Below are 48,196 nucleotides of genomic sequence, written 5' to 3'. Positions count from 1 at the left end.
CCGCCCGGACCGGCCGCCCCGCCCCCATGTCACGCTCCCACCCGTCTGCCCACCACCTTCCTGCCCGTCCCTGCCGCTTCCGCCCGCGCACCGCCGACTGACCCCATCGTGAACCACCCCACTGACAATCGCCCGAATCCAGCCCCTGACCAGCACAGATGCCTCGCCCCCGCACGCATGTCACAACCGCCGCCACCCCACTCGTCCCATGCGCAGGGACCACCAGCTACCCGACCACCCAGCCGCCGACCACCCCGCCACCCAGCCGCCCGATCACCCAACCGCCCGGCGATCCGCCCTCTACCGCTTCACCTCACCTCAAGGAGAACCACCATGCGACAAGCCACCAAGGGACGCCCCACCATCACCGTCATCGGAGGCGGCTTCGCGGGCCTGACCGCGGCCATCTCCTGCGCCGAGGGCGGCGCCGCGGTCACCCTCTACGAGGCGCACCGTTCGCTCGGCGGCCGGGCCCGTACGGCCGAAGGCCCGTACCGTACGAACGAGGGCCCGCACGCGCTCTACAACGGCGGCCCTCACTGGACCTGGCTCAAACAGCGCGGCCTCCTCAAGCCGCTCGCCCCGCTGCCGCCCCTACAGGCCACCCGCATCCGCTTCCACCGCGACGGCGTGCTGCGCCGCGTCCCTCCGGCCGGTCTGCTCAAGCTGCGCAGGCACAAGAACGCGCCGGTGGACCGGGACTTCTTCAGCTGGGCCGCCTCCCAGGAAGGCGAGGCGGCAGCACGCGCCGCCGCCCACTACGTCGGCGTCGCGACGTTCCACCACGACCCCGGCATGCTCTCCGCCGCCTTCGTCCAGGAGCGGCTGCGCCGTACCACCTCGTTCCCGCCCGAGGCGCACTACATCCGGGGCGGCTGGAGCGAACTGATCGCCCGTATGGCCGAACACGCGCGCCAGTTGGGCGTACGCATCGAGATCGGCGCGCGTATCGACGCACTGCCAGAGGACGGCCCGGTGATCGTCGCGACGCACCTCGAATCCGCCCGGGCCCTCCTCAAGGACGAGCGCCTGACCTGGGACAGCGCCCGCACGGTGCTGCTCGACGTCGCTCTGCGCTCCCGGCGCGGCGACCTGTTCGCCATCTCCGGCATCGACTTCCCTGGCTGGATCGAACGTTTCACCACCCAGGACCGCTCCCTCGCCCCGCGCGGTGAGGAACTCCTCCAGTGCCAGGTCGGCATCGGCCCCGACGAGAACCGCGCCGACGGCATCGCCCGCGCCGAGCGCCTGCTGGACGCCGGTTTCCCGCAGTGGCGCGAGCGCCTGACCTGGCGCCGCGAAGCGCTCTCCCTCGGCCGTACGGGCGCGGTGGACCTGCCCGGCACCACCTGGCGCGACCGGCCCGCCGTCGAGCACGGGGACGGCGTCTACCTGGCGGGCGACCAGGTGGCGGCGCCCGGCGTACTCAGTGAGGTCTCGTTCAGCAGCGCCCTGGAGGCGAGCACGCTGGCGCTCCGTTCCAGCAGGACCGATCGCGCGGCGCGGTACGCACCCACGAGCACCAGCGCTGGCACCGGCACCAACCCCAGTACCAGCCCCAGCCCCAGCAACACCACCGAGACCGACAGCACCATAACCACCCCGCACTCCAGGGCCTCGTGAGTCGGACGTGACGCCCCCCAAGAGGAGCGTTGACAGCAACCGACCTTGACCTCAACCAAAGTTGAGGCTCCAGAGTGAGGGCCATCGGTCCGGACGGCCTCGCCTCTACAGGCCCCGCCCTCAGACCGCCGTCCACCAGTACGCCCGCTCTATCGCCCTCCCCTGGAGACCACCATGCACGCGATCCGCCTGCACGCCTTCGGCCCCGCCGAGAACCTCGTATACGAGCGGACCGAGACCCCGCTGCCCGGCCCCGGACAGGTCCGGATCGCCGTGGCGGCGGCCGGCGTCCACCTGCTCGACACGGCGCTGCGCCAGGGCGTAGCGGGCGGCCCGGCCCCGCTCCCCGAGCTGCCGACCATCCCCGGCCGGGAGGTCGCGGGGACGGTCGACGCCCTCGGTGAGGGGACCGACCCCGCGTGGCTGGGCCGCCGGGTCGTCGCCCACCTGGGCATGAACCCGGGCGGCTACGCCGAGCAGGCCGTCGTCCATGCCGAAAAGCTCCACGACATTCCCGACAACCTGGACGAGGCCCAGGCCGTCGCCATGATCGGCACCGGCCGCACCACCATGGGCATCCTCGGCTTCACCGACCTCACCGCCGACGACGTCGCCCTCGTCCCGGCCGCGGCCGGCGGCATCGGCTCGCTGCTCGTCCAGTACGCGAAGAACGTCGGCGCCACCGTCATCGGCCTCGCGGGCGGCCCGGCCAAGGTCGAACGCGTACGGAAGCTGGGCGCCGACCTAGCGGTGGACTACACCAACGCCGGCTGGACCTCAGTGGTGCGCGCGTTCCTGGCAGTGCGCGCGCTCCCGGGCGCCACCGTCGTCTTCGACTCCGTGGGTGGCGAACCGGGCCGCGCCGCCGTGGACCTGCTCGCCCGGGGCGGGCAGCACCTCGTCTTCGGCTGGTCCTCGGGCAGCCCCCTGGAGTTCTCGGAAGGCGAGCTGGCCGAGCGCGGCATCACCTCCGAATCCGTACTCGGCCCCGCCATGCTGGCCAAAGCAGGCGGCGACAACCCGATGCGCACCCTGGAAACCGCGTCGCTCGCCGAAGCAGCAGCGGGCCGCCTCGTACCGGACGTACAGCGCTTCCCGCTCGCCGAAGCAGCGGCGGCACACCGGGCACTGGAGACCCGGGGAACGATGGGGAAGGTTGTACTGATTCCGTAGGGGCGGTGCGTGGCGGGGGCCCGGGGCGGGGGTGGACATCGCGGGCAGTGTGTGCCGCGGGGAGGAGCGCCGCGGACAGTGTGTGTGGCAGCCGATATGCACAGCTGTGCCCCCGCTCGCCTCACCGTTCCCTCCCCCCTCAGCTCACCACCCCCAACCCCTCCCGCTCACTGCCGTTCAGCCACCGTCCGCCAGTATCCGTGCACGTCACGATGTCTCCGATCCGCACGCCGAACCGCCCCGGAAGGTAGATCCCCGGCTCGATCGAGAAGCACATCCCGGGAACCAGCGGCAGTTGTTCGCCCTCCACGAGGTACGGCGGTTCGTGCGGTACGGTACCGATTCCCCGGCCCGTACGGTGGGTGAAGTACTCCCCGTAGCCCGCCGCCTTGATGACCCTGCGGGCCGCCCGGTCGATCTCCTGGCAGGCCGCGCCCGGCCGCACCGCCTCGAAGGCCGCCTGCTGCGCCTCCCGTACGACCTCGTACACCTTGCGCTCCTCGGCGGACGGCGGCGTCCCTACGCGTACGGTCCGGCCGGTGTAGGAGCAGTAGCCGTCCTTCAGGCCGGCGAAATCGAGCACGACCATGTCCCCGTCCTCGATGACCCGGTCGCCCGCCTCGTGCTGTGGATCGGCCCCGTTGGGGCCGGACCCCACCACCGTGAAGGCGACCGCCTCGTGCCCGTTTCCGGTGAGCAACCGCGTGATGTCAGCGGCCACTTCACGCTCCCGCCGCCCGGCGAAGCGCAGGCCCAGGACCGCTTCGTACGTGGCGTCCGAGGCCGTTGCCGCGGCTTTCAGCCGTGCCACCTCGTGGGCGTCCTTGACGGCGCGCAGCATCGGCAGCGCCTCTGTGACCGCGATATACGAGGTACCTGGCGCGGCGCGCTGCAAGGCCAGCAGGTCGCGTGCCCATGTCATGTCGGAGACCGCATAACGCCCGTTCGGAACCAGCCAGTTCGCCAGTAGGGCGTACGGGTCCGCCGCACCCGCCGCCCAAGCGGTCACCTCCAGCGCGTCCGCGCCGGGGGCCTGTTCCGCGACGGCCTTCTCGTGCGCGGGCACCAGCAGCTGGGGCCGCCGCTCCGCGGGCTCCGAGGTGGTGACCAGCGCGGTCACCAGCCCTCGTACGCGCGCGGGGGTGTATCCGCACAGCCACACCATCAGGGGCCCGGGCGTCACGATCAGCCCCGCCAGCCCGGCGTCCTCCGCGGCCCGGACCGCCCGCGTCATCCGCCGCTCGTGATCCACACGCCCCATCGAAGTCACCATGCCGGTGAACCTACGCCGTTGCACGTACCGCGCACCCGACGAAACACGCCACCGACGAGCACCCCGACCGAGCCCGCCCACACCCGATCACACCAGTCGGCCCCCGAACGAACTCGACCGCATTCGACCACCCCCTCCCCGATCGCACCCGACCGGACCGGGCACAAACTGTCGGGCCCGGCCACATGCGATCTTTCTAACGTGATGAGCAAAGGGAAGGAGGCCGGATGCTGGAGCGGCTGAACGAGGCCCTGGAACACATCGAGTCCCACCTCGACCAGCAGATCGAGGTGAGCGAGCTGGCACGGATCGCAATGACGTCGGAATACCACTTCCGTCGGATGTTCTCCGCGCTGGCAGGGATCTCGCTGTCGGAGTATGTCCGGCGCCGGCGGCTCACCGTCGCGGGGGCCGAGGTGCTCGCCGGGGAGCGGACGCTGCTGGAGATCGCGGTGCAGTACGGATACGGCTCGGGCGAAGCGTTCGCCCGCGCGTTCCGGGCCGTACACGGTGTGGGACCGGGCGAGGCCCGGCGGACCGGCGCCGCACTGCGCTCCCAGCCCCGGATGTCCTTTCGTCTCATCATCGAAGGGAGCAGCAGCATGCGATACCGGGTCGTGGAGAGGGAACAGTTCCACGTCATCGGCAAGAAGGCCCGAGTTCCGCTCGTGCACCAGGGCGTTAACCCGGCGATCGCGGACTTCATCCGCGGCATCGGCAAGGAGACCCTGGATCGGATCACGGCACTGTCCGACCAGCAGCCGGAGGGACTCGTCGCGGTCTGCGACGACCTCGACCCGAGCCGGGCGGAGGGCACCGAACTCGACTACTACCACGGCGTGGTGAGCGGCGCGCCCGCCCCGGACGACCTGGAAACCCTGGTCGTTCCGGCCGGCACCTGGGCAGTCTTCGAGAACTCCGGCCCGTTCCCCGAGGCGCTGCAGTTCCTCTGGCGCGACGTATTCACCCAGTGGTTCCCGTCCAACCCGTACCAGAGCCGGCCAGGGCCGGAGATCCTGCGCACCCGCTTGTCGGAGGATTCCTCACAGGCAGACGCGGAGCTTTGGATTCCGGTGGAGAGGGTGCGGGAAGCCGGGTGATGTAGCCCCGAAAGCAGCGCGCGAGACCACAAGCCACACCCAACCGAAACGCCCCATCCGGCTACCCGGCCTCCCCTTGCCCGGCCCGCCGCGAACGCTCATAACAATCATAGTTACGCTGAGCAACAATCCGGCCGTCGCGAAACTCCAGAAAAACCGCGATGCGAGCCCGCAGTACATGCCCGGAGGGCAGGTCCCCCAACGCCACCGCCAGCGTCCCGGCCCAGTCCACCTCAAGGGCCACCTGCTCACCCACCGCGACAGCATTGAGCACATCGAAACTCTGGCACCGCAACACACCGCGCCCCCGCTCAGCAGCCTCAAGGATGCCGGCCAGGTCCCGCACCGCCCCATCGGGAAAGAGGACGTTGGGGTACTCACGCTGCACAACATCCTCATGAAAGAACCCGGCCAGTTCCTCCCCGACAGCACCACGACCAACAGCCTGGTGATAACGAACCGCCGTATCCACAAGGGGATGCCGCTGCAGACCCGCCATACCCACCAGCCTAGAACGCCCCCCACCCCCGAACACCCAAAACGCAAACGCCCCCCCGGAAGACCTTCCGAAGGGGCGCCCCAATGCGTTTCGCCTGGTCAGCGAGAGAGCCCCCTGTCGGATTCGAACCGACGACCTACGCTTTCAAGTTGTCCGGTTGTGGTCCGGGGGTGTCTGCCATAGTCCATCCGCCGAGGTCAAGGCCACTGGCACTCCTCTGCGCACGTCCACGGACCACCGTGGAAGCGGAGACGATGGAGACCAGAATCGAGACCAAGGGGCTACAGCGGCTACACCTTGCCCTACATAGCACCCTGCCAGGGTTCAGGTCGGGCATGTTGGTGGGTAACTCGTGCGATGGCCAGCCAGCCATGTTCGGCCCGGTACTAACGGATACCAGTGATGCGATGACCTATCAGGTCGTCCCCAACCTCCCGAGGAGCAACGGAGGGGGAGGCCGACCCGCGCGAGCAGCTTCCCCGTAGTTCCGTCAGGTGCCCCAACTGACCGCCCAGGCAGCGAGCTCCGCGAACTTCCGTGCGGGGCAAAGAGCAACGGCACCCTGCTCTCTCCATGCTTGCCTTCAGCTTTCGACGCAATACAAGCTCACCAGCACGGCTTCCTTGCGTCAAGGATGTTCGCCTCGCCTACTCGCGAGGCCCCCAGCATCCGTAACCGCTCCCGGGCTGCCTGTTCGAGGACCACCGCGTGACACTGGCGTAGTGCGAAGGACTCGCCATCACACCACGCCTACCGCCCATCGGTAAGGGCAGTAGGCACATAAAACGATCTTGTGCAGGCAAGGAATACGCAGTGTGTCGCCCTCACACATCGCTCGCCACGCTAGCGTGGCGAGCGATGTGTGAGGGCGACACACTGCAGGGGGTAGCGGTGAGGGAGTTGCAGTACCTGTCGGCGGCCAAACTCGATGACTTCTATGACCGGCCTCGAAGGCCGGCCACTGGGCGAGCTGTCGAGGCCGAGGCACGTGTGGCTAGTTCAGGCGTTCGCTTCGCCCTGGGGGGAGTCCCGCCGACGCAGCCTTCCGACGCGGAGCGACTTGAGCGTGCTCTAGAGATCTTTAATGGTGGGGGTTACTGGAGGTCGTGACGGCCGTGGTGGTCTTCGCTATGCCGGTGGGCATGAGGTATCCGGATGGCGGCGGCCTGACCACGGAGGAGCGGGCCCGCCGTGAGCGAGTGCGGCTGGCGGCTGCCGAGATGATGGAGGCGGGGGCCAGCGACCGGGAGGTGGCCTGGCGGTTTCGGGTCACGCGGATGCCGGCGAACCGGTGGCGGCGTGCTCTGGCGGCCGGTGGGCGTGCGGCGTTGGCGTCCAAGGGCCCGGGCGGTGCCCGAAGCAAGCTCTCGGCGCGTCAGCTGGCGGAGCTGCAGCGGCTGTTGGAGGCCGGCCCGGCAGCACACGGCTGGGTGGATCAATGCTGGACCCTCGCCCGGATCGTGGCGGTGATCCGCTGCCGGTTCCGGGTTCAGTACACGCCTGCCGGAGCGGATCTGCCGCTGCACCGGCTGGGGTGGAGCGTGCAGGTGCCCGCCTCCCGGGCCACGGAACGCGACGAGGGGCGCATCGCCGCCTGGCGTGAAGAAGACTGGCCGGTGATAAAAGGACGGCGGGCGACCTGGGGGCCTGGCTCTGCTTCGAAGACGAGGCAGGTCAGGGGCTGAGGCCGCCCAAGGGCCGCACCTGGGGCCGACGCAGGAGCACTCCGGTCGTGCACGTCACCGCGGCCTGCACCCGCCGGGTGTCGATGGCCGCACTGATCGCCACCAAACCCGGGCACCGTCCCCGGCTGCTCTACCGCCTGCACGTAGACCGCGGCCCCCGAGGGGATCGCCGTAAGGGCTTCACCGAGACCGGCTATACCCGCCTCTTCGATGCCGCCCACCAGCAGCTCGGCGGCCCCCTCGTCGTGGTCTGGGACAATCTCAACACCCACCGCAGCCGCACCATGCAGCAGCTCATCGCGGCCCGCGACTGGCTGACGGCCTTCCAGCTCCCGCCCTACGCGCCCGAGCTCAACCCGGTCGAGGGCATCTGGTCCAGCGTGAAAAGGTCGCTGGCGAACCTCGCTAAGCACGGCATCGACGAACTCACCGCACTCGTGTGCACCCGCCTCAAACGCATGCAATACCGCCATGGCCTCCTCGAAGGCCACCTCGCCGGCACCGGCCTCAGCTTCGATCAGTAACCCCCACCATTAAAGATCTCTAGTTCATGTTCGACAGAAATGCTGGGCCAATACGGAGCAACCGGATACCTGCGTACAGCTGGGCGTCGGCGCCTGGTTGCAATCCCGAAGTTTCTTCCGCTACGGAGCTGCCGCAAGTAATGTGGGCCTGCACGATCGCGGTGTCTTCGCGTATGCCTCACTGGAAGGCAGTGATTGCCCTCATAGCAACAACGCGTTCTGCAGCCGGGTCCAAGTGCTGCTGTGTGGCTCGAAACAGCATGTACGGGATCACCGGGGCCACCCTCCCGCTCGGATGGGGTCGGGTTCGGATTGGCTGCACGCTCTAGCGGCAGATTTGACTGCTCGCGAAGGATACGGCGACACATCGCTACCCGAGCGACTGAATACCACATCTATTGACGACCAAGAGTTCGCCGCCCGATCCGCCTACTCTATGATTTCTCATTTTTACCGAACCCCTGGATACCTGAGCGGCCACGCTCGGGTGCTGTGCAACTTTCCCTCCGAGAGGTTACGGCACCGTCTTATCGTGGCGACCCCGCTGTACGTGGAGACAGGGCTGCAACCCACGCCTACCATCGAAGCCGGACAGGAGTCGCGGGTCGCCGCCCGCTGGCGGCACGCACTGCGGAATCGCCGACGTTTCGGCTTTCTGAACAGAGGAGGACGGTCAAGCTCTGCCGACTGAGCAATGGAGTTAGTAAGACGCGGCTCGCCTGCAGCCGATCCAACCCACAGCCCTTGGTTCGCCGCTGACGCCCGGCAGGCCACCCACTTCGATAACGTGCCGCCTCGAGTAAGGATCAGATTGGGGAGATAGGGTTCACAAAGCGCGACGCCGGACGGGACGAGCGCTGGCACGGAGCCTGGACGGTGCGATGGTAGCTAGTTTCGCGCTTAAAATGGAGGACCCCTCGGGATCGACTCCCAACTCAACAGTTACAGTAGAGCCGTTTTGTGTACCCCAGCAGGGCAGGATGGGAAGATGCGTGCTATGCACCTTGCGGATCAGATTTCCGTGGCGTTACCGGGATGGGCACCACCGGCACTCATTGGCGCAGTAATCAGCGCTTTTGTGGCAGTACTGCTTTGGTACCTGAACGTCCGCCGCGAACCAACGAAGCGCATTACCTGGGAAGCTCGAACCCAATCCAGTATTGTATCCATAGACCCCGAGTTCCGCCAGCAGGTCGACATTTCCTACGCTGGCAAAAATGTCAGCGACCTTTGCGCTATAAAATTCAAGTTACGAAACACCGGCAACAGAGTTATCAAGGATCACAAAATCCGGTTCCATTTCCCTGGAGACTCGGAAGTACTAGAGGCCCGCTTCTCACCACACCCCGAGCAAGAACTCAACGCCTCACTCCTACAGACAAGCACGGATAAAACCGTTGAACCCGGAGAACTTAGCTGCTCCATAGGGCACCTAGAAGCCGGACAGGAGGTGTCCTTGGAGATTCTAGCAGCAGGGAACGAAGCGAAGGACTGGACAGCGCATTCGCACAACACAGAGGGGGATGTGCAATTTCGCGAGAAGTCGACGGAACGCACCACTAGCGACTTCCAAATTATCACGTGGTTCCTGGCGCTGACTCTAACGCTAGGAGCGCTCCCCTCCATCATAGAAGCTTTTGCACCCGAGCTGTTCAGTGCGCAGGCCGAGGCGATCATGCGAGTAGTCATTTTTGCTGCTCTGCTTGCGCTAACACCTAACACTCTCCGGTCCATCCTGAGGGAGTTGAGGAAGGCGCGCTCGACCGACACATCAACTATCCATGTGAGCGGCGACAGGAGCTCCGTCATCTACAACGCTCAATCGGCTTCATTGGGCACCGCTCGCATAACCCAAGCCCCTCAGGAGACAGAAACGCATACAAGTGCGTAGCACCCCACTAGCATGCGCTTTGTGCAAGCATTGCCGAGCGGCGGGATCAGGAGTGGGCGCACAGTTTCGCTGACCTTACACCGGAGTTCATCGCTTCCCCACGGCGCATGATTGGTCGGGCGGTCGCCGCTCTGGCTCGGTGGTGGACCTGCGAGCGGAGCTCCACTGGACTCACACCGTTAACTACGCCTTTGCCTCAAGGTTCACGAAGCCGGGCTATCCCGCTCCGACCGAGGGTGGTCGAAGTTCGGTACCACCGGCAAGATCGTGCTCCACCCTCGCGCTCAGATCGATGACCGACGAGGTCTGTGGCTGAACGGTGCCGAGCACTTCTGGAGACAAAACCCGACCTGTCTGCTGACAACCGCTACTGGTAACCGTGGCTCGTCCTGACGTCTACCAGGCCCGGGGCTCCGAGGCTCAGGAGCTCGAGAATTGCTCGCCTTCGAGCAGGCCACAACGACTTCCCCAAGGCTGCGGTCCATAGGCAACCCCGGACTGACCAAGCATGGCCCTGGCCCAACAACGCTTGCCTTCATGCGCCCTCGCGAGCACCTGCGTCGTGGCAGAGGCGAACCGTACTCCAGGTATCCACTAACCAGTGCCTACACCGCGAGCGCCGTCGCGGACGAGACAGCCGGTCGCCCCTCGCGCCTGGAGACAACTCAGCCAACGCACCGCCTAGCAGCTGCTGCACCACCCTCCTAGGCTCGTGGCTAGGCCCCTCCGACCGCTGCCAGAAGACCGGTCGCCCCTGGCAGCCATCCCGCAGGACTCTGGGCGCTACCCGCTCGATGGCGGAAAAGAGAAGTTCAGGCCCCTTTGTCTTTCTGGGGCAAGCCGTTGGCCAATGACGTTCGCCACGTCTGCATGGGCCGAAAGTAACCTTGTTGGCAGGCCCGAGGGGCTTCGGCTCTGCCGTCTAAGGGGTGCGGTGGGCCGATTGGTAGCGTGACCTTGCGTTGAGTCACTGGGGAGGGGACACACAATGTCGGATCAATTGTCGGTCCAGCCTGATTTGCTACGCGCTTCGGGGCGTGCTCAAGAAGGCATAGCTAACGATGTCAAGAAGCCATGCGGTACTGCCATCAGCGATACCACCGCAGCTGCCGGAGCCGTCGAGGGTTGGTCCGTCGCATCGGCACTGCACATGATCAGCGAGACCTGGAAGCCCGCTCTCGACGGGTTGCATGAACGTCTGCTGTGGGGGTCAGGCAATCTCGCCGACACGGCTGACAAGCATGAGTGGAACGAAGACATGGTCAACCAGGACTTCGAAGACTTCGACGGCGACATGTCGGGCGTCATCATGTCGGCTCCCGCCTCAGGAGGCCCTCCCGGTGCTGGCAGCCACGCCTCTGGTCCGCACACGCCGGCCCGAGGTCTCCCCGACCCGAACAGTCCGGTAGTTGACGAGTTGCCTCGCTTGGGAGCGGCTGGGAAGGACACCCTTCCCCCTGTCTTCGCGGAACCGGGGCGCCCTAGCGGTGTCGACTCAGCCCAAGCTCGAACCGCTGAGTACCAGCCGCCGCCGGCCGGCACGCCCTTGCCCAGTGCGGACGACATGTTGCACGCCAAGCCCGCGATGCCCACCTATCAGCCGGACGGCGTATTCGCGGAGCCGGGACAGGCCGGCACTCCGACTCCTGCCCAACACAACCCCTTTGGATAGGCCTTGGCTTCCGATTACGCACGTCTGCTGAAGCAAGATTTTTCCGACATGAAGGCCGCAGCCAAGGCATGGCAAGTGGTGTCTCGCGAGATGGACACCGCATTCGACCAACATCGCACAAAGGTTACCGGCCCGCTGCACTCGGCCTGGCAGGGCAAGGACGGAACGGCTGCTCTGATCTTCCTCGAAGACGTCGAGACCCGCATCAACGTGGTCCGTGTCGAAGCAATGACCATATCTAAAGCGATCGACACAGTTCGTTTCCGTATGGAGCAGGCCCAGACGGACTTGCGTAATGCTGTACGCAGCGCTGAAGCAGAAGGATTCATCGTCAACGACTCCGGTGGCGTGGCAGAAGCAGCATGTGAAGTGAACCCGGACGCTGAGGCCAGGGCCAAGCTGGAGCGGATGAAACACTTCCAGGATGAAATCAATGACGCCTTGAAAGACGCGCAAAAGGCCAGCGATGACGGACAGAAGGCGTTGTCCGAGCTGCGCGGAGAAATCCTTGACCGCAAAAACAAGGGTATGGCATCCGAAAGTCGCGCCGACACGCAAGAAGCCATGAAAGATCTGGGGATCAAGGGCCCGCAAATACCCAAGGACCCAAAAGACGCTGCGGCATGGTGGAAGGGGCTCGACGAGGCGTCGCGTCAAGAGTACGTCGACTTGTACCCAAAGCAAATAGGGAAGGCTAACGGCCTCCCGAGCGGCGTCCGAGATGATGCGAATCGGATCGCCCTTGAACAGGACCTCGGTATGGCCATCGCGAGCGATCAGGCTGTTCCGGGCATCCCGGAGTACAAGCACAACCTTCAGACCCTGAAGGAAGAGCTCGACAGAAATGACGGCGCCAAGGGCAACAAGCAGCTATACCTGCTCGACTTCGAAGGAGCCGATGACGGGAAAGCCGTAATCGCTATGGGAAACCCGGACACGGCTGATAATGTGGGTGTGCAGGTTCCCGGCACTGCTACAACGATGGACTCCACCAGAGGCCAGTTGGCACGCATAGGAAAGCTTCAGGATTCGGCCCAAAGCGCCGATCACTCGGCAGAGACATCGATGATCTATTGGCTGGGATACGACGCGCCGGAAGTTCCTCTCGCGGAAGCTCCCAACTTGGGCATCGCCGGCACAGGGCGTGCCGACGAGGCAGCTCCCCACTTGCGAGATTTCACACACGGTTTGCGCGCATCACATGAAGGCCCGGAACGAGCGAATCTGACGGTCCTCGGGCATAGTTACGGGTCCTCTGTCGTGGGCGACGCCGACGCTGGTGGTGACGGGCTTGATGCAGACCGCATTTCTGTCGTCGGCAGCCCGGGAGTAACCGTCGGCAAAGCATCCGACTTGCACGTCGGCGCCGATAACTTCTACACAGGACTCGCTGACGACGACCACATCAGTTTGGCGCAAAACCTCACGCTTGGCCGTGACCCCAACCAATACGGATTCGGTGGTACGCGCTTCGCTACCGACACTAGTGGGCACAGCGGCTACTGGGACGAAGGAAGCCAGAGCCTAGCCAATCAAGGAGCGATCATTGCTGGCCTCACTCCAACAGATACGCTCCCCAACCCCTTGTGGTGACCAAAAAAATTCGATGCGAGACCCCATCGTGAGGAACAAATCACCTCGGAACAGGTTCCGCCTGCTTGCATTGGTAGCTTCGATCACTTTCCTAACTGGAGCTTGCGTGACTCAAAACTCACAGGACGACCCTAACCGGCCACTGCCCAGAAAAAGTCGGGAGGACTCTGAGGCGTGGGCCAAACAGTACGTCTCGGCGATGGCGCACTACGCTGGGGTGACACTGGACACCGCCACGGCCCCTCACGTTGACTTCCAAGACTGCGTCGGTCGTAACGATGAGGTGGCGGATGATGGACGCTACACGTTGAAGTACACCGCATATGCGAATCTTCCGCTAGCAGACCACGTAAAGGCCGTCGGCAAACTCCGCGAAGCACTGGAAAAAGACGGTGAAGTGAGAATCACTGCATACGAGGAGAAGCCCCGGGTTATTCTTTATGGCCATCATTCTAAAGAGAAGTTCGACATCATCGCTGACAGCGTGAAGCCTCCCAATACCCTACGCCTGTCTGTCGGCACGCCCTGCTTTCTCCCTCCGGGAGCGAAGCAGCAAAGGTTCTGAGCGGCCACCTGTACCCGCGTTTGAAACGAAGCGATTTTGTAGGGCTGAATGCCGAAGTAGAGCGCTTCGGGAATCAGACGTGATGACGGCAGACTGCTGTACATCTAGCTGGTCGAACTTTTAGCGCTTCCGGCTCAACTCTGCGTTCTCAGGTTCGCGGAGAGCGGCTTGTTGCACTCTGAAGTGCGCAGCTATTCGTAAAAGGGCCGTACCGAGGGGCTGCTCTCGGTACGGCCCCTGTAGAAGATGCTGGTTCAGCAGGGCTGGCCCGCGCGTGCGGAGTGGGTGGAGTACCGCCGCTACTCGGTCTCCTGACATCACCAGGTCAGCTGTCTCCACCACCTCGCCTCGGGTATCGATCGATGTGCGCTGAATCGCGATCACCGCCACACCGGGGGCGATGCCCAGTTCCACCGCTTCCTTCGCGCTCGGGGGTCTCGCCGTAAGGCGTTCGACTACATGGTGTAGCTCGATGCCGACCTTGGACAGCCAGTCCACGTACGCGTCCCCCAGGGGGAAGAGTCACTGGTCACCACCACCGGAGTCGGGGGCACCATCGGATGCAGCAGGTAGGAGCGCACGATGCTGTACGGAGCTTCGTCCTTGGGACGCCGGCCGCGGTAGGAGAACTCAAGCAGCCGCGTCTCGACCTGAACGTTCATACGCGACGCCAGTTCGTCGTTGGCGCGGATCTCGCAACAGCTGACGGTGACCTCTGGGGCATCATCGAGAGCGCGTTTCAGCGAAGAGCCGGCAGGGCTGGGAGACTGCGCGGCTCGGAGGGTCCGGTCATTTACGTACTCGACCTTTTGGCCCGTCGCTCGGACGAAATTACCCCGGCCGTGGCGCTTCTCGATCAGCCCCTCCGACTGCAGAACGTTCAGCGCGTGCCGCACGGTCGGCAAGCCGACACGGTGGTGGAGCGCAAGGGCACTCTCGGAAGGCAATCGCGCCGCGGCGGGCAGGGCGCCGTCCTCGATTTGCTTACGCAGGTCCGCGGCGATCTGCTCGTACCGATTAGCCATGCGGGGTCACCGCCTCCTCGGACTCGGGCGCAGGGGATCTCCTCGTGTCGGCATTCACGGGCACACGTCCTCATCGCGTCTGTTGGGAGCTGTCCGACCCGGCATTGTCCAGACGAGGGCCCACGCGGTGAGCCCGTGCTCGTTCCCCCGGAGGCCGAATCGGTCAGCGCGGTCTAATGCGGCAAGGAGGGCCTGCCAGCGAGCCGGGGACGGCTCGTCGGGCACCTTGGTCACGACGTGGATCCGGGTGAGGCGCCGGTGCACGTGTGGTTCGTAGCCGGCGGCAGTGAGCCGTGCCGCGATGTCCTGCGCTCGGGATGCGGGTGCAGGCACGGCGGGCCCTCCATTGCAGATGGATCACTCACTGTGAAGCTGGTTAACTAGGCTAGAGCTAGTGGACTAGATTTGCCACATGCCTGAGCAGCCTCCGTACCTCGCCGTCGCTGACCGGCTCCGGCAGAGCATCGCCAACGGCGACTGGTCCCCCGGTGACCGGCTGCCGTCGCGCGCGCAGCTCGCCGGCGAGTACGGGGTCGGAGACAACGTCATCCGCCGCGCGCAGGAACTGTTGATTGCTCAGGGCCTCTTGGAGGGGCGGGCTGGTTCCGGAACCTACGTGGCGGAGCCACGTCAGAGACTGCGCATGGTCCGGTCCTGGTCGCGGGAACAGCGCGACGGGTCGCCGTTCCGCGCCGACATGGCCGGGCTCGGGAAGCGCGGTACTTGGGAGCACAGCACCGAGGCGAAGGTCCCCGCCCCTCGTGAGATCGCGTCGCGGCTCGGTATCGCCGAGGGAGACCTGTGCGTCCGTACGGCGTACGAGTTCCTCGCCGACGGGAAGCCGGTGCAGCTGTCGACCAGCTGGGAGCCGTACAGCATCACCGAGGGCACGATCGTGGTGCTGCCCGAGGGCGGACCGTACGCCGGCCGAGGCGTCATCGAGCGGATGGCCGCCATTGGCGTGACGATCACTCACGCCGTCGAGCAGCCGGAGCCCCGGCGGGCCACCGCCGCGGAGGCGAACCTCCTCGGCATCCAGAAGAGCGCGCTGGTGACTCATATCCGGCGTACGTACATCTCGGAGGACGGCCGGCCGGTCGAGACGGCGGACATCGTCGTACCGGATGCGTACTGCGAGATCGTTTACGAAGTCCCCATCGAACGTCGTACGTAGGGTGATCCGAACGGCCGCCGGCTCGACCTCTTCGGGGACTCAGGTGACTTCTTTACTCACGCGGTTCAAGCTCGACCTCTCCCGCTGGTACGTGCGCTACGCCCCCGGCACTCTCGGCAAGGCCGGCATTGTGGACGGCTTCCTCAATTCCGAGCTGCGTGACCATCCGCGTATCCGCCGGGCCCGTGCGCGCTTCGGCGCGACGTTCGTGACCGACACCCAGGACCTGATCCAGCGGTACATCTACCTTTTCGGGGTGTGGGAGCCGCATCTGACGCGTTGGCTTGAGCGCCGACTCCGGCCTGGCGACGTCTTCGTGGATGTGGGCGCGAACATCGGCTATTACAGCCTGCTCGCCTCGCGATTGGTCGGTGAGAAGGGGGCTGTGGTTGCTCTGGAGGCGTCCCCTGACTTCCACCGGGTGCTGCTCAAGCAGGCGGCGATCAACGGGTGCGGCAACGTGCGTGCGGTGAACACCGCGATCTCCGACCGGGACGAGATGCTCACGTTCGTCCTCGCGAGCTCTCACAACATGGGGGCGAACAGCATCGTGCCGTATGCCGGCGAGGCCGAGTCCACCTTCGAAGTGGCTGCTCAGCCGCTGTCGGGCGTCCTCAGCTCTGGGGAGATTGCCCGAGCGAGGGTGATCAAGGTTGATGTGGAGGGAGCTGAAGGCGCTGTTGTCCGAGGGCTGGTCCCATTGCTCGACCAGCTTCGGCCCGATGCCGAGCTGGCGATCGAGGTGACACCGCAGCGGATGCTTGAGCTGGGGGATTCGGCCGACGAACTGCTGGGCGCGCTGAGGGCGAACGGATTCCACATGTACCGCCTTCAGAACGACTACGCCGCTGGCCGCTACCCAGCAGCCTTGCGCCGCGCATCAGAGGTCCCGATCCGGTGGCGTGAGCCGATCACCGACGAGAGCGAGTTGCTCTTTTCCCGCGTTGACGCTGAATACTTGCCGTAGTTTCAGGGCGTGTAGCCGCTCCGATGGCCCAGCAAAACATCAACCCGACTTCACCAAGGCTTCAGCCGAAGGGCGTCGCGGGTGTCTTGCCCTCAGCGTGTGACGCACCGGGCAAGGGCTGCGCCCGCGGTGAGGGCACAGGCGAGCTCGGAGAGGTGGGCTGTGGGCCTCCCTCGGGCAGAGTGTGGTCCGGCTCGTCGAACGTCACGCTGTTCAGCAATGCCACGATGTCGGAGCAGTATGCGTCCCAGTGGCCCTCACACGGCGTCGTGAAATTGAAGGAGACGAGACACTGCTCCTGGCTCTCTACGCCCTCTGGTACGGGAAGGTACACCTGCATTTCTGCCATCGGCAGGTTCAGCTCTTCTCCCGATTCTGATGTCTCAGCGGGGATCACGAAGCCGTTTACGCCAGTCAGCACAGCAGCTGGGCCGACAGGCGTATCGAGTACGGTTCCAGCCCAGGCATCTCCTCGTGCGGCGATCAGGGATCGCACCATACCGTCTGCCGCCACTGCCGCATCTCCGAACGCGAAGGGCGTTACCGTAACAAGCAAGGTTCCGAGGGACAGTTCACCTTCGTAGGCGCGCAGGCAGGTGCCCGCGTACAGCGTCCCGGACTCTTCGAGTGCCTGCGACACCTTCTGCAGGTTGCTCACAAGGTTCTCGTAGAATACGGGCCTCGCTTCGAGCGCTTCCCGTGACACGCGCGAGATAAGTTCCTCTCGCGCTTCCTCAGGAGTCATCCCTATAGGGATTTCCGTGAAACCGGCAGGTGCGATGAATTCCAACTCTAGCTTCCCATCTGGTCATGGCGCGGACTCGCAGGGGGAGGGGAAGGGGGCGGGACTGGGAACTGGGCTGCCTGCTGACGACGGAAACGGTCAAGCAGACGCAGATTCCTTTGGTGCCAGTTTCTCGTGTACCGCGGTCCGAGAGTGGCCCCGGCCAGGCACAGAATGCCCAGGATGCAGGCGCCTATTGCGACCGGCACCGTCTCACGAACGGCCCACGCCAGTGCGAAGAACCCGGCGGCGAGGACGCAGCACACGGTGATCAGCTGAGCCGGGTGCCACCCCTCGTAAGCCTTGACCTGCCTCTGGGCACGCGCAGCTTGCTCAGGGTGGATCAGTGGCGGGTTGGCGGCGGACAGAATATGAGGAACGCTCCCTGGCCCTGACCATGGCTGAGTGACGGCGCTCCACGATCCGGCCGCCCGCACGCGATCCAGTGTCGCTTGGGCACGTTGCCGGGCTGCCGGACTGTCGTCACGGGTGAAGAGAAGACGACGCTGCCCTCGTCCGTACGGCTCATCGGTACTGAGCGCATAGCCCAACTCCGCGCCGATCCAGGTAACCCGGTCCGCGCGCATCGCCCCGTACCCGGTGAGGACGACTTCGACAGTCGGGCTTCCGTCAAATTTTGCCGCTACCGTCTCGTCTTTCATGCCCTTCCCTCACCCGCCGTCAGAGGCGTCCTGGTCTTTCGCGCTCCCCTTTTTCCACGCGTTCTCCAGAGCAACCAACATGGGGCCACCGCCACCGGGAATCCCCAGCTCCATGGCCTGACGACGGTTTGTCGGCTTGAAGTTCTCGAACACGGACGGGTCCCCGAACAGCCCTGCCCAGGAGTCGACCAGCCCGAAGTTGGAGGCTGCGTCCGCCGTACGGCTCTTGAGGATCGCGGTGCCCAGCTTTCCTCCGACGCGAACGGCGCCACCGAACGGAATCGTGCCCAACCCGTCTTGTATCAACGTCCGGTTCGACACTACGTCTTCGCCACCCGCCATACGAGCGGTGCCGTGCAGCACGAGCGCCCCTGCCGCGAACCCGGACGACATGACCTCCAGGCCGGCAGCCAGCGGCCCGAGAACGATCTCGGAGGGAGGGAAGACGAGCCCGAGAGCAGCGACGCCCACTCCGGCGGCGCCGATGATGGCACTGACCGTAGACAGGACGTCGCCGACAGCAGCGATGGCATTGGCGTGGTTCTTCACCCAATCCCAAGCCTGATGGGCCAGAAGGGAATTGGCCTCGGCCAGTGATTTTATGGCGTCGCCGATTCGGTCCAGCAATCCTGGTTCGTCGGGGGCTGCTTCGGAGGCTTTGCGTACGGCCTCTGCGATCTTTTCCGCAGCCTCGTCATGCTGGTGCTTGAGCCGCTTCGCGTCCTCGATGAGCGTATTGAGAGAACTCCTGGCCGCATCGAGCTCTTTTACCGCCTGGTTCAGCCGCCGCTCGGCACTGTGCAGCTCTTCATCGGTGTCGAATGTCTGCCCTGCCAGCCCCAGGCTCGGGTTCTCCTCCGCATCCCGCACACGCGAACGGGCGGTTACCGCACGGGCCTCCAGGTCCGCTGACCGGGACTTCATGCTCGACAACTTCGCGGACCACTCATTGAGCTGGTAACCGCAGTCATAGAAGCTTTGAGTCGCAGAGTCGACCAGCTTCGGCAGTTCTTTCACCTTCGCGGAAAACGCGTCCGCGGCAAGCCCGCTCCACTTATCTCCGCCACGGGTAATGGAGTTCAGGGTCTGCCAGACCGAACTCAGGTTTCGGTGCGCCTCGAACGACTGGTCCGCGAGTGCGCGCACCGCCGAGAGGCTGCCGGGGGATGGATCGAACCCGAGTCCCGGAAACCCTGCCGCCTCGGAAGGTATCTTTCCGCCGCCGCTCATGGATTCCCTTACCCGAAGACTCGCGATGCAGAAGTGGACGCTGAACGCGCCGGGGACGACGCAGAGGTAGCTCCCCCGCTCCCCTTTGCGAACGCCTGTTGAATTCCCGTCTCGCACGCTCGGTAGGATTCTGCAGTTGCATCTATTGATCCGCGTATGGAGTTCGCCAGCTCGGCGATCTGCCCGATTCCGTACTTCCACTTCGACTGGAAGTCCGAACAAGCGGAGTCCAAAGAGCCATGCCCTAGCTGCCCTGCGGTAGCCTGATCCATCTTGCGCGTCACGGTCCGCATTCCGGTGACACTCTCGTCGAGCTTCCGCGAGATGGAGCCGAGTTCATGCACATCGACTTTGAAAGTCCCCGGCAAGAGAGCCCTCCCCCTTTCTCCTGCACCTACCTGCCGTACGGACTCAGCAGCCTAACAGTGACAAGATCCCGGCCCGGCGGAGAGGGTGGAACCATTACCCCGTCTTAACAGGGGAAGCGGCGCGATTGGGAGGCGTGGCTATAACGCCGGGCGGCACCGGCAGCAAGGGCCAGGAGGCCATGGGCCTATCACCAGCCTGGCCCCAGGCAAAGCTAAATGGCCACCGCGACATGGCATTGTCGTGCCGACATCAGGACGTGGCGGAGCGGAATAACGAAGAGCGGCTGTTCGGGGTGAGCTTCACCCCGAACAGCCGCTCCACGGTCGTAACTATGCGGTTCAGTAGCGCCAATCGCTCATCGCCGCCAGAACCCGAGCCCGAGCCTCCACTACCGCGAACCGCGCCTCCCGCTCCCCTTCATGAACGTGAGCCGCCTGGTTAGTCGCTTGCCCTGGCCACTTCCGGTACAACAGCCCCGTCTCGGCGGAGAAGTGCCCGCGGCTGACCGCGCTCAGGGCCATCAGGAGGCCCGTGTCCTCGCTCGCCGGCAGGGCCATCCAGCCGCCCAGTGCCAGGAGCAGGTCGCGGCGCATGAAGAGGGTCGCCGGGTGGACCTGGGCGCGGTAGTTGTGGGCTTTCCAGTGTTGGAGGACGGCACCGCGTTCGATCGGGCCCTCGGGCGGGTCCTGGTCGAAGCCGACGGTGGAGCCGTCGGGGAGGAGGTCCAGCACGCGGGACGTGGCCCAGCCGAGCGTCGAGTCGGACGTGAGGGCCTGGAGGTCGCGTGCCAGGGCACCCGGGGTCAGCATGTCGTCGGCGTCGAGCACCTTGACGTACTCGCCCTCGGCGCGGGACAGGCCCAGGGTGCGGGCGACCGCGGCGCGGCCCTGTCGGCCCTGGCCGAAGGAGATGCGCGGGTCGTCGGGCAGGTGGGGCGTTACGCCGTCGGTCTCGCCGTCCTCCTGGATCACCCACTGCCAGTCCCAGCCGTCCGGCAGTTGCTGCTCGGTCAGCGACTTGTACGCGTCGGCCAGGAATTTGGCGGCCGGCGGGTGGACGGCCGTGATCACCGTGATGAGGTTCGTCATCGTCACCACCGGTCCAGGCGGGTCGTGAACACCAGCTCGGTGCGGTCGCCGGGCATGATCACGTCGGAGACGTCCACCACCCGTCCTTCGGTGTCGATGGAGATCTTGCGGAGCACGATCACGGAGACGCCCTTCTGGAGGCCGAGCTCCTCGGCCTCCTCTGATGTCGGAGGCCGGGCCGTTATCCGCTCGACGATGTGGTCGAGCTCGATGCCGATGGTGCACAGCTGGCTCTGCGTGCCACCCGGCCACGGCTCGTTGGACTCGTCGAGAAGGTCGGGGTTGGCTGCCACCACGTCGTAGACGAGGTGCGAGCACACGAGGCTGAAGGCCGCGTCTTCGTCGCGCGGGTAGGTGCGGTAGACGCGTTCGAGCAGACGGGTGCCTACGGGGACGGCGAAGGCTGCGGCCAGGTCCTCGTCGGCCTTCGTTTCGCGGTACCGGGCCTTGAAGACGAGATCGGAGACGGTGAGTCCGGTGTCGTGCTCGGTGGCGCCGGTCTGCTCGCGCTCGTTCTGCGCCGCGCGCGCCCGGTCCTTCTCCCACTGGTGACGCTCGTTGGTGCGCTCCACACGCGGCGGGGGCTTACGGACGAAGTTGCCGACCCCGTGCCGCTTGTCGATCAGCCCCTCGGCCAGCAGTTCACCCAGCGCGTCGCGCATCGTCGGCACGCTGGTCTTGTACTGCTTCGCGAGTGTGGTCTCCGCCGGCAGACGCTCTCCCGGCTTCAGGTGGCCTGCGCGGATGTGCTGACGCAGCTCGTCAGCGATCAGCGCGGGCGGTGGGTCGCGCAGTCCCTGATGTACATCTCCGGCATCATCGGCGCCGTCCCCAGGATGGGGAAAACCTTCCTCCTCCGGCTGCTCCTGCTCATCGCAGGCATGGACCCACGCGCCGAGGTACACGCATACGACCTGAAGGGCACCGGTGATCTATCGGCCCTCGGCCGCATCGCGCACCGCTACCGGGCCGGCGACGACGAGCAGGACATCGCGTACGCCCTGGCGGACCTGCGGGAACTGCGGACCGAGCTGCGGCGCCGGGCCAAAGTGCTGCGGAACCTGCCGAAGGACATCTGCCCGGAGTCGAAGGTCACCTCGGCGCTGGCCGACATGAAGCAGTACGGGCTGCACCCCATCGTGGTCGGCGCCGACGAGTGCCAGGTGTGGTTCGAACACCCCAAGTACGGGGCGGAGATCGAGGAAATCTGCACCGACCTCGTGAAGCGCGGCCCCGCGCTGGGGATCACTCTGCTGCTCGCCACTCAGCGGCCGGACTCGAAGTCGCTGCCCACCGGCATCAGCGCGAACGCCACCGTGCGGTGGTGCCTGAAGGCCATGGGCCAGATCGAGAACGACATGGTCCTGGGCACCGGCTCGTACAAGCGTGGCATCCGCGCCAACATGCTGGCCTGGGCCGACAAGGGCATCTGCTACTTCGTCGGCGAAGGCGCGGACGCTCGTATCGTCCACGCCGTCTACATCGACGCGCCCACCGCGGACGTCATCGCCCTGCGCGCGTACAAGCTGCGCAAGGAAGCCGGCACGCTCTCGGGCCATGCCCTCGGTGAGGACCCTGCGGCCGACGCGTCCGCCTCCTTCGATCTTCTCGCGGACATCCTCGCGGTCACAAAGGCCGAGGAGCCCAAGCTGTGGAACGAGGTCGTGGTGACCCGCCTGGCGGAGCTGCGCCCCGATGCCTACGGCGGGTGGGGGGCGGAGCAACTCACCGCGGCTCTCAAGCCGTTCGGTGTCCCGACGGGTCAGGTCTGGGGTAAGACCGAGGACGGCCGGAAGGCCAACCGGCGCGGCATCGAGCGCGCCAAGGTCACCGCAGCAGTCGCTGAGCGTGACGGATCGCGAGTCGCGAGCTAGCCGTGAAACGTCGCTGGACCTAGCAGTCCACCCTGCTAGGTCTAGCGGCCCCGCTAGCGATCAAAACAATCCCTGATCAGGCTGCTAGTCCCTAGCGGCCTTCCCTCTGCATGTCCGGAAACGGCCCTGGAGGCCCGTGATGACCCCTGCTCTGGCCGCTATCACCCTCATCCTCTTCTTCACGCTGTGTTATGCCGTGCTCTGCGCGATCAGCCCGTTCGGCAACTGCCGCAAGTGCAGCGGTTTCGGCTTCCACTTCAAGACCGACCGCAGGGGACGACTGAGGCCCGGCAAGGTCTGCCGGCGCTGCCGCGGCGACCGCAAGCGGATACGCGTCGGCCGCCACCTCTACAACCTCGCTGCCCGCATCCACCGCGACGGCACGCGCTGACCGTTCACTCCGCCGAAGGGAATCTCGATGGCCATCACCGTCTCGCTCGTCGCCCTGTTCGGGCTCGTGCTGTTCTTCCTGCTCCGCTCGAAGTCGCTCAGCTACGGCGCGGCCTTCATCGCCGTCATGTTCGGCTTCTACCTTGCCGCGACCGGCGCCGCCGCCCCCATGAACCAGCTCACCAACGCCGTCGTCGACGCGATCCGCAACCTCTAAGGAGGGGCCATGTACACCGCACCGACCGCGCGGCATTGGCTCGCCGCAGCCGCCCCCAAGGCCGCGCCCGTCATCGCTACGTCGACGGTCCTGGCCCTGGCCCGCATCTGGAACGCGAACGGCGCCGAGCACTCAGCCGGCAACGCCTGGCTGATGGGCGTCCTCTCCGCCGCTGCCGCCGCGGCAGGCGCCGTCTCCTCCCTCGGTTACAGCAGCGACCCGATCATCACGGGCACCGCGTTCGGTGCCTCCGGCGCTCTCGCCCTGGCGGGGGTGGCCGCGTATTCCGACGGCTGGTCGCTGCCACTGCTGCTCTGGGCCATCGCCACCGTGATCGCTTACGCCCTCGCCCATCGCCACTGGCGCGTGGACCGCCGGGAGACCGCCGCGTACGAGCGTCGCCTTACCGAGAAGCGCGAGGACCATGCCCACATCGAACGTATCGAAGCCATGCGCGGCCAGACCCAGATCACCGTCGCTCGCGAGCAACATGCCTACGCGGCCAGTCTCGCTGCCGCCATCACGGCCCGCGCTTCCCTCCCCGACTTCGATGCCACGGCTCTCGCCCAGGCCGGGCTTCCCGAGTTACCCAGCGCCTGCATGACGGAGGACTGATACATGCCCAACCCGCACCACAGCGCCGCCCCGGACGCCCCCGGGAGCATCACGGCGTACGACGACGCCCCGACCGTCCTCGCCGAGATGCGCTGGGTCACCGACCAGGTGGCAGCCCGCCCCTCCGGCACCGGCCTCAGCCGCGAGTTCTGGCTCTGTAAGGCCGCCCTTCTGGACCGCATCGCACTCAAGGAATCGGCGGAGTGCACGCCGGCGGACGCCGCGGAATCCAACGCCACCGCGGCCAAGGCGGCTCACCGGCTCGCCCAGTACGACCGCGAGCGCGGCGGCGGCCCGCTCGGCACGACCAACGGGCCGTTCCCGCCGGACTCCCCGGTCTGGCACCCGAGCTACCGCCCGTACGTACGCCAGGAGTACGCGGCCTGGCTCCGTATGACGCGCTGAACCACCCCTCAGACACGCCAAGGCGGCGGCACTCCCGTGCAAGGACACACCGCCGCCCTGGCTCTCCCTGACCGTCCCGAAGGACCGACCAGGAGCACCAAGCATGACACCTGAGCCCCCGCCTGCGCAGTACGGCACCAAGCCGCAAATGTGGGACGACTACTGGTCCAAGACCCGCAACGACATCAGCCGGCACATCGGAAAGCATCGCCTCGACCGCCTCCGCCCCGACCACCCGTACCAGCTCCCACCGGCCTGCTGGCGCAGGGGCACGCACCGTCCCACGTACTCAAGGTCCACCGGACGCTGTCACGCGCCTCGAAGATCGCCCACCGCCGCGAACTGATAGGGCGCAATGTCGTCACCCTCGTAGACACTCCCTCGGTGGAGGAAACAGAGGCCAATGCCTTCACCCAGGAGCAGGCGAAGGACTTCCTGAGGACCGCAGCCAAGCGGCGTACCGTCCTCCTTTAGGGATTCGATATCGGCCTCGCCGTTCGACAAGGCGAAACGCTGGAACTCCGCTGGTCATACCTCGACCTGGACACCGGCGAATGCCGTACGGAATGGCAACTCCAGCGGCTCACCTGGCGGCACGGGTGGGCGGACCCGCACGCGTGCGAAGCGCGCCGGCACCGCTTCGACGCCTGCACTCGGCACAGGAGCTACAAGCGAAGCTGCCCCAAGCCCTGTGCCAAGAACTGCACCAAGCACGCCAGCATCTGCCCCGAACGGAGAGGCAGCGGCCTCGTATTCGCCCGCCCGGACGGGCGCCCGATCGACCCACGGGACGACTGGGAAAGGTTCAAGGAGATCCTGGCGGAGGCCGGGATCAGTGACCGTCGGCTGTACGACGGCAGCCGCCATACAGGCGGCACGATTCTGAACGAGCTGGGCGTCGACATGCGCACGATCATGGAGATCATGGGGCACACCCACCTGAGTACGACCCGGCGCTACGTGCAGTCGACGGACCCACTGGCACAGCAGGCCGCGCGTCGGATCGGTGAGGCGCTGTGGCCGCAGGCCGGGAAAACTGAGACCAGGGCTGAGACCACGAGCACGAAGGACGCACGGGCCCGGCGCCGCCGCCGGATCAAGTAGCGGCAGAAAGCCCCAGGTCACCGCTGATGACCCGGGGCTTTCGCGCGTTGAGCCCCCTGTCGGATTCGAACCGACGACCTACGCTTTACAAGAGCGTTGCTCTGACCAGCTGAGCTAAGGAGGCGTGCCTGGTGAAGTGTACCCAGGGTCGCAGCCTACCTGGCGCCGCTATTTCGTGACCCGCGGGCTACTGACACCGGGCGTCGGCTCGGGTACCGTCACGGGCAGTCCTCAGCAGTGGACTACACCACTCCTTTTACTCGGATCGTCCGGCACGTTCCTGCCGGTGAAGGGACACATCATGGCTACGGTCACCTACGACCAGGCAACCCGGATCTACCCGGGTTCCGAGAAGCCCGCCGTCGACAAGCTGGACATCGAGATCGAGGACGGCGAGTTCCTCGTCCTGGTCGGGCCGTCCGGATGTGGGAAGTCGACCTCGCTGCGGATGCTGGCGGGGCTGGAGGACGTCAACGACGGTGCGATCCGGATCGGGGACCGGGACGTCACGCACCTGCCGCCGAAGGACCGGGACATCGCCATGGTGTTCCAGAACTACGCGCTCTACCCGCACATGACCGTCGCCGACAACATGGGCTTCGCGCTCAAGATCGCGGGTGTCAACAAGGCGGAGATCCGGCAGAAGGTCGAGGACGCGGCGAAGATCCTGGACCTGACCGAGTACCTGGGGCGCAAGCCCAAGGCGCTCTCCGGTGGTCAGCGCCAGCGGGTGGCCATGGGGCGCGCCATCGTGCGCGAGCCGCAGGTGTTCCTCATGGACGAGCCGCTGTCCAACCTGGACGCGAAGCTGCGCGTACAGACGCGTACGCAGATCGCCGGTCTGCAGCGGCGCCTCGGGATCACCACCGTGTACGTCACGCACGACCAGGTCGAGGCCATGACGATGGGCGACCGGGTGGCCGTACTGAAGGACGGGCTGCTCCAGCAGGTCGACTCGCCGCGCAACATGTACGACCGGCCCAGCAACCTCTTCGTCGCGGGCTTCATCGGATCGCCAGCGATGAACCTCGTCGAGGTGCCGATCACGGACGGCGGTGTGAAGTTCGGCAACAGCGTCGTGCCGGTCAGCCGGGAGGCGCTGGCCGCCGCGGCCGACAAGGGGGACCGTACGGTCACCGTCGGCGTCCGCCCCGAGCACTTCGACATCGTGGAGCAGAACGGCAGCGCCGCCAAGTCGCTCTCCAAGGAGGCCGCGGACGCGCCGGCGGGCCTGGCCGTCACGGTCAACGTGGTCGAGGAACTGGGTGCCGACGGGTACGTGTACGGGTCGGCGGTCGTGGGTGACGAGCACAAGGACCTGGTCGTACGTGTCAACGGGCGGCAGGTGCCGGAGAAGGGCACCGAGCTGCACGTCGTGCCGCGGCCGGGTGAGACGCATGTCTTCTCTACGTCGACGGGTGAGCGGCTGAGTGACTGAGCCGGCGGTGCTACGTGGCCGAGCCGCCGCCGACCCACCGCGGCTGAGTGGCCGAGCCGCCGCCGAGCGGCCGGACCGCTAAGTAGGTGAGCAGTCGGCCGCCGCGGAACCAGCGACCGGACGGTCCAGCGGCCCCTTCCCTACGGCGGTGCCGACCCTTCGGGGCCGGCACCGCCGTCCCATCGCCCCAGGAGCCGGCCCCACCAAGCCCCCCTTGTCGACAAATACCCCGGCACAGCCGTCATTTCGAGCCCGTACGTCAACATCGCGCACGTTGAGAGAGCGAAAATATCGCTCGATTCGGTGACTAAATGTCGCCAAATCATCACTACTCGCTACCATCGCCCCGTGAACTCCGCAGCCCGCCGTATCGGCCGAACCCTCGCCCTCGTCCTTCCCGTCGTGCTCGTCCTGTCCGGGACGCTCGCCGTCACCCGCGTCCCATGGGCGTCGCCCGGGACGGACTCGCAGATGCTGACCGCGTCCTCCGAGAACGCCTCCACCAAGGCCGGTTCCCGGGCGCCACAGGACGTGCTCCGCGACCGGCTCCTGGTGGAACTCCAGGACAAGAACCCCGGTGTCGCCCTGACCCACCTCCAGGAGGAGACCACCAAGCGGCCCTCGCTGGCCAAGCACTGCATGGCCATCGCGCGCGCCCTGGGCCGTGCCGCGGTCGCCAAGTACGGCGGTGCCACGCACCGTGCGCAGGCATGGTCCCGGCCGGTCTGCGATACGTCGTTCGCCACCGGCGTCGCCTCTGTCCAGTGACCCCGGCTCGCACCGCATAGGGTGCGAACCATGACAGCCCCGTACCCGCACCCCACGCAGGCCGTGGTCCTGGCCGGAGGCCAGGGTTCGCGACTCCGCCCGTACACCGACGACCGTCCCAAGCCGATGGTCGAGATTCCCGGCACCGGAACCCCGATCATCGGCCACCAGCTCGCCTGGCTGGCCTCCGAGGGCGTCACGGACGCGGTCGTCTCCTGCGGCCACCTGGCCGAAGTGCTCCAGGACTGGCTGTCCCAGGCACAACTGCCCCTGAATGTCACGACCGTTGTCGAGACCGAGCCGCTCGGTCGCGGTGGCGGTCTGAAGTACGCCGCCGCCTCGCTGCCCCGGCCGGAAGAGCCCTGGTACGCGACCAACGGCGACATCTGGACCCGCTTCTCCCTGCGCGAGATGGCGGACTTCCACCATGAGCGCGGCGCGGACGCCACCCTCGCGCTGGCCCGGCCGCGCATTCCCTGGGGCGTCGTGGAGACCGACGAGTTCGGCCATGTCCTCGACTTCATCGAGGCGCCGCCCTCCCCTTACCTGATCAACGCCGGTGTGTACGTCTTCTCCGCCGCCTTCACCGGGCTGCTGCCCGCGCGCGGGGACCACGAGCGCACCACGTTCCCCCGCCTGGCCCGCGAACGCCGACTGGCGGGCTTCCCGCTGCCGCATGGGGCGTACTGGCGGGCCATCGACACGGCCAAGGACCTGACCGAGGCGGCCAAGGAGTTGGGGGCGCGGGCCTGAGCGGAAACGCGCCTGAGCTCCCGTACGTACGGGTGGCCCCGCGGCGTACAACGAACCAACGGACCGCCCCCACAGCTGTTGCCGTAGGGGCGGTCCGTCGTTTCCAGCTCAAGAGGCGTATCCAGCTCAAGTAAGGGCCAAAGCCCTCACCCCAGCAACCCGCCCAGCGTGCTCCCCCGACCCCTGCCGCTGCTGGAGCTGCTCGAACCGCTCTCGCTCGCGCCTCCGTCGGCGCCGCCGGCGGTGCCGCCTACGGAGGGGGCCTGGGGGGTCGTCGCCGGGGCCCGTGTCGGTACGGACTGCCGCGGCGGCGTGCCGTTGGACGTGCGGCCGGGCTGCTGCGCCGTCCCGGTGACGCTGCCGGTGGCGCGCGCCGTGCCGGGGGCCGAGGCCGACGGGGCCTTGGACTTCGGGGAGCCCGCCTTGCGCGAGGCGTCGGCCGACGGCTTTCCGGGGTGCTTCGGCGTCTTGCCGGGGCGTCCGGGGCCGGGGTGCCCCTTGGTGCCGCCGCGCTCGGACCGCTGGGGCAGCGGCGAGCCGGGCAGGTTGTTGATCGCGGGCTCGCCGGGCTTCGGTACGGACGGCACCGTGGCGGACCGTACGGCACCGCCCAGCAGCGACCCGGCCAGCAGCGTCAGACCGGCGATCACGGCCGTCAGGACAGCGCCGCGGCGCAGTACCCGGCGCCGCAGGGCCCACAGCTCGACCCGCGGGCCCAGCCGCCGCCACGCCTCCCCGGCCAGCCTGGCGTCCATCGAGTAGACCGGCGCGCCCGCGATGATCAGCGGGCTCCAGGCGGCGAGGTAGATGATGTCCGGGGCGTCGTAGACCGGTACGGTGCGCCAGCTGACCGTCATCAGGAGCGTGGCGGACAGCAGCGCGCCGAACGACGCGGCGACCCGCTGCCACAGCCCGCACATGGTCAGCACGCCGACCACGACCTGGAGGAAGGCCACGGTCAGGCCGGCCCCCACCGGGTGCGAGAGCGCGAAGTCGCGCAGCGGCGCCACCAGCGACCACGGGTGCAGCGACTGGAGCCACTTGACCATCGAGCCGCGCTCGCCGCCGTCGAAGTAGACGGGGTCGCAGAGCTTCCCCATGCCCGCGTACACGCTGATCAGGCCGAGGAAGATGCGCAGCGGCAGCAGGACGACGCCGAGGTTCATCCGGTGGCCGGGGTAGTAGGCGTGGCGGATCGTCTCGCCGCGCCGCTTGGGCCCGTCGTCGTGGGGTTCGTACGCGGCGTCGTCGTCCGCGTACGGCGGTTCGTCCTCGTAGTGGTCGTAGGCGCCGGTGGTCGGGCGCACGCCCTCCAGCAGGGTGGTGTCCGCGTCCACGGGGCCGCGCTGGCCGACCACGGTCGAGGACGGGCCCGCGGGGCCCGCTGCGGGCTGCTCCTCGTCGAGCCGGACCCTGGGCAGGACCTGGGTCGTGGTGCCGGCGTCCTCGCCCCGCTCGGCGGTGGTGCGGCCGGAGTTCCGTACGGCGTGCAGGAGTTGGCTGGTGGCCGCGGTCGTGCCGCCGGGTTCGGTGCGGCCGCTCCACACCACGGGCGCGCGGCGTCTGCCCACCACCGGCTCCCGGACCACGGGGATGCTGGCGGTGTCGGCCAGGGCGCTGCTGGTTGTGGCGGGCGCGGCGAGCTGCACACGGAAGCTGGCGTGATTGACGATGACCTGCGCGGGATCGCACGGCACCTTGACCGAGCTCAGCACCGGCTCGTCATCGAAGCCCGGCGAGCGTCCCCCCGTAGGCGTGCGGGGTGTTCTGGTGTCCACGCTCATCTAACCGAGTGACCCGCGTTTAAGACACTGCTTCGACCGCGCCGATCTGTCCGAGGCCCGTCAAAGGGAGGGCGGGATCACCCGGGATCACCGGCGGTCGCGCGGGCGGCCTCCGCATGGCTGCGGGGAGGCCACTGCCGTACGGGTTGCGACGTACGCCGCCGCCGAACAGCCTTCCGGGTGATGGTTCGGACGTACGTACGAGAGTGGATGGGGTGGTACGAGGCGAGCCGGGGGCGGGAGGACCGGCGGGCAGGGGCTCGGCTGTGAGCCGCCCGCCCGCGCGCCTCACCACCTCACGCGCGCCGGCGCGCCGCCTCCCACAGGACCACGCCCGCCGCGACACCCGCGTTCAGCGACTCGGCGCCGCCCGGCATCGGGATGCGTACGCGTACGTCGCAGGTCTCGCCGACCAGCCGCGACAGGCCCTTGCCCTCGCTGCCGACGACGATGACGACCGGCCCGTCCAGCACCTCCAGGTCCTGGAGCTCCATCTCGCCGTCCGCCGCGAGGCCCACGACGGTCATGCCCGCCTTCTGGTAGCCCTCCAGGGCGCGCGTCAGGTTCGTGGCGCGCGCGACCGGCGTACGGGCCGCCGTGCCCGCCGAGGTCTTCCACGCGCCCGCCGTCATACCGGCGGCGCGCCGCTCCGGCACGACCACGCCGTGCCCGCCGAACGCGGCGACGGAACGCACCACGGCACCGAGGTTGCGCGGGTCGGTGACCCCGTCCAGCGCGACGATCAACGGGTCCTCGCCGTCGTCGAAGGCGGCGGCCGCCAGGTCCTCGGGGTGCGCGTACTCGTAGGGCGGCACCTGGAGGACGAGGCCCTGGTGGTTGAGCCCGTTGGTCATCCGGTCGAGCTCGGGGCGCGGCGCCTCCATCAGGTTGACGCCGCGGTCGGCGGCGAGCTGCAGCGCCTCGCGCACCCGCTCGTCGTTCTCGATGAACTGCTGCACGTACAGCGTCGTCGCGGGCACGCCGTCGCGCAGCGCCTCGAAGACCGGGTTACGGCCGACGACCAGCTCCGAGGTGCCCTTGGCGCCGCCGCGGCGCGGGGCCGGGCGCCGGTGGGCCGCCTGCTTGGCCTTGGCGTTGGCGACGCGGTTCTTCACATGTCCCTTGCGCGCGGACGCGGGCGGGGTCGGGCCCTTGCCTTCCAGGCCCCGGCGCCGCTGGCCGCCGCTGCCGACCTGCATGCCCTTCTTGTTGGACGTGCGGCGGTTCCTGCGCTGGCTGTTGCCGGCCATGGGTCACCTGTCTCTTCACTGCTCTCGACGTCTCGCGACGTGGAGTGGATACGTACGTACGGATGTGTGCCTGGTGTGCCGGGCCCAGATGTGTTGTGCGCCCGGCGCGTGTCTGCAAGAAGTGTCGCCTGTAGGCGGCCGGTACGGCCAACCGGCCGGTGCGGCGAGCCGCTACCGACCGGTTGCCGTGGACGCCTGCCCCGAGCGATGCCTCAGGAAGACGATCGGCCTCAGGACAGCGACCAGCGGGGCCCCGAAGGGGTGTCCTCGATGGCCAGGCCGGACTGCTGGAGCTGGTCGCGGATGGCGTCGGCGGTCGCGTAGTCCTTACGGGCGCGGGCCGCCTGGCGCTGCTCCAGGACCAGCCGGACGAGCGAGTCGACGACGCCGTGCAGGTCCTCGCCGCGGTCCGTGCCGCCGCCCGACCAGTGCTCGTCCAGCGGGTCCAGGCCCAGCACGCCGAGCATGGCGCGGACCTCCGCCAGGCGCGCGACGGCCGATTCCTTGTCGTCGGCGGTCAGCGCGGAGTTTCCCTGCCGGACGGTGGTGTGCACGATGGCGAGCGCCTGCGGGACGCCGAGGTCGTCGTCCATCGCCTCGGCGAAGGCCGGCGGCACCTCGGCGGCGGGCTCGACCGGGCCGGCCTTCTCCACCACGCGCTGGACGAAGCCCTCGATCCGCGCGAACGCGGACTCGGCCTCGCGCAGCGCCTCCTCGCTGTACTCGATCATCGAGCGGTAGTGCGGGGTGCCCAGGTAGTAGCGCAGCACGATCGGGCGCCAGCGCTTGACCATCTCCGAGACCAGCACCGAGTTGCCCAGCGACTTGGACATCTTCTCGCCGCTCATGGTCACCCAGGCGTTGTGGCACCAGTAGGCGGCGAAGTCGTCGCCGTACGCCTTGGCCTGCGCGATCTCGTTCTCGTGGTGCGGGAAGACCAGGTCGACGCCGCCGCCGTGGATGTCGAAGGCGGTGCCCAGGTACTTGTGCGCCATGGCCGAGCACTCCAGATGCCAGCCGGGACGGCCGCGGCCCCAGGGGGTCTCCCAGCTCGGCTCGCCCGGCTTCGCCGCCTTCCACATGGCGAAATCGCGCGGGTCGCGCTTGCCGGTCTCGCCCTCGCCGGAGGGCTGGAGCAGGTTGTCCAGCTCCTGGTTGGACAGCTCCAGATAGCCCGGGAAGGACCGTACGTCGAAGTAGACGTTGCCGTCCGCCGCGTAGGCGTGACCGCGGTCGATCAGGCCCCGCATCATTTCGATCATCTCGGGGATGTGGCCGGTCGCGCGCGGCTCGTTCGTGGGACGCAGGCAGCCGAGCGCGTCGTAGGCCGCATTGAAGGCGACCTCGTTCTCGTAGCCGATCGCCCACCACGGACGGCCCTGGTCGGCGGCCTTCGTGATGATCTTGTCGTCGATGTCCGTGACGTTCCGGATGAACGTCACGTCGTAGCCGCGGTGGAGGAACCAGCGGCGCATGATGTCGAAGTTCAGCCCCGACCGGATGTGCCCGATGTGCGGTGCGGCCTGCACGGTCGCGCCGCACAGGTAGATCGAGACACAGCCCGGCGTGAGCGGGGTGAAATCACGAGTCTGCCGGGCGCTGGTGTCGTACAGGCGAATAGTCACGCATCAAGGGTAGTCCGAACCGGACAGTGCCCCGCGACCCCTGGGGTACACGGTCACAGAAGCGTGATATTTCCCCTCGGCACGACGCGTGTGGTCACCGCCGTCTCAGAACCGGCCGACCACCTTGCGCGGGGTGATCCGGACGATGACGCGCGGGGAGTCGTCCGGCGCGCCGGGGTTGAACTCGTCGTACGGCTTGCCGGTGTACTTGTGCGACAGCTCGTCGACCAGCTGCCGCTCCGCGTCGGGGCTCAGGGTGGCCGTGCCGCGGATCTCGGCGTACGTGTACGGCGCGTCGAACGGGAGCACGAGCACCGTCGCGCGCGGGTCGCGGCGCAGGTTCTGCTCCTTGCGGCGGCCGACGGTGGTGGAGATCAGCACGTCGTCGCCGTCCCGCTTGGCCCAGACCGGAGTCACCTGCGGGCTGCCGTCGGGCTGGATGGTCGCGAGGGTCACGAAGACCGGGCCGTCGAGGAGGGTCTTGAGGTCGTCGGACAGTGCGACTGCCATGGTGAGTCCTTCCTGCGGACGGTCGGGCGGGCGGCGGCGGGCCGCGGGGTGCGGGGTTACGGCGTGCGGACAGCGGGGTACGGACGGATTCGCACTCCCGACTCTGCCCAACTCCCGCACGCCGCGCGGGATTCCCACGCCGCCTGACCGATATTCACCCGTGGGCGGGCGGCCGACCGGTGGTGGCCGGGGCGGCCGGCCGGTGGTGGCTGCCAGGCGTACGGCCTGTGGCGGCCGGATGCTCCGGTTTGTACGCCCGCGCCTGGCCGGTGTGCGCGCCCGGCTCGTACACCAGCGCCCGGCCACCGCGCACGCCTGGCCCGTACGCCCGCGCCCGGCTCCGTCGCCTAGATCCCCGGCACCACCAGGGCCGTGGCCACCGCCGCCAGCCCCTCCGCGCGGCCCGTCAGGCCCAGGCCGTCCGAGGTCGTGCCGGAGACCGAGACCGGCGCGCCGGCCGCTTCCGAGAGGACCTTCTGGGCCTCGGCGCGCCGCTTGCCGATCTTCGGGCGTACGCCGATGACCTGCACCGCGATGTTGCCGATCACGAAGCCCTCGGTCCGTACGATGCGGGCCGCCTCGGACAGCAGCGTCACGCCGGAGGCGCCGGCGTACTCCGGGCGGCCGGTGCCGAAGTGCGCGCCGAGGTCGCCGACGCCGGCGGCCGAGAAGAGCGCGTCGCAGGCCGCGTGCGCGACCACGTCGCCGTCGCTGTGCCCGGCCAGGCCGTACCCGTCGCTCGCCGCGTCGTCCCAGAGGAGCCCGGCGACCCACAGTTCGCGCCCCTTCTCGAAGGCGTGCACATCGGTGCCGATGCCCACCAGCGGCATGCGCTGCGGCTCATACATAACCATCGGTGGCCCTCCTGCGGGCGAGTACGGCTTCGGCGAGCACCAGGTCCAGCGGCCGGGTCACCTTGAACGCCTCTTCGTGGCCGGGCACCACCACGACGGGCGCGCCGAGCTGCTCGACCATCCCGGCGTCGTCGGTCGCGCCGTCACCCTGGAGGGCGACGGACTCGTGGGCCTTGACCAGGGTCGCCCGGTCGAAGCCCTGCGGGGTCTGTACGGCGCGCAGCCGGGCCCGCTCCGGGGTGCCCACCACGGGCTCCGGCTCGCCGGCCCGCGCGCCGGTGCGCGGCTCGACCTGCTTGACGGTGTCGGCGAGCGGCAGCGCCGGTACGACGGCCGGGGCGCCGTCCCGTACGGCGGCGATCACCGAGTCGACCGTGTCGGTGGGGACCAGCGGCCGGGCCGCGTCGTGCACCAGCACCACGTCGATGGTGTCGGGCAGCGCCTCCAGGCCGCGGCGCACGGATTCCTGGCGGGTCTCGCCGCCGGGCACGACCTTCAGGTCGGTGCGCTCGGAGAGCGGGTACTGGTCCAGCAGGTTGCGGACCTCGGTGGCGCCGTCCGGCGGGGCGACGACCACGACGAGGGAGACGGCGCGGGAGGCGGCCATCGCGCGTACGGCGTGCACGAGCATGGGTGTGCCGCCCAGCGCCCGGAGCGCCTTGGGGGCGCCCGGACCCAGCCGTACGCCGCGTCCGGCGGCGGGGATCACCGCGGCCGTACGGAGCCGGGGCGCGCCGGTGTGACCGGCGGAATCTGGGGATAGGTCTGACATCGGTTGCTCCGAAGCCCGGGGAGACCCCGGAATTAGCGCAGACAGGTTTGTTTCCTGAGCCGACATGGGTATGGCCGCAGTGTGCCGGGCGCGACGCCCCGATCCGGACCCTTCCGTGACGACCGGTCGGGACAGCTGCCCGGGCCCGGCACGCCATAAGCCGGCGAGACGGCGGATCTTGTCGGGACGAACACGGGGGCGATCACCACGGGGAACGATCACAGAGTTCGGTAGTGCACGGTTCTCGGTAGTGCACGGTTCCGCACGCTTTCCCGCAGCCTGCGCGACGCGCGTGCGGTTCCTGTAGTGCGGACCCGCAGTGCAGGCAGATATGCCGCAGCGCCCGGCAACTGACCGCTCCGAGCCGGAGTCGGCCGCCACTCGGGCACCGCGGCATTCTTACGTCGTCAGGACGCGAGGACCTCGTCGAGCAGGGCCTCGGCCTTGTCCTCGTTGGTGTTCTCCGCGAGGGCGAGTTCGCTCACCAGAATCTGGCGGGCCTTGGCGAGCATCCGCTTCTCACCGGCGGACAGACCGCGCTCCCGCTCACGACGCCACAGGTCACGCACCACCTCGGCGACCTTGATCACGTCACCCGAAGCGAGCTTCTCCAGATTTGCCTTGTAACGACGGGACCAGTTCGTCGGCTCTTCGGCATACGGTGCGCGCAGCACCTCGAAGACCCGGTCCAGCCCGTCCTGGCCGACCACATCGCGTACGCCGACGAACTCCGCATTGTCCGCTGGTACACGAACAGTCAGATCGCCCTGGGCGACCTTCAGCACCAAGTAGGTCTTGTCCACGCCTTTGATCTGGCGAGTTTCGATGGCCTCGATCAGCGCGGCCCCGTGATGGGGATAGACCACGGTGTCGCCAACCTTGAACGTCATGTGACAGGTACCCCTTCCGTGGCTATCCATGCTAACACGGGAACGGGCTGTTCTGAATGGCGTTTTCGCAGGTCAGGGCATATCTCGGGGCTTGACAACAACGGCCGGAACGTGCTTCGGCGGCCCTCCGGGTGCAGGAATTCGCAGGTCGGAGGCGCTTCGCGCGCGGCCTGAAACACGTACGTCACACCCCGGAAGGGGCCCGGCACGACGCCCGTACGTCCCGTTTTGCCGGAATCCGGATGTCGCAGTTCCGCTACTCCGTTCGGTTCCGGGAGGCGGGTGTCCGCCGAATCGTGAATTGATCATCACGCGCCGGACGCCGTACGTGATCAATTCCGGGAAGCCGTCGCATTCCCTGCGAATGCCGATTTACCTCCGGGGAAACCGTCACGCTTCACCCGAACGGCCGCTTGCCTCATATTCGGGTTTCTTCTACGGGCCCGCCGGGGTCTTAGACGAAGCGGCCCGGGAACTTCCCCGGTGACGGGCGGTCCGCGGCATTCGGACGTACGGCGGAGGGCGCCCGTGGCGTGCTGTGGAGGGATGTGACGAGGGTGTGATCGTCCTGGGGGCGGGTCGGGTGCGGCGGCCCGGGGGCGGCTCGGTAACCTAGCGGCGCTGACACACCCTTAGGGCGGCTTTACGCGGACGTCGACACGGCGGCCGCGCACGGGCCGCCCAGCCGCCCCCGCGACCGGGCTCGAAGTTCGGCCGCCGTAGTTCGTCCAAGGAGATGCCGCCGCCGTGAGCCGCAGCCTTCGACGCGGCGTCCTCGCCGCCACCGTCCTCACGCTCTCGATTGCCACGCTCTCCGCGTGCGGAGCCGGGAACGACGCCCAGACGCTCCAGGTCAAGCCGGACAACGCCGCGACCAGCGTCGGCGACATCAAGATCCAGAACGCCTCCGTCGTCACCCAGCCCGACCCGAACGCCCAGGGCCCGGCCGTGGTGACCGCGACCGTGTTCAACAACGGCAGCAAGGACCAGACGCTGGAGTCCATCAAGGTCAACGGTACGAACAAGGAAGCCAAGCTGGCGCCCGCCAAGGGCTCCGGGCCTATCGTGGTCCCGGCCGGCGGCTCGATCGTCATCGGCGGCAAGGACAACGCCTCCGCCGTACTGACCAGCGGCCGCGAGTCCGTGAAGAACGGCGACGCGCAGTCCGTGACCTTCGACTTCAGCGACGCCGGGAAGGTCTCCCTGCGGGCCTTCGTCGTCCCGGCCAAGAGCTTCTTCAAGGACTTCGGCCCGAGCGAGCTGCCGTCGCCGTCCGGCTCGGCCCGCCCGTCCGGCAGCCCCGCCTCGCCGTCCGGCAGCCCCTCGGGCGCGGCCACGCCGAGCGGCTCGCCCAGCGGCAGCGCCACGCCGGGCGGCAGCGGCACGCCGCAGTCGCCCGAGAGCCGCTGAGGCCGGAAGGCCGCCAAGGCCGACGGCCGCTGACGCGCCGGTGCCGGCTCGCAGCCGTCACGCACAGGACGACCGCGAGCGCCGTGCGGTCCCGGGTGATCCGGGGCGCACGGCGCTCGCGTAGCGTCCTTGGTAGGGCCCTTGGTACGGCCCGTGGTCCGGTACGGGAAACCGCGGTGCCCTGAAGACGGCCGGGCCCGCTGCCCAGCCGCCGTCCCTTGCCTCTTACCGCCTTTTACGGCTCGAACTTGTACCCCAGGCCGCGGACCGTGACCAGGTACCGCGGCGCGCCCGGGTCCGGTTCGATCTTGGCGCGCAGTCGCTTCACGTGCACGTCCAGCGTCTTGGTGTCGCCCACGTAGTCGGCGCCCCAGACGCGGTCGATCAGCTGCATACGGGTCAGCACCCGGCCCGCGTTGCGCAGCAGCATCTCCAGGAGGTCGAACTCCTTCAGGGGCAGGTCCACCTTCCCGCCGGAGACCGTGACGACGTGGCGGTCCACGTCCATCCGTACCGGCCCGGCCTCCAGGGCCTGCGGCGTGACCTCCTCCGGCTCACCGCGGCGGCGCAGCACCGCGCGGATCCGGGCGACCAGTTCCCGGGTGGAGAAGGGCTTGGTGACGTAGTCGTCGGCTCCTATTTCCAGACCGACCACCTTGTCGATCTCGCTGTCCTTCGCGGTCACCATGATGACCGGGACGTTGGAGCGGCCGCGCAGCTGGCGGCAGACCTCGGTGCCGGGCAGGCCCGGCAGCATCAGGTCCAGCAGGACCAGGTCGGCGCCGTTGCGCTCGAACTCGTCCAGGCCGTCGGGGCCGGTGGCCGCGACGGCGACCTCGAAGCCCTCCTTGCGGAGCATGTACGACAGGGCGTCACTGAACGATTCCTCGTCCTCGACGACGAGCACTCGGGTCACGGAAGGACCTCCGGGGCAGGGTGAGCAGGGAGCGGATCGTTGAAGGTCTCGTACGGGCGGTCCTCGTCGTCGAGGCCCTCCGCCGACGGGTCGGAGGCGGTACGCGCACGGTCACGCACGGCGCCGGCCTCCGGGAGACGCAGGGTGAAGGTGGAGCCCTGTCCCTCAGCGCTCCATACGGTGACCTCCCCGCCGTGCGAGGCGGCCACGTGTTTGACGATGGCGAGGCCGAGACCGGTCCCGCCGGTGGCGCGCGAGCGCGCCGGGTCCACGCGGTAGAACCGCTCGAAGATACGGTCCCGGTCCTTCTCCGATATCCCGATGCCCTGGTCGGTCACCGCGATCTCGATCAGGTCGCCCCCGTGCGCCTGGACACGGCGGCCCGCGATACCGACCCGGGTACGGGCCGGTGAGTAGTTGACGGCGTTCTCGACGAGGTTGCCGAGAGCAGCGGCGAGCTGGCCGCGGTTGCCCCAGACGTGCAGGTCGGCGGTGCCGGCGGCGGCCATGGTGATCTGCTTGCTGCCGGCCTGCTGGCGGCAGCGGTCGATCGCCTCGGCGACCAGCTCGTCCACGCGCACCGGTTCGGCGTCCTCCAGCGGATCGTCGTTCTGCACCCGGGAGAGGTCGATCAGTTCCTGTACGAGGTTGGTCAGGCGCGTGGCCTCGTTCTGCATGCGGCCCGCGAAGCGCTCGACGGCCTCCGGGTCGTCGCTCGCGTCCATGACCGCCTCGGACAGCAGCGACAGCGCGCCGACCGGGGTCTTGAGCTCATGGCTGACGTTGGCGACGAAGTCGCGGCGTACCGCTTCTATGCGCCGGGCCTCGGTCAGGTCCTCGACCAGGAGCAGCACCAGCCGCGAGCCGAGGGGCGCGACCCGCGCGGAGACCGCCAGGGCGTCGCCGCCCCGGCCCGTGCCCCGGCGCGGCAGGTCCAGCTCGATCTGGCGTATCTCGCCGTCGCGGCGGGTCTCGCGGGCCATCTGGAGCATCGGCTCGACGGCCAGCTTGCCGCCGCGTACGAGTCCGAGGGCGTACGCGGCGGAGCTGGCCTTGACGACGGCGTCGGCCTCGTCCAGGACGACGGCCGAGGAGCGCAGCACGGACAGGACCGTGTCCACACCGGGCGGCAGCACCGCGTCGGTGTGCAGGGAGGTACGGGTGGGCTTGGCCTGATCCCGCTCACTCCAGCGGAACGCCAGCATGGCGAAGACGCCGGTGCACAAACCGGCGATCGCTGCCACTGCGGCGACGGCCGCGTCCACGTTCATGACTCCAGGTTATGCGTCGGCTGTGACACTTCCCCAGCCGTTCGAGGGCCTGCTCGAACATACGTCGCCCAGAGTTCACCTTGGTGTCGGCGCCGGTTCATTCCGGGTGGCAGAACCGGTCGCGTTCGGCCCGGAACGTGGGAGCGTGGGGATTCCGGCCCCCACGACACCACCCCGGACACCGGATCACCATCCCGGGCGACACGGCACCCCCGAACCGAGAGAAGGTCACTGATGCGGGACGCGTACCACGAGGAGCTGGATTCGATCGGCGAAGGCCTCGTCGAGATGGCCAGGCTCGTCGGCTCCGCGATCGGTCGCGCCACCACGGCGATACTCGACGCGGACCTGAAGCTGGCCGAGGCCGTCATCGCCGCCGACGAGAAGGTGGACGATCTCCAGCGGGACCTGGAGGCCCGCGCGATAGCCCTGCTGGCACGCCAGCAGCCGGTCGCCACCGACCTGCGGATAGTCGTCACCTCCCTGCGGATGAGCGCCGACCTGGAACGCTCCGGCGACCTGGCCCAGCACGTGGCCAAGCTCGCCCGGCTGCGGTTCCCCGAGCGCGCCGTACCGCGGGATCTGCACGCCACGATCCTGGAGATGGGCCAGCTCGCCCAGCGCCTGATGGCCAAGGCCGGCGAGGTCATCATCACCAAGGACGTCGATCTGGCGCTCCAGCTGGAACAGGACGACGACGCGATGGACCTCCTCCACCGCACCCTCTTCCAGCACCTGATGGACGACCGCTGGAAGCACGGCATCGAGACCGCCGTGGACGTGACGCTGCTCGGCCGCTACTACGAGCGGTTCGCCGACCACGCGGTGTCGGTCGCCAAGCGCGTCGTCTACCTGGTCACCGGCGAGCACGCGGACGAGATCGCCGCGCCGGCACCGGTGGAGGGCGCGTAGCGGCGCCCGGCTCCGTCCAGGGCCCGTTCGACGGCGCGCCGTGCCACCGCGCGCCGTTGATGCGCCTCATCGAGCGGGCCTCCAATGGAAGAGGACGACAACCAATGCCCCTCTTCCCAAGGAGGCACCCCATGCCGCGCACCTCCACCCCCGAACCCCGACTCTCCAACTGCGGCTGCGGCCCCGGCTGCTCCTGCGGCTGCCAGTCCGGCGGCCCGTGCCAGTGCGGCGGCAGCTGCGGCTGATTCAGGACCGCCGCTGCGGCCGGCTCCCGCCCGCAGTCCGGCCCAAACGTTCCGGCGGGTGTTTGGGGGACACCTGCGGCGGGAGGGACGGGCCCCGCTCGGCACACCGCCGACCGGGGCCCTTGCCCGCGGTCACCCGGCGGGCGGACCGGTGACAGGAAGCTCCTCACTGTGCAGCCAGGTGAAGGTGCGGTCGAGTTCGAGGTGGGCTTCTCCCCAGTGGATGACGTGGATGCCACTCTTCACATCGGCTGTGAAGAAGATGCAGACGAGCTTCGTGCGCGCCCCAGCTCCTCGAACACTTCGTGCAGCTTCAGGTACTCCTCCGTCGTCAGGTCATCGTCCAGGTCGAACAGCGACTCCTGGGGCTGCTGCGGTCCGTGTGCCCGGAGCAGCCGACGGCGCGTCGGCGAAGCGTCCGACGGCAGCCGAGCCCGGTCGAGCGGTTTCGGCCGGTCCGCGTACCGGTACAGGGCAGCGATCCGGCCACGAAAGAGCACGACACGCACAGCGCCGGACGCCCCGGCGGTCCCCGGAACGGCGGAGCCCCCTGTCGGCGGGGAAACCGCAGACAGGAGGCTCGGGCCCGGTTCAGGGCCCGCCATCGACCCTGACACCAACCGGTCAGGCCATCCGGATCTCCGGTTGATACAGGTCCAGCCAGGTTGCGATGTCGATCATCCGGTCGAGCTGCTCGCGGATGGCGTCCGGCATCTTCACCGGGTCCAGTTTCACCATGGTGTCGATCGATGCGCGGTTCACGATCTGGAAGATCGGGTGGCCCGGCTCGGAGAGCAGTTGCCTGGCCATCTGCTGGAGGCCGGCCGCGTAGCCCGGGTCCTGGGTGGACGGGTAGGGGCTCTTCAGGCGCTCCACCACCGATCGCGGGAGCAGGTCGCCGGCGGCTGCGCGGAGCAGGCTCTTCTCCCGGCCGTCGAAGCTCTTCATCGCCCACGGGGTGTTGTAGACGTACTCCACCAGCCGGTGGTCGCAGTACGGCACCCGGACCTCCAGGCCGACCGCCATGCTGATCCGGTCCTTGCGGTCGAGCAGCACCTGGAGGAACCGGGTGAGGTGCAAATGGGACATGACGCGCATGCGGCGTTCTTGTTCGTCCTCCCCGGGCAGCAGCTCGACGCCGGCAACCGCCTCGCTGTACCGGTCCTTGACGTACGCCCCCAGGTCACTCATGGCGACCAGGTCCGGGTTGAGCAGCCCCAGCGCGTTCGCCTTGGACCACTCGGACAGTACGGGGACCATCCACGGGAAGATGCCGGCGCGCTGCGCCACCGGGTCCTGGAACCACGGGTAGCCGCCGAAGAGCTCGTCCGCCGTCTCCCCGGAGAGGGCGACCGTGGAGTGTTCGCGGATCGCCTTGAACAGCATGTACAGCGATACGTCCACGTCGGCGAGGCCGCTGGGGAAATCCTTGGCGGCCAGGACCGCCCTGCGCGCGTCGGGATCGGTGAGCGCGGTGTGGGGCAGCACGATGTCCTCGTGCAGCGAGCCGACGTGGTCGGCCACGTCGTGCACGAACGGCGAGTCCGGGGTGGCCCGCATGCTGTCGGGCCGGAAGTTGTCGGCCAGCCCGACGAAGTCGACGGAGAAGCTGCGCACCTTCTCGCCGTGCGCGGCCAGTTCCCGCGCGGACAGCGCCGTGATCGAGCTGGAGTCCAGTCCGCCCGAGAGCAGCACGCACTGCGGCACGTCCGCGACGAGCTGGCGCCGCACGATGTCTTCGAGCAGCTCACGGATCTTGGCGACCGTGGTGTCCCGGTCGTCGGTGTGCTCCTGGGTCGCCAGCTTCCAGTACGTCCGCTCGCGCAGACCGGCGCGGTCGACCACCACGAGGCTGCCCGGCCGGACCTCGCGCATACCGGACCAGATCGCGTGTCCCGGCGTCTTGCACACGCTCAGCAGCTCGAACAGGCCGTCGGCCTCGATCACCCGCTTGAACATCGGGTGGGCCAGGATGGCCTTGGGCTCCGAGCCGAACAGCACGCCGTCGGCGGTGGGGTGGAAGTAGAAGGGCTTGATGCCCATCCGGTCGCGGATCATGACCAGCTTCTCGTTCCGGGAGTCCCAGACCGCGAAGGCGTACATGCCGTTGAGCCGGTCGGCCAGTGCCTCGCCCCACTGCAGGTATCCGCGCAGCACGACCTCGGTGTCACTGGCCGTCCGGAAGCGGTGGCCGTGACGACGCAGTTCCTCGCGCAGCTCGGTGAAGTTGTACACCTCGCCGCTGTAGGTGATGGCCACCGGGCCGTTGGGGGTGTCGACACGCATCGGCTGCGTGCCGCCCGCGATGTCGATCACCGCCAGGCGGCGGTGGCCGAGTGCCACGTGCCGGTCCACCCAGGTGCCCCCGGCGTCGGGGCCCCGGTAGGCCATGGTCCCGGTCATCGCGTCCACCGTCGCCTGCTCTTTGGTCAGGTCGTGGTCGAACGCGAGCCAGCCGGAGATTCCGCACATCTCGGCACTCCCGTCGTCGTCATCGGTTGAATCGCCAACGACGTGGATCGTCCCGTGGATTATTTAGTGTTTTCTTTACAATGGCTGGTTGGGCTCCGTCATGTTCCCGATCGAGGTGGGTGGGGCACGCCAGGCGGAGGGACATGCGGCGGCAGGTTGCGGCCCGTGGGCGGCCCGGAAAGGACCAAGGCCCCTCACCGCACCAAACGTGCAGGTGAGAGGCCGTGATCGCGATCGCGTTGCTTACTTCTTCTTGCCCTGGTTCTTGACCGCCTCGATCGCGGCCTTGGCGGCCTCCGGGTCGAGGTAGGTGCCGCCCGGGGTGACCGGGTGGAAGTCGGCGTCGAGCTCGTAGGAGAGCGGGATGCCGGTGGGGATGTTCAGGCCGGCGATGTCCGCGTCGGAGATGCCGTCGAGGTGCTTGACCAGGGCGCGGAGCGAGTTGCCGTGGGCGGCGACCAGGACGGTGCGGCCGGTGGCCAGGTCCGGGACGATGCTGTCGTACCAGTACGGGAGCATGCGGACGACGACGTCCTTGAGGCACTCGGTGCGCGGGCGCAGCTCGCTGGGGATGATCGCGTAGCGCGGGTCGTCGATCTGGGAGAACTCGGCGTCGTCGGCCAGCGGGGGCGGCGGCGTGTCGTACGAGCGGCGCCAGAGCATGAACTGCTCCTCGCCGAACTCGGCCAGGGTCTGCGCCTTGTCCTTGCCCTGGAGCGCACCGTAGTGGCGCTCGTTCAGGCGCCAGCTGCGGTGGACCGGGATCCAGTGGCGGTCGGCGGCCTCCAGGGCCAGCTGCGCGGTGCGGATGGCGCGCTTCTGGACGGAGGTGTGCACGACGTCGGGGAGCAGGCCGGCGTCCTTGAGCAGCTCACCGCCGCGGACCGCCTCCTTCTCGCCCTTCTCGTTCAGATTGACGTCCACCCAGCCGGTGAACAGGTTCTTCGCGTTCCACTCGCTCTCGCCGTGGCGAAGGAGGATCAGCTTGTACGGTGCGTCGGCCATGCCTTCGAGCGTAATCCACTTTCGGCCAGGGAATCGCCGCGGCCCACGGTCGGCGGAGGTGGCCGCGTACGGGGCGCGAGGTTGATCTTCGAGCGGGGGCCGGGCACCGGGTCGTGGGGGTACGGGCACCGATACGGGTGCTGGCACGATCGCGCCGCGCGTACGGGTTCGGAAGGCTGGTCGCGGGGGGCGGCGGACGCCCCGGACGGACCACCGGAACGACAGAACACCGGAACGGGGAGATCCTGAATGACGACCTTTACGCGGCGTGGCTGTGTGATGACGGGGCTGGCCGCCGTGGCGGCCCTCGCCCTCGCTTCCCCGGCGCCAGGGAGCACGACGGGCACGGCAAGCACAGCGAACACGGCGAAGGCCGCCCCGCACAGCGCGGCACCGGTCCGGATGGCGCTCCCCGCTCCGACCGGCCCGTACCAAGTGGGCGTGTCCTCGCTCCACTTGGTGGACACAGCCCGTCGCGACCCCTGGGTGGCGGCGCGCCCGTACCGGGAATTGATGGTGAGCGTCCGCTATCCGGCCCGTGCGGCCGGCGGGTATCCGCGCGCGCCTCAGATGCTGCCGGGCGAGGCCGCCGCGTTCGAGGACTGGAGCAACTTCTCGAAGGACGTTCCGAAGGGCCTGGCCGACTGGGGCGCCACCCTTACGCACGCGCACCTCGACGCGCCGGTCGCGCGGCACTCCGGGCGGGGATTCCCGGTGGTGATCTACTCGCCCGGAGCGGCGGATCCGCGCTCGCTGGGCAGCACGCTCGCCGACGAGCTGGCCTCCCGCGGGTACGTCGTCGTCAGCGTTGATCACACGTACGAAGCGCCCGGGGTGCAGTTTCCGGACGGGCGGGTGGCGCGTACCCGTATGCCGGAGGAGGCCGGGAAGGCGAAGACGCCCGCGCAGGTCACCGAGTTGCTGAAGAAGCTGACGGCCGTGCGGGTGGCCGACACGCGTTTCGTCCTGGACGAGCTGGGCCGGTCGGCGCTGCCGCGCTCCCTGCGAGGTGCGCTGGATCTGCGGTCGGTGGGGATGTTCGGGCAGTCCGGTGGTGGGTTCACGGCGGCGCAGGCCATGCACGACGACCGCCGGATCAAGGCGGCGGTGAACATGGACGGAGTGATGGGCTATACGCAGCGCGATGACGATCCCGCCCATCCGTCCACGGTCGGTACGGACGGGCTGGACCGCCCGCTGCTCCTGATGGGCAAGGAGGGCGACGACCACCACACGGTCGCGTCCTGGAAGGCAGTGTGGGAGCACAGTTCGGGGTGGCACCGGGACCTCACCCTGACCGGCGCCGCGCACGCGAGCTTCACGGACGCGCAGTCGCTGGTGCCGCAGCTGGCCGGGGAGGGCGGGCTGTCGCGGAAGACCGTCGAGAAGCTGGTGGGTACGGTCGCGCCGGACCGCTCGGTGGCCGTGCAGCGGGCGTATGTGACGGCGTTCTTCGACCGGTGGCTCAGGGGGCGGGACGGGAAGTTGCTGGACGGACCGTCGGCCCGGTATCCGGAGATCCGGTTCGTACGGTGAGGTAGTACGGGGGTAACGGGGGGAGAGACGCAGCCGCCCTCAGTCCGACGCGCGCGTCAGATGGCTGAACGCCTCCAGATTCCGCGTCGACTCCCCGCGCGCCACCCGCCACTCGTACTCCTTGCGGATGGCGGACGCGAAGCCCATCTCCAGGAGGGTGTTGAAGCTGCCGTCGGCGTTCTCCAGGACCGTGCCGAGGATGCGGTCGAGTTCGTCCGGGGTGACGGCCGTGAGGGGGAGCTTGCCGACGAGGTAGATGTCGCCGAGCTTGTCGATCGCGTAACTCACGCCGTACAGGCGGGTATTGCGTTCCAGGAGCCAGCGGTGCACGGCCTCGTGGTTCTCGTCCGGGCGGCGGACGACGAAGGCGTTGACCGACAGGGAGTGCTTGCCGACGATCAGGGAACAGGTCGTGGAGAGTTTGCGGGTGCCGGGCAGGGTCACCACGTACGTGCCGTCGGTGGGCGATTCCCACGTCAGGCCGGCGTCGTCGAGAGCCGTCTCGATCACCTGTCGTGCCGTGTCGTCAGCCATGGGGTGATCGTAGGTGACGGCGCCGTTCCTGCATCGCGGCGGTGTACACCTCGGCGGTCGCGGCGGCGGCGGTGTCCCAGCCGAAGGACCGGGCGTGCCGGGCGGCGGCCCCGCCCATCCGGCCGGCCAGGGAGGTGTCGCGGGCGAAGCGGCCGAGGGCGCGGGCGTAGTCGGCCGGGTCGTGGCCGGATATCAGCAAGCCGCTGACGCCGTCGCGTACGGCCACCGGGAGGCCGCCGACGGCGGCGGCGATCACGGGGGTGCCGCACGCCTGGGCCTCGATGGCGACCAGGCCGAACGATTCGCTGTAGGACGGCATGACCAGCACGGACGCGGCGCGGTACCAGTCGGCGAGCTGTTCCTGTCCGACCGGCGGGCGGAAGCGTACGACGTCGGCGATGCCGAGGCGGGCGGCCAGCTTCTGCAGGCCCTCGGGCTTGGCCAGGCCGCTGCCGCTGGGGCCGCCGACCACGGGGACGACCAGGCGCGACCGCAGGGACGGTTCCTCGTCGAGCAGGACGGCGACGGCGCGCAGCAGGATGTCGGGGGCCTTCAGCGGCTGGATGCGGCCGGCGAAGAGCGGGATCAGGGCGTCCTGCGGCAGGCCGAGGCGGGCGCGGGCGGCGGCGCGGGAGCCGGAGGTGTCGAAAGCGTCGGAAATGACGGAGGCGGCTTCGCCGGGGGCGGCCTCGTCCGCGGGCCGAAACCGGTCCAGGTTCACCCCCGGATGCACCACGGCGACCTTGCTCCGCTCGGCCTCGTAGTGGCGGATCAGCTCGCCGGCTTCCTCGTCCGTGTTGGCGATCAGCCGGTCGGCGGCGCGCACGATCTGGGTCTCGCCGATGACGCGCGCGGCGGGTTCGGGGGTGTCGCCCGCGGCCAGCGCGGCGTTCTTGACCTTGGCCATGGTGTGCATGGCGTGGACGAGCGGGACGCCCCAGCGCTCGGCGGCGAGCCAGCCGACGTGGCCGGAGAGCCAGTAGTGGGAGTGCACCAGGTCGTAGTAGCCGGGGCGGTGGCCCGCCCACGCCTGCATCACGCCGTGTGTGAAGGCGCAGAGCTGGGCCGGCAGCTCTTCCTTGGCCAGGCCCTCGTACGGGCCGGCGTCCACGTGCCGTACGAGGACGCCGGGGGCCAGCTCGACGGCGGGCGGGAGCGTGCCGGTCGTGGCGCGGGTGAAGATCTCGACCTCGATGTTGAGGGAGGCGAGTTTCCTGGCCAGCTCGACGATGTAGACGTTCATGCCGCCGGCGTCGCCGGTGCCCGGCTGGTGCAGCGGGGAGGTGTGCACGCTCAGCATGGCGACCCGGCGCGGGCGGCGGGCCGCGCCCGGCAGGCGCAGCCCGGAGCGGCCCGGGAACGGACCGTGGGAACGGCTGCGGAGCCTGGACACGTATTGGCTCATTGCGGGCTACCTCCTAGCCGGTACGGCCTTGGCCGGGGCGTGCGGCGCCTCCGAAGCCCGTAACAACGGAACCGGGGCATCCATTTCCCTGTGAGCCCGCTCTCCCGCCACTTTGCCAAAGTGTGACCTTGGGCGGCGGGGCCGGCCGCCCCGGCAGCGGCTCCCGGGACGGGCGGGCCCCTCGTGCGCATAAGGTCAGGACATGGTCCGCAGCACGTCCCCGTCTCCCGCCTCTCCCCCCCCCCCCCCCCCCCCCGGGGACGTGACCCGCCGAACCACCAACCCCAACCGGCCGCGCCGCATTGGCCCCCGGATCCCCCCCCCCCACCCCCCCCCCCCGCGCC

At 68.3% G+C, this 48,196-nt stretch carries 42 protein-coding genes, 1 tRNA gene and 1 pseudogene; 22 read left to right on the top strand and 22 right to left on the bottom strand.

Translation table 11 applies throughout. The features are described from left to right. The first annotated feature begins 333 nt into the window (after nucleotides 1-333). Entirely contained in the window at nucleotides 334-1,623 is a 1,290-nt protein-coding gene (locus tag ADK86_RS32865; protein WP_053699890.1) for an FAD-dependent oxidoreductase, read from the top strand. 174 nt (nucleotides 1,624-1,797) lie between these two features. Further along, nucleotides 1,798-2,796, top strand: coding sequence for a zinc-binding dehydrogenase (locus ADK86_RS32860; protein WP_053699889.1), 999 nt, complete (start codon nucleotides 1,798-1,800; stop codon nucleotides 2,794-2,796). Nucleotides 2,797-2,935: 139 nt separating this feature from the next. Here ADK86_RS32860 and ADK86_RS32855 read toward each other — a convergent pair whose 3' ends face one another. Beyond that, entirely contained in the window at nucleotides 2,936-4,069 is a 1,134-nt protein-coding gene (locus tag ADK86_RS32855; protein ID WP_234346166.1) for an aminopeptidase P family protein, read from the bottom strand. Between the two features lie 227 nt (nucleotides 4,070-4,296). Here ADK86_RS32855 and ADK86_RS32850 point away from each other — a divergent pair, with 227 nt between their 5' ends. Further along, nucleotides 4,297-5,169: an AraC family transcriptional regulator gene (locus ADK86_RS32850; RefSeq protein ID WP_053699887.1), complete on the top strand. Its 873-nt coding sequence runs from the start codon at nucleotides 4,297-4,299 to the stop codon at nucleotides 5,167-5,169. 61 nt (nucleotides 5,170-5,230) lie between these two features. Here the strand turns inward: ADK86_RS32850 and ADK86_RS32845 are convergent, their stop codons facing one another. Further along, nucleotides 5,231-5,668, bottom strand: coding sequence for a nuclear transport factor 2 family protein (locus ADK86_RS32845; protein WP_053699886.1), 438 nt, complete (start codon nucleotides 5,666-5,668; stop codon nucleotides 5,231-5,233). 1,142 nt (nucleotides 5,669-6,810) lie between these two features. On the opposite strand from ADK86_RS32845, the gene ADK86_RS45810 reads away from it, so the two are divergent. The 5 genes from ADK86_RS45810 to ADK86_RS43480 all read left to right on the top strand — a co-directional run bounded on the left by ADK86_RS45810 (nucleotide 6,811) and on the right by ADK86_RS43480 (nucleotide 13,598). Next, a protein-coding gene (locus ADK86_RS45810; RefSeq protein WP_420718895.1) for an IS630 family transposase occupies nucleotides 6,811-7,877 on the top strand; the annotation gives its coding sequence in 2 pieces (ribosomal slippage) (nucleotides 6,811-7,309 and nucleotides 7,309-7,877; 1,068 coding nt in all). A 79-nt stretch (nucleotides 7,878-7,956) separates the two neighbouring features. After that, the gene (locus tag ADK86_RS45320) at nucleotides 7,957-8,568 is read left to right on the top strand and encodes an SAVMC3_10250 family protein (RefSeq protein ID WP_267888825.1); all 612 of its coding nucleotides are present in this window, start codon (nucleotides 7,957-7,959) and stop codon (nucleotides 8,566-8,568) included. Between the two features lie 297 nt (nucleotides 8,569-8,865). After that, entirely contained in the window at nucleotides 8,866-9,768 is a 903-nt protein-coding gene (locus tag ADK86_RS43485; RefSeq protein WP_159394018.1) for a hypothetical protein, read from the top strand. Between the two features lie 1,675 nt (nucleotides 9,769-11,443). Beyond that, complete coding sequence (locus tag ADK86_RS41680; protein ID WP_159394017.1) at nucleotides 11,444-13,033, top strand: alpha/beta hydrolase; 1,590 nt, start codon at nucleotides 11,444-11,446, stop codon at nucleotides 13,031-13,033. Between the two features lie 217 nt (nucleotides 13,034-13,250). Then, complete coding sequence (locus ADK86_RS43480) at nucleotides 13,251-13,598, top strand: hypothetical protein (protein WP_159394016.1); 348 nt, start codon at nucleotides 13,251-13,253, stop codon at nucleotides 13,596-13,598. 120 nt (nucleotides 13,599-13,718) lie between these two features. Here ADK86_RS43480 and ADK86_RS45805 read toward each other — a convergent pair whose 3' ends face one another. Together ADK86_RS45805 and ADK86_RS32825 are read right to left on the bottom strand one after the other, a co-directional pair. Next, nucleotides 13,719-14,096, bottom strand: coding sequence for a UTRA domain-containing protein (locus ADK86_RS45805; protein WP_159394015.1), 378 nt, complete (start codon nucleotides 14,094-14,096; stop codon nucleotides 13,719-13,721). Beyond that, nucleotides 14,054-14,623 carry a GntR family transcriptional regulator gene (locus tag ADK86_RS32825; protein ID WP_053699883.1) on the bottom strand — a complete coding sequence of 190 codons (570 nt, stop codon included), beginning with the start codon at nucleotides 14,621-14,623 and terminating at the stop codon, nucleotides 14,054-14,056. The genes ADK86_RS45805 and ADK86_RS32825 overlap by 43 nt, the downstream gene beginning before the upstream one ends. A gap of 412 nt (nucleotides 14,624-15,035) precedes the next feature. Between ADK86_RS32825 and ADK86_RS32820 the strand changes: the two genes are divergently transcribed. After that, nucleotides 15,036-15,797 (top strand): GntR family transcriptional regulator, encoded by a 762-nt coding sequence (locus ADK86_RS32820; RefSeq protein WP_053699882.1) that lies wholly within the window; start codon nucleotides 15,036-15,038, stop codon nucleotides 15,795-15,797. 43 nt (nucleotides 15,798-15,840) lie between these two features. Then, a complete protein-coding gene (locus ADK86_RS32815; RefSeq protein WP_234346164.1) occupies nucleotides 15,841-16,764 on the top strand; it encodes an FkbM family methyltransferase in 924 nt (307 codons plus the stop codon). 61 nt (nucleotides 16,765-16,825) lie between these two features. On the opposite strand, the gene ADK86_RS43475 is transcribed toward ADK86_RS32815, so the two are convergent. The 4 genes from ADK86_RS43475 to ADK86_RS32800 form a co-directional block, all read right to left on the bottom strand. Next, nucleotides 16,826-17,554, bottom strand: coding sequence for a hypothetical protein (locus ADK86_RS43475; RefSeq protein WP_234346163.1), 729 nt, complete (start codon nucleotides 17,552-17,554; stop codon nucleotides 16,826-16,828). Between the two features lie 665 nt (nucleotides 17,555-18,219). After that, the gene (locus ADK86_RS32810) at nucleotides 18,220-19,440 is read right to left on the bottom strand and encodes a putative T7SS-secreted protein (protein WP_053699881.1); all 1,221 of its coding nucleotides are present in this window, start codon (nucleotides 19,438-19,440) and stop codon (nucleotides 18,220-18,222) included. A gap of 707 nt (nucleotides 19,441-20,147) precedes the next feature. Then, nucleotides 20,148-20,897, bottom strand: coding sequence for a glycosyltransferase family 2 protein (locus ADK86_RS32805; protein ID WP_031190480.1), 750 nt, complete (start codon nucleotides 20,895-20,897; stop codon nucleotides 20,148-20,150). Between the two features lie 2 nt (nucleotides 20,898-20,899). Then, a complete protein-coding gene (locus tag ADK86_RS32800; protein ID WP_107088625.1) occupies nucleotides 20,900-21,670 on the bottom strand; it encodes a GntR family transcriptional regulator in 771 nt (256 codons plus the stop codon). On the opposite strand from ADK86_RS32800, the pseudogene ADK86_RS32795 reads away from it, so the two are divergent. From ADK86_RS32795 to ADK86_RS45800, 6 genes and pseudogenes are all read left to right on the top strand, one after another. Next, a pseudogene (locus ADK86_RS32795) lies at nucleotides 21,662-22,771 on the top strand (cell division protein FtsK); the annotation flags it as partial. The gene ADK86_RS32800 and the pseudogene ADK86_RS32795 sit on opposite strands and share 9 nt — an antisense overlap. 139 nt (nucleotides 22,772-22,910) lie before the next feature. Next, nucleotides 22,911-23,162 (top strand): hypothetical protein, encoded by a 252-nt coding sequence (locus ADK86_RS32790; RefSeq protein ID WP_031190474.1) that lies wholly within the window; start codon nucleotides 22,911-22,913, stop codon nucleotides 23,160-23,162. Between the two features lie 27 nt (nucleotides 23,163-23,189). Further along, complete coding sequence (locus tag ADK86_RS32785; RefSeq protein ID WP_031190473.1) at nucleotides 23,190-23,378, top strand: hypothetical protein; 189 nt, start codon at nucleotides 23,190-23,192, stop codon at nucleotides 23,376-23,378. 9 nt (nucleotides 23,379-23,387) lie between these two features. Continuing rightward, the gene (locus ADK86_RS32780; protein ID WP_053699880.1) at nucleotides 23,388-23,993 is read left to right on the top strand and encodes a hypothetical protein; all 606 of its coding nucleotides are present in this window, start codon (nucleotides 23,388-23,390) and stop codon (nucleotides 23,991-23,993) included. 3 nt (nucleotides 23,994-23,996) lie between these two features. Further along, entirely contained in the window at nucleotides 23,997-24,398 is a 402-nt protein-coding gene (locus ADK86_RS42725) for a hypothetical protein (RefSeq protein WP_053699879.1), read from the top strand. Between the two features lie 483 nt (nucleotides 24,399-24,881). Next, a complete protein-coding gene (locus ADK86_RS45800; RefSeq protein ID WP_420718894.1) occupies nucleotides 24,882-25,502 on the top strand; it encodes a tyrosine-type recombinase/integrase in 621 nt (206 codons plus the stop codon). A gap of 50 nt (nucleotides 25,503-25,552) precedes the next feature. Here ADK86_RS45800 and ADK86_RS32760 read toward each other — a convergent pair. Then, a tRNA-Thr gene (locus ADK86_RS32760) sits at nucleotides 25,553-25,626 on the bottom strand. 177 nt (nucleotides 25,627-25,803) lie between these two features. Here ADK86_RS32760 and ADK86_RS32755 point away from each other — a divergent pair. The 3 genes from ADK86_RS32755 to ADK86_RS32745 all read left to right on the top strand — a co-directional run bounded on the left by ADK86_RS32755 (nucleotide 25,804) and on the right by ADK86_RS32745 (nucleotide 28,461). After that, nucleotides 25,804-26,940: an ABC transporter ATP-binding protein gene (locus tag ADK86_RS32755; protein ID WP_030592419.1), complete on the top strand. Its 1,137-nt coding sequence runs from the start codon at nucleotides 25,804-25,806 to the stop codon at nucleotides 26,938-26,940. A 348-nt stretch (nucleotides 26,941-27,288) separates the two neighbouring features. Continuing rightward, the gene (locus ADK86_RS32750) at nucleotides 27,289-27,708 is read left to right on the top strand and encodes a hypothetical protein (protein WP_030372937.1); all 420 of its coding nucleotides are present in this window, start codon (nucleotides 27,289-27,291) and stop codon (nucleotides 27,706-27,708) included. Between the two features lie 30 nt (nucleotides 27,709-27,738). After that, entirely contained in the window at nucleotides 27,739-28,461 is a 723-nt protein-coding gene (locus tag ADK86_RS32745) for a nucleotidyltransferase family protein (protein WP_053699876.1), read from the top strand. 146 nt (nucleotides 28,462-28,607) lie between these two features. Here the strand turns inward: ADK86_RS32745 and ADK86_RS32740 are convergent, their stop codons facing one another. The 7 genes from ADK86_RS32740 to ADK86_RS32710 form a co-directional block, all read right to left on the bottom strand. Continuing rightward, complete coding sequence (locus ADK86_RS32740) at nucleotides 28,608-30,245, bottom strand: DoxX family protein (protein ID WP_199834518.1); 1,638 nt, start codon at nucleotides 30,243-30,245, stop codon at nucleotides 28,608-28,610. Nucleotides 30,246-30,541: 296 nt separating this feature from the next. Further along, the gene (rlmB, locus tag ADK86_RS32735; RefSeq protein ID WP_030592409.1) at nucleotides 30,542-31,495 is read right to left on the bottom strand and encodes a 23S rRNA (guanosine(2251)-2'-O)-methyltransferase RlmB; all 954 of its coding nucleotides are present in this window, start codon (nucleotides 31,493-31,495) and stop codon (nucleotides 30,542-30,544) included. Nucleotides 31,496-31,725: 230 nt separating this feature from the next. Then, nucleotides 31,726-33,120 (bottom strand): cysteine--tRNA ligase, encoded by a 1,395-nt coding sequence (gene cysS, locus ADK86_RS32730; protein ID WP_053699874.1) that lies wholly within the window; start codon nucleotides 33,118-33,120, stop codon nucleotides 31,726-31,728. Nucleotides 33,121-33,225: 105 nt separating this feature from the next. Next, on the bottom strand, nucleotides 33,226-33,630 hold the full coding sequence (locus ADK86_RS32725) for a PPOX class F420-dependent oxidoreductase (RefSeq protein ID WP_053699873.1): 405 nt from the start codon (nucleotides 33,628-33,630) through the stop codon (nucleotides 33,226-33,228). A 347-nt stretch (nucleotides 33,631-33,977) separates the two neighbouring features. Then, complete coding sequence (gene ispF / locus ADK86_RS32720) at nucleotides 33,978-34,478, bottom strand: 2-C-methyl-D-erythritol 2,4-cyclodiphosphate synthase (protein WP_053699872.1); 501 nt, start codon at nucleotides 34,476-34,478, stop codon at nucleotides 33,978-33,980. After that, nucleotides 34,471-35,256, bottom strand: a complete 786-nt coding sequence (ispD, locus tag ADK86_RS32715; protein WP_053699871.1) for a 2-C-methyl-D-erythritol 4-phosphate cytidylyltransferase — start codon at nucleotides 35,254-35,256, stop codon at nucleotides 34,471-34,473. The genes ispF and ispD overlap by 8 nt, the downstream gene beginning before the upstream one ends. A 407-nt stretch (nucleotides 35,257-35,663) precedes the next feature. After that, entirely contained in the window at nucleotides 35,664-36,146 is a 483-nt protein-coding gene (locus ADK86_RS32710; protein ID WP_003953493.1) for a CarD family transcriptional regulator, read from the bottom strand. Nucleotides 36,147-36,893: 747 nt separating this feature from the next. On the opposite strand from ADK86_RS32710, the gene ADK86_RS32705 reads away from it, so the two are divergent. Beyond that, the gene (locus tag ADK86_RS32705) at nucleotides 36,894-37,556 is read left to right on the top strand and encodes a hypothetical protein (RefSeq protein WP_053699870.1); all 663 of its coding nucleotides are present in this window, start codon (nucleotides 36,894-36,896) and stop codon (nucleotides 37,554-37,556) included. Between the two features lie 235 nt (nucleotides 37,557-37,791). Here ADK86_RS32705 and ADK86_RS32700 read toward each other — a convergent pair whose 3' ends face one another. Both ADK86_RS32700 and ADK86_RS32695 read right to left on the bottom strand, forming a co-directional pair. Then, nucleotides 37,792-38,472 carry a response regulator transcription factor gene (locus tag ADK86_RS32700; protein WP_003981262.1) on the bottom strand — a complete coding sequence of 227 codons (681 nt, stop codon included), beginning with the start codon at nucleotides 38,470-38,472 and terminating at the stop codon, nucleotides 37,792-37,794. After that, the gene (locus ADK86_RS32695) at nucleotides 38,469-39,743 is read right to left on the bottom strand and encodes a sensor histidine kinase (RefSeq protein WP_030372929.1); all 1,275 of its coding nucleotides are present in this window, start codon (nucleotides 39,741-39,743) and stop codon (nucleotides 38,469-38,471) included. Before ADK86_RS32695 ends, ADK86_RS32700 begins: the two co-directional genes overlap by 4 nt. Before the next feature lie 234 nt (nucleotides 39,744-39,977). Between ADK86_RS32695 and phoU the strand changes: the two genes are divergently transcribed. Then, entirely contained in the window at nucleotides 39,978-40,655 is a 678-nt protein-coding gene (gene phoU / locus ADK86_RS32690) for a phosphate signaling complex protein PhoU (protein WP_003981264.1), read from the top strand. Nucleotides 40,656-41,524: 869 nt separating this feature from the next. Here phoU and asnB read toward each other — a convergent pair. Both asnB and ADK86_RS32675 read right to left on the bottom strand, forming a co-directional pair. Next, entirely contained in the window at nucleotides 41,525-43,372 is a 1,848-nt protein-coding gene (gene asnB / locus ADK86_RS32680; protein WP_053699869.1) for an asparagine synthase (glutamine-hydrolyzing), read from the bottom strand. A gap of 243 nt (nucleotides 43,373-43,615) precedes the next feature. Beyond that, nucleotides 43,616-44,377 (bottom strand): phosphoglyceromutase, encoded by a 762-nt coding sequence (locus ADK86_RS32675; RefSeq protein WP_053699868.1) that lies wholly within the window; start codon nucleotides 44,375-44,377, stop codon nucleotides 43,616-43,618. 249 nt (nucleotides 44,378-44,626) lie between these two features. Here ADK86_RS32675 and ADK86_RS32670 point away from each other — a divergent pair, with 249 nt between their 5' ends. Then, nucleotides 44,627-45,913, top strand: a complete 1,287-nt coding sequence (locus ADK86_RS32670; RefSeq protein WP_267888824.1) for an alpha/beta hydrolase family protein — start codon at nucleotides 44,627-44,629, stop codon at nucleotides 45,911-45,913. Nucleotides 45,914-45,952: 39 nt separating this feature from the next. Here ADK86_RS32670 and ADK86_RS32665 read toward each other — a convergent pair whose 3' ends face one another. Then, nucleotides 45,953-46,447 (bottom strand): YbjN domain-containing protein, encoded by a 495-nt coding sequence (locus tag ADK86_RS32665; protein WP_053699866.1) that lies wholly within the window; start codon nucleotides 46,445-46,447, stop codon nucleotides 45,953-45,955. Beyond that, nucleotides 46,440-47,852, bottom strand: a complete 1,413-nt coding sequence (locus ADK86_RS32660; protein ID WP_053699865.1) for a D-inositol-3-phosphate glycosyltransferase — start codon at nucleotides 47,850-47,852, stop codon at nucleotides 46,440-46,442. Before ADK86_RS32660 ends, ADK86_RS32665 begins: the two co-directional genes overlap by 8 nt. Nucleotides 47,853-48,196 lie beyond the last annotated feature (344 nt).

The organism is Streptomyces sp. NRRL F-5755 (genome assembly GCF_001279365.1).
Taxonomy (GTDB): domain Bacteria; phylum Actinomycetota; class Actinomycetes; order Streptomycetales; family Streptomycetaceae; genus Streptomyces; species Streptomyces rimosus.
Note: the sequence above shows the minus strand (reverse complement) of the source record. Positions and strands in the feature narration are given on the sequence as shown.

What these genes read in the sequence shown, in the direction of transcription:
- ADK86_RS32865 (WP_053699890.1), top strand. Translation starts at nt 334, where the DNA reads ATGCGACAAGCCACCAAGGGACGCCCCACCATCACCGTCATCGGAGGC.
- ADK86_RS32860 (WP_053699889.1), top strand. Translation starts at nt 1,798, where the DNA reads ATGCACGCGATCCGCCTGCACGCCTTCGGCCCCGCCGAGAACCTCGTA.
- ADK86_RS32855 (WP_234346166.1), bottom strand. Translation starts at nt 4,069, where the DNA reads ATGGTGACTTCGATGGGGCGTGTGGATCACGAGCGGCGGATGACGCGG.
- ADK86_RS32850 (WP_053699887.1), top strand. Translation starts at nt 4,297, where the DNA reads ATGCTGGAGCGGCTGAACGAGGCCCTGGAACACATCGAGTCCCACCTC.
- ADK86_RS32845 (WP_053699886.1), bottom strand. Translation starts at nt 5,668, where the DNA reads ATGGCGGGTCTGCAGCGGCATCCCCTTGTGGATACGGCGGTTCGTTAT.
- ADK86_RS43485 (WP_159394018.1), top strand. Translation starts at nt 8,866, where the DNA reads ATGCGTGCTATGCACCTTGCGGATCAGATTTCCGTGGCGTTACCGGGA.
- ADK86_RS32825 (WP_053699883.1), bottom strand. Translation starts at nt 14,623, where the DNA reads ATGGCTAATCGGTACGAGCAGATCGCCGCGGACCTGCGTAAGCAAATC.
- ADK86_RS32820 (WP_053699882.1), top strand. Translation starts at nt 15,036, where the DNA reads ATGCCTGAGCAGCCTCCGTACCTCGCCGTCGCTGACCGGCTCCGGCAG.
- ADK86_RS32810 (WP_053699881.1), bottom strand. Translation starts at nt 19,440, where the DNA reads ATGAGCGGCGGCGGAAAGATACCTTCCGAGGCGGCAGGGTTTCCGGGA.
- ADK86_RS32805 (WP_031190480.1), bottom strand. Translation starts at nt 20,897, where the DNA reads ATGACGAACCTCATCACGGTGATCACGGCCGTCCACCCGCCGGCCGCC.
- ADK86_RS32790 (WP_031190474.1), top strand. Translation starts at nt 22,911, where the DNA reads ATGACCCCTGCTCTGGCCGCTATCACCCTCATCCTCTTCTTCACGCTG.
- ADK86_RS32785 (WP_031190473.1), top strand. Translation starts at nt 23,190, where the DNA reads ATGGCCATCACCGTCTCGCTCGTCGCCCTGTTCGGGCTCGTGCTGTTC.
- ADK86_RS32780 (WP_053699880.1), top strand. Translation starts at nt 23,388, where the DNA reads ATGTACACCGCACCGACCGCGCGGCATTGGCTCGCCGCAGCCGCCCCC.
- ADK86_RS42725 (WP_053699879.1), top strand. Translation starts at nt 23,997, where the DNA reads ATGCCCAACCCGCACCACAGCGCCGCCCCGGACGCCCCCGGGAGCATC.
- ADK86_RS32755 (WP_030592419.1), top strand. Translation starts at nt 25,804, where the DNA reads ATGGCTACGGTCACCTACGACCAGGCAACCCGGATCTACCCGGGTTCC.
- ADK86_RS32745 (WP_053699876.1), top strand. Translation starts at nt 27,739, where the DNA reads ATGACAGCCCCGTACCCGCACCCCACGCAGGCCGTGGTCCTGGCCGGA.
- ADK86_RS32740 (WP_199834518.1), bottom strand. Translation starts at nt 30,245, where the DNA reads ATGAGCGTGGACACCAGAACACCCCGCACGCCTACGGGGGGACGCTCG.
- rlmB (WP_030592409.1), bottom strand. Translation starts at nt 31,495, where the DNA reads ATGGCCGGCAACAGCCAGCGCAGGAACCGCCGCACGTCCAACAAGAAG.
- ADK86_RS32725 (WP_053699873.1), bottom strand. Translation starts at nt 33,630, where the DNA reads ATGGCAGTCGCACTGTCCGACGACCTCAAGACCCTCCTCGACGGCCCG.
- ispF (WP_053699872.1), bottom strand. Translation starts at nt 34,478, where the DNA reads ATGTATGAGCCGCAGCGCATGCCGCTGGTGGGCATCGGCACCGATGTG.
- ispD (WP_053699871.1), bottom strand. Translation starts at nt 35,256, where the DNA reads ATGTCAGACCTATCCCCAGATTCCGCCGGTCACACCGGCGCGCCCCGG.
- ADK86_RS32710 (WP_003953493.1), bottom strand. Translation starts at nt 36,146, where the DNA reads ATGACGTTCAAGGTTGGCGACACCGTGGTCTATCCCCATCACGGGGCC.
- ADK86_RS32695 (WP_030372929.1), bottom strand. Translation starts at nt 39,743, where the DNA reads ATGAACGTGGACGCGGCCGTCGCCGCAGTGGCAGCGATCGCCGGTTTG.
- phoU (WP_003981264.1), top strand. Translation starts at nt 39,978, where the DNA reads ATGCGGGACGCGTACCACGAGGAGCTGGATTCGATCGGCGAAGGCCTC.
- asnB (WP_053699869.1), bottom strand. Translation starts at nt 43,372, where the DNA reads ATGTGCGGAATCTCCGGCTGGCTCGCGTTCGACCACGACCTGACCAAA.
- ADK86_RS32675 (WP_053699868.1), bottom strand. Translation starts at nt 44,377, where the DNA reads ATGGCCGACGCACCGTACAAGCTGATCCTCCTTCGCCACGGCGAGAGC.
- ADK86_RS32670 (WP_267888824.1), top strand. Translation starts at nt 44,627, where the DNA reads ATGACGACCTTTACGCGGCGTGGCTGTGTGATGACGGGGCTGGCCGCC.
- ADK86_RS32665 (WP_053699866.1), bottom strand. Translation starts at nt 46,447, where the DNA reads ATGGCTGACGACACGGCACGACAGGTGATCGAGACGGCTCTCGACGAC.
- ADK86_RS32660 (WP_053699865.1), bottom strand. Translation starts at nt 47,852, where the DNA reads ATGAGCCAATACGTGTCCAGGCTCCGCAGCCGTTCCCACGGTCCGTTC.